The sequence below is a fragment of the Rhizobium skierniewicense Ch11 genome, from assembly GCF_023757665.1.
Classification (GTDB): Bacteria; Pseudomonadota; Alphaproteobacteria; order Rhizobiales; family Rhizobiaceae; genus Agrobacterium; species Agrobacterium skierniewicense.
In genome coordinates this window covers 1-41438 of sequence record NZ_RXPG01000023.1, presented here as the reverse complement: position 1 = coordinate 41438, position 41438 = coordinate 1, and the positions used below count along the sequence as shown (strand labels likewise).

Genomic DNA, 41438 nt, shown 5'->3' with positions numbered 1-41438 from the left:
TTGCGTGGTGAACCTGGCCCATAGTGCATCCTTCCATTCACTGGAAAATATCGCACCATCAAATGCCGGGATCAAACATGCGGTCGTAGGCGTGCTGATACTTGCGATGGCGGCGCGGCGGGATGACCGGCTCGCCGCCCTGTTCGAGAATGATGTCGTGCAGGCTATCGGCATCATAGGCGCGGTCTGCCAGCACCTGTTTGGCGGGTATACCCCGGACAAGATCGCAAGCTGGAGCCATGTCATTCTGCTGTCCCGGTCCAAGATGGAAGCGAACCGGTAGGCCCAACGCGTCAACTACCGCATGGATTTTACTGCCAAATCCACCGCGGGAGCGACCGAGAGCCTGGGCTTGCGAGCCCCCCTTTTTCGTCGGCCACCAGCAGCTTGGGCCTGCGCCCGAATCACGGTCGCATCGATCGAAAGCCACTCCAGATCAGGATCGGCGGCTATCGCTTCGAAAATCTGATCGAATACACCTTGCTCGATCCACCGATAATACCGTCGCTTCACCGTCTGATAAGGCCCGAAACGATCTTCCGGCAGATCGCGCCAGCGTGCACCCGAGCGTGCCAGCCACAACACCGCATCGAAAAAACGGCGACCGTCACTACGCGGGCCGCGCTTGCCTTGGCGACCACCGGGAACGAACGATTTCAGCCGATCCCACTGATCGTCGCGCAAAACCTCGCCATCCATCACCGACCTCCAAAAGTCAGTGTTGAATCTGATTCAACGACAAAACGGAATCCCATGCCCTTAAATTGTCACTACATCCTAAAGCTTGTTGGAGGGGAATTTATTGTTCCCCTCCAACGCCATCTTTTCAACTGTAGTGTTAGGTCTGAAAGACAGCGGAACGAATACGCCAGACCCTTCGTCTACTGCGCACGTAGCCGATCAACTCACTACTCGGGCGAGGGCGACCACCCGATAATACGAGCCCCTGATACTGAGACCCAACCCGTCGGCATGAAGTTGCTTCAAGGTCCGGCGCTGCTTACGCGTCTTTCCGGTCTCTGTCCTCAACCAGGCTGCCAGTGTCTTGGTAAAGGAATCAAGTTTGCTCGGTCGTTCCGGTACCGTTAACGTCGGCTCGATTCTACCTGCGCTCAAATACTTTGCGATCATGTTATATGGCAGCCCGGCGCGTCGGCTGATCTCACCGATCGACTGCTACTCTCGCAGCGCCATTGGACGGATGATGTTTAGAAGTCCCAGATGGATCACTCCTTCGCCCCATCGCCTACCATCTTGTGGGAAAGTTCATATGGCTTAGTTCTGGGTGGAAATCGAAACCAAACGACATAAAGTTAACCAGAAACACTCGCGACAAGTTCCGTAGAGGCCACCATCTCAATTTCCACAAGCATGTCGGAGTCGACAAACGGCTTCACATGCACCATCGACAAGGCGGGGCGGTGACCGGCGAACGTCTCGCCGTGGGCGCGACCGACCTCCTCCCAAAGGGAGATATCTGTGATGTAGACACGCGTTTGCACGACCCGATCAAGGGCTGAGTTGGCCTCGATCAGCACTGCTGCTAGCTTGTCGAGGATCATCCGCGTCTGGGTGTATACGTCGCCTTTGCCAACGACTGCGCCCGAGCTGTCGGTCGCTGCAGTCGCGGAAATGAAAACCAACCCGCCCGCTACCACGGCGCGCGAGTATCCACTGCGTTCCTCCCAGAGAGAGTTTGTCGAAATTCTCTGCATCGCTCCTCCAAACCGTTTGACGGCTCCATTGCAAAATCAAATTCACGTCTGATAAAAATAGTTGGGCTTCAGGATAATTTTGCTGAAACTTTTTTCGTGCCATATCCAGGAGAGATTTGCTGACAACGGCGGGACAATCCATGGCCAATGGCCATAAACCTTTCTGTTCTGCATCTCCTCACGTTGGCAGAACTTTTCAAAACTGGAGGACAGCGTGTGATGATCCATGATCCGCACGCCACTGCTATTGAAGGAATGAAGGACCGCACGATTAAGCTCCACCATGGCTTGGTCGCGCCACAGCGGATTGTTCCGGCTCGTATCAAGTTGCAGCGCTTTGGCAATCTCGGGTAACTGATTATAACGCTTAGGGTCGCCGAGATTGAAGCTGCCGATTTCGGTGCCTTGGTAGATCCCATTGGATGGTGCGGCAGTGTATTGAATTCCGCCAAGGTCGAGCGACATGCCGGACACTGCCGGTAGGGCAAACCATTTGAGACCAAGCGCTTCAATGGCCTCGTATTCGGCATGGCATATCTGAACCTCAAGAACCTTGTCTTGCGGGATATCAAAAATCTCCGGGGTCTTGTCTCCAATCTTGATAAGAAGGGGGAGGATGTCAAACCGTGTGCCACGTCCACGCCAGCCAAGTTTCAGGGCTAATTCTGTTATAGCGACATTCTTGGGATCGCCCAGAATTGTCCCATCGGAGTTCTTGTAGCCAGCGTAAAGCAGAAGCTGGGAGTTCAACACGCGAATTTGTGGTTCACCTGGGCGAAATATCGTAATAGCCGCACGCAGGTTGCCGCCGTTGGTAGCCCACTCAAGATGAGACAGAATGGCCTCAAAAATGTCCTCGGGCGTTTCAGCATCTCTGGCATCAAATAATTTTAGGGATCTCCAAAACATTCTTCCGACGCAGCGGACGCTATTGCGCCAGGCAAGTTTCGCACCAAATGTCAACTCGTCCAGATTATGATGCCAGGTTCCGTTTTTCTGGAACTCGCTACGCATTTCGGTAAGTCTGGCTTCGAGCCCGCCTGATATGCCGTCCTCCTCGAACATTTGCCGAAGAAAAGCTTCGCCCTCCTTTATCGGATCCATGATCGGCTGCATATAAAAACTATCAGCCTGCACTGGCCTTTGATCTTGCTTGTGCAGATGCACAACTGGGCATCTCTTTATCGTATCTTCTTTCGGCTCATCTGTTCCAATGGCGTGCGCATGCGCCGAATCTGAAATCGACTCCATGTTAAACTCCTCAGTACTTTATTAAATTCTAATATTTATTGAAAATAGAAAATTACTATCTCGAGATTTGGCTCAATTTTTATTTTATATATTTCTGTTTTATTGCTGAAACCTGTTTGTCTTTGCTGCAGGCGAAAATTCGAAAAAGGAATGACTTGCTGGATTCACCTTGAGATTGATTTTCTTTGCAATTATATCTTCAAGTTCGGTGATAAGGCTGCTAGATGCGCTTAGGATGACCTCCGGTCGGGTTATAAGAGAAACATCAACGTCTGACGCTCCGACGAACAGATCGTAATGCACAACGTTTCCAAGCGTGGATTCCCCGGCCCAAAGCGCGCCTTCAATTTGATCTATCTGAACGGGAGAAAGACCTGCTACATTCGCTCTGCCATGGGAGCGGAAGATAATGTCTTCACTGTGTGGGTCAGGCCAACAAGAAAATAGGTCGCCTGTATCGAACCGGACCAAGGTCATGATGCCATCCCGCAGCCAGCTTATCGCCAGCCTGCCAAATTGAGCATTTGCAGAGAGATTCTGACTGATTCTGTCCTGCCACTCTGCCTCGATTGGAAGAATTTCAAACACGAAGTCTCTCGTATAACCGATGTAATCGCCATCTTCACGGCCATACATGACTGACGCAGCCTCGCTGGAACCATAGATCAACGGGCGCGCGGCGCCCGGAATGCCCAGCAACGAATCGAATGCCTTCAGCAGTGGGCGAGAAAGATGTTCACCAGTGACCAGCAACTTCACGAGGCTGGGTGTGCGAATTTTCAGTCTGTCGAGTTCGAAGAGCAGTTTCAGAATGAGTGTCGGTGTCGACATCATGGCCGTGATCCCGTAATCATTGATCAGCCTGCCAATCCGCGCCCAATCACATATTTTCGGAATTGGAAAGGCGCGCATATGCGCCACTCCCAAATCGTAAAGCGCGCGGGCCGACCCTTCGATGAACGGGCTCATCACGGAAGGATTGAGCAGCATGACGCGATCCTGACCTGCAATCAAATGACGTCGATAAGCAAGCGACTGATTATAGGTGTTCCAAGTCAAATCCGTTCTGCCGCGCGGGGTGAGCAGAGGCTTGGATCCGCTGGTGCCTGAACTTTCCGCAAAAAGCAGTACAGATCTCTCACTCTCCTGATATGCCTGAGCACCGTGTTGGATGTAAAATTTTTTATCTGTCACGGGAAAAGTGTCCAGCACCTCCTTTAGTCCCAATTCTGGATCGGCTGGGCGAATACCTCGAAAAGCGGCGACATCGCGTGCCCGTGAAGCGATGGTTCTTGCTGCCGCCAAAGGGTGAGCCGTTACAATCATGGCATGGTCACACGTCTGCAAGGGCTGGGAGATCATGCGGTTTCCCCTCCGTCGATCGGAATTTGGGTTCCCGTCAGATAAGACGCTTCGGACGATGCGAGAAAGGCAACCAAGGCCGCCACCTCTGCAGGATCGGCATGGCGTCCGAGCGGTATTTTCTGATCAACCGCCCGAAGCATATCGGGGGTATATTCCGCCTTTTGCATCGGCGTCAGAACGTAGCCTGGGCATATCGCATTGACGCGGACGACCGGCGCGAGTTCCAGCGCCATGGAACGGGCCAACATGATGACGCCAGCCTTCGAGACATTGTAATCCGCGTAATGTTTATGAGCGCTCATGCCATTGGTGGAACCCATCATGATAATCGATCCGGAGCCTGCGGCATGCATAATCCGCGCTGCGGGCATGACGGTATGAAAGACGCCGTGGAGGTTTACATCAATGACGCGCCTCCAATCCTTATACGACATGTCGATCAAGTCATGGCGAATGCTGATCCCGGCATTGGCAAAGACGACATCAATTGCGCCGTGGTCACGGCTAATCTTGTCATAATTCGAAATCATGGCGTCGTAATCCGTCACGTCACACACAATTTGGTGCAATCTATCCTCGGGAACCTGTTCCCAGCTTTTCGCCAGCGCCTGAGCATTGATGTCGACGGCAAATACCGTTGCTCCTTCATTGAGAAAACGCTGGGCCGTCGCAGCACCGATACCACTCCCTGCACCCGTGATAAGTACTTTTTTTCCAGCCAGATCCGGATATCGTCCCACCATGTTCTGTCTCCTGAAGCATCTTTTATGTCTGTCAAAAACAATGATGAACGATCACAAAGAATCCCGGCTCATTGCTGAAGAAATATTTGAATTCGTCGTTTGTTATGAAGCGATCCTAGAATGGGTCGCCTTCGATTCTGGAGCGTCCGCAAGCCGTGGTCTGAAACCTGCCGCTCCGAAACCCAGATCGGCCCGACGTCACATATTTTGGGCACGTATCGGCCGTTGGGCAATTGCGCTCAAGCGCCAAACAATCCCGTAAATCTATTTTATTCTTTACATTCGAAATAAAGAGTCGGGCTCTTCCAAGCAAATGCTGTGCAAGCGCCCTTCCTCCTCATTTTGGAGGTTTCAAAAGCCAAGTCGTATCTCAAAAAGCTCTATTACAGCGTCTCAGGAAATATGTGGGGCGTAATCGAGAACGACATCGCAGACGCCGCAGCGTTTCACAAAATCACGAGCCATTTCGTCACGATAATAGTCGTTGATCAAAGCTTGAATGCCAGGGACATTATTGGCGAGAGCTCTTTCAGTGAAGGTTTTGGCCAAAGCGACCATGCCGGCATAAAGGCGGTCATGAGTCGTGTTAATTTGAATATTTACATGATCAATATCAATGAAACCATGCTGGCTCAGAAAGCTCATCTGGATCAGTGCCGCACCTGCATCCGGGAAATCATCACCGCCCCGGCAAAGATATCGTAGCATTTCACGTATATAAATATCGGATGCCAATTGTAGGCTGGCATTCGGCGCAACAGTCGTCCACGGGCCGCTTGTGCTCAGCAGAAAACCAAAGACATCTGCCATGGCCTCCTGCATGACCATGGAGAGCCAACGACCTTCACACCGCATGATCTTGTAGTCGGTCTGCGGCAATCGCACTTCATGTCCGGTGTCGTGTCCCCGAAACCACAACGCCAACTGCAAGTCGATTATCTCATCTTCGGCATTGGCTATCAGCGGAATGATATCCTTCGAGAAGGGCTTGCTGATTCTATAATACATCTCGCGATAGACATTCGATAATACAAGTGTCTTTTTGCGTGGTGCCCGCTTCATACCTTCATCTTCAGGAAGAAAATAGGCAAAGTGTTTCGGATAAAGGTTTGCTTCGCCACCACAGAACATCAGTTCGGTGAATTTGATGGCAGGTGGCACGCCCAGAACCAGATCCGGATTGACCAGTTCCCTCAGAAACGCTTCACTTTGGGTATAACAGGCGTCAACCTTCGCGATTATATCGTTGAGTTCCGTGTTAACAATTGCAAACAGTGCTGAATGGTAGGTTCCCTTGCTTTTTCCGAGCCATGTTCCCAAGGGGCCGCAGACCGACATGAGTACCTTTTCGTCTAGTCCTGTCAGTTCATCATGAAGGACCTTGTTGGATCCATGACGCAATATGCGCGCCCTTATCCTAAGGCTGAGTGCTGAGTCGGTACAGTCGATCCCATCGGCCGCCCTTTCAAGCGCGTCTGCAGTCTTTGTCCTCGCAACGAAGCCGAGGCCTTCCGAGCCGCCTGAAATATCAAGGTCTTCAACTATCCGGATAATTTCTGCGAGCTGGGTTGCCTCCTTTAGGGCTGCGATGACAGCCTCTGGTAAAGCACTTTCTGATGGATTGAGGAGTTTGATGGCGGCGACGGAGTGCTTGCTACGCTCCGGCCAGAACCTTGCGTTGGCAACGACGGTATGATCCAGATCGCTGGGCAAATTCAGACCTGGAATTGATGGTGGATAAAGTACAGGATTTGCATCGACTTCATGAAAAGACATAGAAAATCTCCTTCACAAATGCACCAAAACGCTAAACGATTGGCTCTAACGGAAAATTAATTTTAAGAAATTCCATTCATATGAGCGGCGTCATTTTTCTCTGAATAGCCGCTATATATAAAGTTTATCGAATATTTATATATTTCTCATTTCAAGAAGAGGTCATTTCTTTTCCGAAGCTGCCGTTGAATATGTCACGCAAAATTCTGATGGGATTGGGAAACATCAAATTTGTCGTTTTAGAATAGTTAATCCATTCGTCGCCGAGAATGCGGCGGCCACGGCTATCCTGATGAACTGTTCCGAGGTAAGTATAAAGGGTGGCGAAAATAGCGAGCCACAGTGTATCAAGTGTCATTACCGGCTGAGACCAGAAAATGAGTGCAAGACAGGTATGATGTGGAAAGCGGACATATTTTTTAGGCCCATTTTTGCGGACGCGGTAGTATTCCGCCGGTTTGCTTTTTGTGAGCATGGACTTGACCTGGGCAACGCCGATCCATTGTGCAAATGATGTGGTGTACTTGAAACAGTAAAAGAAACCGAAAAGTGCCGCTCCCATGCCGCCAATAGCGGCGTAGTAAGACATGCCTTCGAGTCTGTAAATCACGACACCCGAGCTCTGCCAGAATGAAAACGCGACTACAAGAAGTATAATAGACATAAGACTGTAACAAATATTCCAAAGCTGCAAGGGAAGCACTTTCTCAAATGCGGCCACGGCTGTCTTGGTTGTCAGCAAGCTATGCTGTAATCCGTAGACAAGCATGATAAATGTGTCAATTAGCAACCATCTATACATATCGATCATGAAAAATTCCTCCTTTAAATATAATATTAAGGCAATATGCATTTGGACGATATCAATTCGACCAGTTTGCAAATTAAAAATTCTTCTCGAAATATAATTTTATATTGTGTTATTATTATTTTTTTAAGATGAACGTTTATTCAATTATTTTTTTAATAAATTTAATCGAAAGATGTATTAATTCCATTTTGACTGTCGGATTGACAGGCGGTCTCGAATAATGCGGTTTCAAAACCGATTTATAGTTCTGCCGATCGAGCGCTTTTCAACTTGGTCATTGATTGCCTAATACAGCCGATGGCGAAAAGTGAAATGGGATACAGCAGTAGAAAACTAAACCCATGGACAAGAAAAATCCAGCCAATCATCGCCACGGCACCGATGAACCACGCCGCCGGTACACGGCGCTTAAACTTTAGATACGCCAGAATGGAGAAGCCAAGAAGAATGATAAAACCTTGTGTTGTCAGCATGAATGCGGTCGATGGAGATGTCCCTGAAATCTCGATCAGTCCTATAAAAACGGTGTAAATCGTTGCGGCGGACAACAAAGATATAACCGGGGTTCCCTTGTCGTCCGTGCGACCGAGTGATTTCGGCAGCAGGGCAAGACTTCCCGCAGCATAAAAGGCCCGACTGGCACCGAACACCCAGGAATTGGCGTTGGCAACCAGAACAACGACCATGGTGAACAAGAGCACGGTTCTGACGGGTCCAGTACCGAGAAGGGCCGAGAGACCGGAAACGCCTGTTACATCCACGCCAGCGTAAGCGGATGCGGATACAACCCATGCAAAGGCGAGATACAGGATGACGACGATCATAAAACTAAACCAGTAGATACGAGGAATAGTTTTTTCGGGATCTCGCACTTCTTCCAGTCCGAAAGATAGATTTTCCCAGCCCTGGAATGCCCAGAAGACGATAACACAACCGGCCCAGAGCGCATTGATGTTTGGCGTGTAATTCATCACGTCACGGGTCAAAGTTTGACTAGCAATCCCGAGATTGCTCAGGGAAAGGACCACGATTCCGGTCATGATAATCAGGACGGAGATTACAATAAGCTGGTTGACGACAGCGAGGTTATGCACGCCACGGAGATTCATCAGTGTTGCGAACCATGCAACAGCGATGGCAATTGGGCCGCGCCAAGTGGTCGGATCCAAATTGAGAAGTTCTGAGGCGTAGGCGCCGATGACCAGAAAGAACGCGGGCATGCCAACCGCCAATGCGCCGCAGGCGATGAGCGTAAATCCGCCTCGGCTCCAATTGCCAATGGCATAGGTAGCAAAACCTGCTACCCCTTCTGAAGAAGCGAGTCGGTAACCCAGCTCCGAAAAAATGTGGATTGTCGGTGCTATGCAAAGGGCTACGACGACCCATGAAAAAAGAGCCGTTACGGGGTCCGTTTCACTGATGACGAGCCCGGGCAAACCAAATAAGCCCGAGCCAATGACCATCGATATCGCGATGGCGGTACCGTTTCGGGACGTCAAATTTCTAACAAGCGCCATGATAGCCAACCAAATATCGCATCGCTTTGTTGAGGCGATGATAGCTTCTATATATTTAATTTTCCATGTTCGAACCAGCAAACAAATCTTACGGTTCTTGCAAAAATTAAAAGCCTCATATTGGCGTGGATATCTATCGACGCGTTTTGCAAGATGAAATTAATTAACCGTTTTACAGGTCTGACGATATGGTTAATGGATATAATGTCAACTGAAAATTGCATAAAATAATCAAAAATCAATTTTTCTCCCTCAAAAGTAAGGGTATCGTAGTTGCGTGACTGCCAAAACATGAAGGGCGAGAGTCGTAAAATCTGGTTTTACCGAGACTGCCGGGCCGCAAATGCTCCAAAAATCTATGTGTCTGGCAAGCAGTGTCGTTCCCACGCGTACGGAAGAATTTCGACAGAGTAAATCAAAAGGCTGACCCCCCCAGGTGGTCGCCATTTCCACACGCCACACTTCATGCCAATTGTGCATCATCACGAGCTTGTGAGGACGCTGCAGTCCAGCCATTCTGAGACGGATTGATCCGGAGGCGGCGATAGAAGGTGACTGGTCGTGTCGTTTTGAACACGTCTCTCCAACCGTGAGGAATTCAGTCCTGAGGTTAAAGTTGCTTCGGCACCAGCATAACGCCACACAACATCGCCAATCATGTCAGGAAAGGATTGCTTGGACCAAGAGACTTCATGAACCTCTAATTCGCGGCCGGTACAATGGCATGCTGCGGCGATGAAAATATCGTCTACGGTTTGAACCGCGTCTGGTTTGGCGCTGGCCATTTCGTATAAGTTATGCGGCCATGGCTGTTGCGTCGAGCTTGGCGTAAGACTGCCCCTCGGCTTCGACTGGCGCTATGTTGCCTAGGGGCTCGAGAAGATGGATGACCTTGGCGTTAAAGAAACCGTTGATCGTGTCGGTGAGTGCGTTACCGCTACTGTCGCCGACGCCTGCGACGTAGGGCTCGATTTCAGCTTCTGCCGGCCGCTCGGAAAGCCGAAAGGGCACGTATTGGACGCCTCTGTTCGCGTGCCGCATGAGGCCACCGCCACGCGCTGGGCGCCGATCATGAAGAGGCTACTCAGAACATCGCGGACAAGTCAGCATGCGCCTTCCGGCACGCCCGCGGGGCGTTGCGCATCCGAAGAAGCGATCGGTATTCTTAGCCAAAGGCGTAGCAAGCCGTTAGCCTGACGGCTTCCAGCGAAGTCGACCTACAGGGCTAAAGATTGTTGCGATGCAGTCCAAGATACATAGGTGGGGCAGTCGATTTGCGGTACTGCGCATTGGAATGGAAGCGGCAGCTACCGGCGTCGCGTTGTTTGGCGGTGCGAATGAGCGGGTCCTACCGTTTCGATGCAGAATTTTATCTGCAAACAGCTTCATCCATAACTCAGCCGGAGCATGAAGTTAGAGTTTTGCCTAGTGGCTTGATATTAATGTAAAATAACAAATTCTGGAAATTTGGTGGAGCTAAGCGGGATCGAACCGCTGACCTCTTGCATGCCATGCAAGCGCTCTCCCAGCTGAGCTATAGCCCCATAAGGGTTCCGGTGTGTTTCTCCGGTTCCGGGAACCAACGCATTATCTGCGTCGGTGGCGCTTGATACTTCTGCTTCTGGAAGATGGCAAGCCGAAAAGTTCGCCCGACGACATTTTTTTGACGTCGGGCGGTAATTCCTGTGTCAATCAGGTTTCGTCGTCATCACCGTTCACGCCGATGATGCCTGAGACATCGTCGTCATCTTCATCTTCATCGGCTTCCAGGAACGTGTCGTCGTCGTCGTCAAGCTCGACGTCATCGTCACCTTCGATATCAGGAATGTCATCACCGCTCGCATCGCTGTCGGCGTCTTCCGAAGGAACGAGTTCGACTTCCGTGTTCTCGATGTCGACTTCGGCAACTTCTTCTTCTTCAGCCTGCTGTTCCATCTTCTTGGCTGCAGTCGTTTCCTCGAAGAAGGAAAGCGGCCAGGACTTGCCGGAATAAGGAGAAACGATCGGGTCGCGATTCAGGTCGTAGAACTTCTTGCCGGTATCCGGGTCTGTCCGCTTGGTTCCAAGGTCCGCTTTTGCCACTGTCTAAGCCTCAAATTTTGAGATGGTTTCGGTGTGTACGCCGTAGTTTCCGGCAGTAGACGGTAAAATTCTAGCCGGTCCCATTAATCGTTGATGTCTTTCGTGTCAAAGATAAACTTTGCAAAGGGGATATACATCAGCGGTTAGGAAGGCATTGATGATGCATCACGGTGATTATAAGAACGATCCGTTCGCCACCGTGTTCAAATCGTAGCGGGATATATTTATAATGACATTCACGATCGCCATAGATGGACCAGCTGCTGCCGGGAAGGGTACGTTGTCCAGAAAAATAGCCGAAGTCTATGGCTTCCACCATCTGGACACGGGCCTGACCTACCGCGCGACCGCAAAGGCGTTGCTCGACGCAGGGTTGCCTCTGGATGACGAGAGTGCTGCACAAAGAGCGGCGGCGGCTCTGGATTTGGCACGGCTGGATCGGGGCGAACTGGCAAAGCACGAGATCGGAGAAGCGGCCTCCAGGGTTGCCGTCATGCCTGCGGTTCGCCGTGCGTTGGTGGAGGCGCAACGCGCATTCGCAATAACGGAGCCGGGAGCCGTTTTGGACGGTCGTGACATCGGAACTGTGGTTTGCCCCGAGGCGCAGGTAAAACTCTACGTGACCGCCTCACCGGAGGTGCGCGCGCGGCGGCGTTATGACGAGATTGTCAGCGCAGGTGCCGAAGCCGATTTCGATACGGTGTTTTCAGACGTCAAGAAGCGCGACGAACGCGATATGGGCAGAAGCGATAGTCCTTTGAAGCCAGCGCAAGACGCGCACTTGCTTGATACGTCTAAAATGGGTATAGAGGCGGCGTTTCAAGCGGCAAAGTCAATCATCGACGCTGCCTTGAAGAGATAATATGTGCGGGGAACCGGAACATCTGGCCCCCGTTTAGACTGGAATATCCCGAAAGCATGCCCTGCGCCGGAAAGTCTCATCAAAGAGGCGGGTATGGATTTTGGGAATGATCAACACGAACCCCCGGTGCTTTGTATCCCTTTGTGGATACTCTCAGGAGATTGAATGTCAGTAGCTACACCCACGCGCGACGATTTCGCAGCCCTGCTGGAAGAGTCCTTTGCGTCTAACGACCTTGCTGAAGGCTATGTTGCCAAAGGTATCGTCACGGCGATCGAAAAGGACGTTGCGATCGTTGACGTCGGCCTCAAGGTTGAAGGCCGCATCGCGCTCAAGGAATTCGGTGCACGTTCGAAAGACGGCGGCCTGAAGGTCGGCGACGAAGTTGAAGTTTACGTTGAGCGGATTGAAAACGCTCTGGGCGAAGCCGTTCTATCGCGCGAAAAGGCTCGCCGCGAAGAGAGCTGGGTCAAGCTCGAAGCCAAGTTCGAAGCTGGCGAACGCGTCGAAGGCGTTATTTTCAACCAGGTCAAGGGTGGATTCACCGTCGATCTGGACGGCGCTGTCGCGTTCCTTCCACGTTCGCAGGTCGACATTCGTCCGATCCGCGACGTGACACCGTTGATGCACAACGCGCAGCCGTTCGAAATCCTCAAGATGGACAAGCGCCGTGGCAACATCGTTGTCTCGCGTCGTACGGTTCTCGAAGAGTCCCGCGCCGAACAGCGTTCTGAAATCGTTCAGAACCTCGAAGAAGGCCAGGTCGTTGACGGCGTTGTCAAGAACATCACCGACTACGGTGCGTTTGTTGACCTCGGCGGCATCGATGGCCTGCTGCACGTCACGGATATGGCTTGGCGCCGTGTCAACCATCCTTCGGAAATTCTCAACATTGGCCAGTCGGTCAAAGTTCAGATCATCCGTATCAACCAGGAAACCCACCGTATCTCGCTCGGCATGAAGCAGCTCGAGTCTGATCCTTGGGATGGCATTTCTGCCAAGTATCCAGTTGGCAAGAAGATTTCTGGTACCGTTACCAACATCACCGACTACGGCGCATTCGTAGAGCTGGAGCCAGGCATCGAAGGCCTGATTCACATCTCGGAAATGTCCTGGACCAAGAAGAACGTACACCCCGGCAAGATCCTGTCCACAACACAGGACGTCGACGTTGTTGTTCTCGAAGTCGATCCTTCCAAGCGTCGTATTTCGCTGGGCCTCAAGCAGACGCTTGAAAACCCATGGCAGGCATTTGCCTTCAGCCATCCGGCCGGCACTGAAGTTGAAGGCGAAGTCAAGAACAAGACTGAATTCGGTCTGTTCATCGGCCTCGAAGGCGACGTTGACGGTATGGTTCACCTGTCCGACCTCGACTGGAACCGTCCAGGCGAGCAGGTCATCGAGGAATACAACAAGGGTGACACCGTAAAGGCTGTTGTTCTTGACGTAGACGTCGAGAAGGAACGCATCTCGCTCGGCATCAAGCAGCTTGGCAAGGATGCTGTCGGCGAAGCCGCAACATCCGGCGAACTTCGCAAGAACGCCGTTGTTTCCGCTGAAGTTATCGCGGTGAACGAAGGTGGCATCGAAGTGAAGCTGGTGGCTCATGAAGACATCACATCCTTCATTCGCCGCAACGACTTGGCACGTGATCGCGATGATCAGCGTCCTGAGCGCTTCTCGGTTGGCCAGGTTCTCGACGCCCGCGTCGTCAACTTCTCCAAGAAGGATCGCAAGGTCATGCTTTCGATCAAGGCTCTGGAAATCGCAGAAGAGAAGGAAGCTGTTGCTCAGTTCGGTTCGTCCGACAGCGGCGCTTCGCTCGGCGACATCCTTGGCGCGGCCCTCAAGGGTCGTACCGAGTAATCGGTCGAACAGTCTGAAATAATGAACCCGCCGGAGCGATCCGGCGGGTTTTTTGTGTCTAAAACAGAAATGTATATCAAGAGATACCGCTCATCCGCAGGTAGTAGGATTCAGCGTTGCGGGTCGATCCATCGTCATTTGCACCTTCCGACACCGAATGGTCGACCACTTCATCATTGGCGGGAGGCTGCTGTTCCTGATCAGTGCCTTGCTCCCGAGGGTCCTGGTGGTCATCGCCTTCGCTGGCCTGTTCTTCGGAGGAGGGCCATCGTCCACGCGGAGGGGCGTCGGATTCCGGCTCGTCTCCGGCTGCCGGATAATTCACGAAAGGAAGAGGGATACCGTCCTTTGCCACCATCGCAGCTGCCGCGCCTTGCAACATGGGTTGGTCGAGCATCGCCGCTTTGACGTCATGCGCGATGGCGGCTCTCTGCATGACGGCAGTCTCTGCGCGAATGTCGGTTAGGGCGGCGTCAGACTTAACTGCATCTGGATGAGTGTTAGAAGCCATCGCACTTCGCAGGGGCAGTTTTTCTGTTTGATCGCTGTCTATATTCAAACTGGCCAAAAGCGGCGCCAGCGGTGCCATTATATCTGCCTGAGCAGGAAGCTTTCTGGCCGCCAAGGCCAAAAGCAGTCTTTCCAAGTCCTTTGCCGTCGCACCTGCAAACGCGGTGGTCACAGATGACATGGTCGCCCGTTCGGACATTTGCGGTATCGGGGGTTGCGGAGCCCGCGCGTTCGTATTGCCCTCTTCGGCGTCCAGGTTTGCGTGCAGGGGAAGGGTCGCTGCCGTTTGACTTTGTGTCTTGAGCGGCGCCGGAAGCTGCGTTGTGATCTCCCCATCCGTTGTCGCTGGTGGGAGATCTGCCATTCCCATCTGGCTAGGCGACGGCGGCCTGATCTGCGCCGTTCCTGCGTTGGATGGAAGAGGATCGGCCTTTCCCGAAGAATTGGGGTTCGGCGCTGGTATCGGCATAGTTTTATCGCTTGCGCCAAGGGATGGCGAGCCTGGCTGGTTTACGATTGCCGGATCGGTCTTCACGGGCATGCCCAAAACCACATCGAGTTCGCTTTGCGGCGCGAGTGTCGTGGCGGATGTTGCAGGTGGAAGCGTCCCGGCGCTTTTGATTTGCGGAAGGATGATACGGCTTTCCGGCACCATGTCCTGAAGGTAGGGTGTGATGGTCGGTTTAGGCGCGTTTTGGCTTGGGCTTGAACGGGACAGTTCGAACATAATAGCAAGCCGGGCCGCTTCGGGGCCGGATGAACTTTTGAGAATATTTGCCAGCATATCAATGCTGATACCGCGCAGGATGCTGCCCAATGCTTTCTCGAGCATTGCCTTCTGGTCTGCCGGAATCGTCTGAAGACTTGCCACAAGCCTGTTGACGTAGGTTTCCGCGGTTTCCCCATCCATGCGGGCAATGTTCATCAGCTTGCCCAAGGTTTCGGCCAGCACGCTGACATTCTGGCTTAAACGCAGCTCGCCCGAAACAGCGCGTATATTGGCATCGGTATCGATTGGCGGAATATCGGCCGGCTCTGGAGGGATAACAGGTGCGACTTTGGCAGGCTGTGGCGTCTCCGAACGCGGAGCGGACGTCGAAGACGAGAGATTGGCCAAGGATACGGCACTGACGGGCGGCAGCATGGTGCGCCTCCTTCCTGGTGACACAGGCCTGGCGTCTGGCCGTCAAGTGTCAACGTGAGCGGTCCATGATTGCAACGAACCTTTGCGACGACGCAGGTGTTAGTACCGACCGCTCATGCGGGCCACTGTGGATTCGAGATGTCTTCCAGGACAAGCCGTATGAACGCTGTCCGAATCGACATTCCCTAGAATGACGAAAACGCATTAAGGATTTGCTAACCACGGTGAACGGGATGACGGCCTCAAATGCGCAATGTTCATCCTTGGTCGATCAGCTATGTGCGAAGATGTCCGTGTCGTCCCAACCCAGCAGGTCGAGCTTGGCGCGCATGGGCAGAAAAGCAAAGCACGCCTCGGCGTGTTCGTAGCGCCCATCCCGCAAAAGGCGTCCCGTCAGTTTTTCGCGCAGCGCATGCAGGTAGAGCACATCGGAGGCTGCATATTCGAGTTGAGCCGGCGACAGTTTTTCCGCTGCCCAGTCGGATGACTGTTGCGCCTTTGAAATATCCACCTCAAGCATTTCCTTGAGATTGTCCTTCAAACCATGGCGGTCGGTGTAGGTGCGGCACAGGCGTGAGGCGATCTTGGTGCAGAACACAGGTGAAGATGTAACGCCGAACGTATGGAAAAGCACGGCAATGTCGAACCGGCCATAATGGAATATCTTCTGGCGGCTTGGGTCTGCCAGCATGGCGGTGAGGTTCGGCGCTTCCGTCTGACCGGAGGCAATGCGAATAACATCCGCAGTTCCATCGCCGGGTGAAAGCTGAACCACACAGAGCCGGTCGCGACGGGGGACGAGGCCAAGCGTTTCAGTATCGATGGCGATCGCGCCGGTGTATCGAGCGGCATCGTCGAAGGAGATATCGCCTTCATGATAACGAATTTTCGCGGCCATTTTTTTCTCCACTGCTGGATTGTCGAGCCGCTATAACGGAAACCGTCCGGCCGCGATACCGGGCACGCCGCTTTTCTGACCTTGTACTGCCCTTGCATCGTTGAGGTGTCGCGCGATAGTTTGAGCCGATATTTCCAGCAACGAAAAGCGTTCATATCCATGCCGATCAAAATATATCTTGCCGGGCCGGAGGTCTTTCTGCCCAACGCCCGTGACATGCTCGACGAAAAAGCAGAGCTTGTTCGCCAAGCAGGACACATCCCTCTCTCGCCGGGCGATCTGCAGATACCGCCAGCCGACACAAAGCGGGGCCATGGCTGCAACATCAACGCAATCGACGAACAGATGATGCAGGAGGCGGATGCCATCATCGCCAATCTGACGCCGTTTCGGGGTATCGCGGCCGATACCGGCACGAGCTATGAGCTCGGCTTTATGTGCGCGCTGGAGAAGCCGGTCTTTGCCTATACCAATGTTGCTGCCAATCACTTCAGCCGCATCATGAACTATTATGACGGTGTCGCAACCCAGGATGAGACCGGGCGTTACCGAGGTGCGGACGGGGTGTCTATCGAGAACTTCGACATGGCGGACAACCTCATGCTGCACGGTGGGATCATCAGACGGGGCGGGGCGGTTGTTGTGGGCGATGCGCCAGCCGATGCGCTCTATACCGACCTCACGGCCTTCAAGCAGTGCCTGGCGCTCGCCGTCCAGAAACTGGCGTTCAAGAAAGACTGATAGAATGGAGATAGGAAGATGAGCGGAACAATTCTGATTACCGGTGCCACCTCGGGCTTCGGGCTGGCGACGGCCAGACTTTTTGCCAAGGACGGCTGGAAGGTTATCGGCACCGGCCGTCGCGCAGAGCGTCTCAACGAGTTGGGTGCCGAGCTTGGCTCGTCGTTCCATGGCATGGCGTTCGATATTACAGACGAAGAGGCCATGGCTTCGGGTTTCAAGACATTGCCTGCCGCGTTCCAGAAGATTGACGTTCTGGTCAACAATGCCGGTTTGGCGCTCGGAACGGCATCTGCGCCGGATGTGCCGTTAAAGGACTGGCATACGATGGTGAACACCAACATCACCGGGCTCCTTAATATTACCCACCATTTGCTGCCAACGCTCATAGAGCGCCGTGGCATGATCATCAATTTGTCGTCGGTGGCCGCACACTGGCCCTATGCAGGCGGCAACGTCTATGCGGCGTCAAAAGCATTTTTGCGCCAGTTTTCTTTAGGGTTGCGGTCTGACATGCACGGAAAAGGTGTGCGCGTCACATCCATCGAGCCTGGCATGTGCGAAACGGAATTCACCGTGGTGCGCACTGGTGGCAATCAGGAGGCCTCTGACAAGCTCTACAAGGGCGTCAACCCAATTGTTCCCGAGGATATCGCCAACACCATCCACTGGGTCGCGTCTCAGCCAAAGCACATCAATATCAACAGCATAGAGATGATGCCGGTCAATCAGTCCTTTGCCGGGTTTCAGGTTCATCGCGATCAATGATGGCCACACATAAGCAAATGATGATGAAAAATCGGGCACCGTCATCTTAGCTATGCAAAAAATGCATCGCTGCATTGCGATAGTTGCTCTGTTAAAATTCGTTGGCTGCTCTATATTCAAATCATCGAAGCGACGCACTCCTCCTCCCAGCGTCGCAAGATGTGGATCGACAACACTCCTCCTCCCAGTTGTCGATCAAGTTTAAAGCCTGCCGCACCTCCTCCCGCGGCAGGCTTTTCCTTTTCTGGGTCAATCACCTTCCAGATTTTGCGTACCAGACATCGATCTGATGCGAGGACGACGTTTTCGCCACTTCAGATATGAATACCACGCGAAGTCAGCATCGTCTGAATGTTAACAGCTGATCCTGTCTCTATCGATGCGTTGGCCGCGATGCCTGTCAGAATCGACCATGCACCGGAGACATGATCCGATGCACGGTTAAAGCGATCTGGCTCCATGGATTGCGGATCGAAGATATAGCCGAGCATCACGGGATCTGCGCCACCATGATCGCCCTTGCCCTTCGTAACCTCTATCATTCGCGGCGCTTGTCCAGCGAGATGCAACTGCGTCGTCACCGCTTCGTCGTCGGCATGGTCTCTGACGCCTCCGAAAACGCCATGCACCTCAACGTGCTTGTGGACGAGCTCGCCCTTCGTGCCCTGGAAGCGTATTTCCAGCCCTTCCCACGGAGAGTAAGCCGTGAGCGTGTAGTTGGCAGTGGTACCAGACGCATAGCGAATATGGGCCTGCATCGTATCTTCGATGCCAATATCCGCGTCGAACACGCACCGGTCACGAAAGTAGCCATCCTCGTCTTCGGCATCGAGATAAAGCGCTCGTAACTGGTCGTCGGCGGAAAGATCGAGGCAAAAATCGCATCTCTCCGCCACGGAACAGTCCGCGCAGCGTGGGCCATGGTCCTGCAATCCCAACGCGACTGCGGTCTCCGGGCGATAAAAGGCACGCTGGCCCGATGCGAACACTTCCGTTGGCGCAGATGCCAGCCACCAGTTGAGAAGGTCGAAATGGTGGGTGGATTTGTGGACCAGAAGCCCGCCGGAGTTTTCCTTGTGCCGGTGCCACCTGCGGAAATAATCCGCGCCGTGGACCCGGTCGAGGTGCCAGCGGAAGTCGACCGCCGTGACCTTGCCGATCACGCCGGAGGCCAGCATCTCCTTGATCTGCGTTCGTGCGGGGGAATACCGGTAGTTGAATGTCACCATAACCTTGCGGCCTGTGCGCTTCTGCGCATCTATGATCTGCTTCAGCCGCGACAAATCGATTGTCAGTGGCTTTTCGCAGATGACGTCGCACCCTGCCTCGAACGCCTTGACGATGTAATCTGAGTGCAAAAAATCGGGCGTCGCGATGACGATTGTGTCTGGTTTCTGTTCTGCAATCAACTGGTCGAAATTTTCGGCCAGATAGGTGGGAACGCCATTGGTGCCGGGTTTGGATATGGCCTGCGCCGCTTCGCTTAGCCGATGTGCGTTGCTGTCGCACATCGCGACGATCTGGTGCTGGTCAGAATAATTCTGCGTGATGGAATCGCGAAACATCTTGTGACGTGACCCACATCCTACAATGGCGATTTTCATTTCTTTTCCCTTTGCTGGATGCAGATTTTTATCGGCGGTGGGCGCGCATGGCTTCGCGAGAAACTGATATTACCTAAGCATTAAGTCATATTATGATTTTAACGCAAGCGGATTTCCCATGCTGCAACGCACTGATTGGAGATAACGTGGAGCGACGAAGAAGGTAACAAAACAGAAAAGGCGGCCACATGGACCGCCCTTTGCAACTGGTCACGTCATGTTCAAACTCAACCGGAAACAGCGATCTCGCGCCGCTCGCGATCCGTCACGATCGACAGATCGAGTACCTTCTGGAGATTTGCGGCATGGCGGAAATCAGGGTCAGCTTTCCCGCCTTCCATGACGATGTTTGCGAATTTCTCGTAGTTCGTCAAAACCGGCTCAACCTCGATGTCTCTCCAGATTGCCTTTTCCACGTCTTCGCCCAGGCAGCCGCGAAGCTTGGAGTAATCTGGCGTATGGATGACTTCCAGCGCTCCCTTGTCGCCGTGAAGGCGAAGGCGAAGCTCGTTCAGATGGCCGGTTGCCCAGCGTGTGGCGTGGATCACACCCATCGCGCCGTTATCAAATTCGGCCGTCATGGTGAAGCTGTCGTTGGCATCGAGATCATAGACATCGATTTTGTTGCCTTCGTATTTGTCGAAGGTCTTCAGCCGCGTGAAAATACGCTCCACATCGCTGCCGGCGCCATAGGACGCAAAGTCGAGGATGTGAATGCCCACATCACCCAACACGCCGTTGGATCCGTGCTTGGTGGACAAGCGCCAGAGCCATTTGCTTTCCGTCATCCAGTCGCCCCAAGCCTTGGAAACAAGCCAGCTTTGCAGGTAGGACGCTTCGAGGTGGCGCAGTTTGCCGATAACGCCGTCCTTCACCATCTGCCGCGCCGCCTGAAGCGGTGCGACATTGCGGTAGGTGAGATTGACCATGGCGACGAGCCCGGCTTTTTCCGCTGCATCTGCCATTTCGGCTGCCTTGGCATAGGTTTCCGCCAACGGTTTTTCACAAAATACGTGCTTGCCAGCAGCCAGCAGTTTTAGTGTCGTCGGATGGTGGATCGCATCTGGAGTCACATTGGCAACCGCATCGAATTCGCCCCATGCAATTGCATCATCCAGCGATGTGAAGGTGAGGGGAATACTGTGGCGCAAGGCGAACGCGCGGACGACCACGTCATCCACATCGACAGCCGCCACAAGTTCGACGCCCGAGATTTGAGAGAAATGCATGACATGGCTATTGGCCATGCCACCCGTTCCGAGAATAAGAAGTTTCATGATGGCTTACCTGTAACCTGCTTCGCCAGCAGCGTGCAATTTGGGACCGCGTTCCTCGATCTTCTCGGGAGCTTGATCGAAGGGCACATTTGGTGCGTCGTGGATGCCAGTCAAAGCGGCGGCGGGGTTGTAAGCCCATTGGACCGAGTTGCTGATGACCTTTTGAATGTTGGCATCATGATAGGTTGGATATGTCTCGTGGCCCGGCCGGAAATAGAAGATATTGCCCGCGCCACGACGCCATGTGAGGCCTGAACGAAACACTTCGCCGCCTTGGAACCATGAGATGAAGACGGTCTCCAGCGGTTCCGGAACTGAGAATTGCTCGCCGTACATCTCCTCGTTTTCCAATTCGAAATACTCCGGCAGACCTGCCGCAATCGGATGGCGCGGATTGATCGTCCAGACCCGCTCGCGCTCGCCCGCCTCGCGCCATTTCAGCGCGCAGGGTGTTCCCATCAGTCGCTTGAACGGTTTGGAGAAGTGGCCGGAGTGAAGCACGATTAATCCCATGCCTTCCCAGACCCGCTTGGCGACACGTTCGACAATCTCGTCCGCCACCGCGCCATGGTCCTTGTGACCCCACCAAACCAGCACGTCAGTCTTGTCCAGTCGTTCCTGCGAAAGACCGTGTTCCGGTTCTTGAAGAGTGGCGGTTGTGGCGTGAATATCGGGCGTCTTGTTCAGTGCGTCTGCAATTGTCGTATGCATGCCATTTGGATAGAGCGAACGCACCGTCTCGTTGATGTGTTCGTGAATATTTTCGCCCCAGACGACGGTATTGATAGTCATGGTTATGCTCCTTGGTGATCCGGCGCGCTGGGAGGAGCGGCCGGTTAAGAGGGTCTCGATGAGTTCAGGCGGCGCGCGTGTGGGCTTTAGGCAATGCATTGCCCTGTGCGTCGAAGCGGTGGATATGATCAGGCAACGGCGAGAGGGTAAGCGTCTGTCCGGGCTTCCGGGCAGAAACGCCTTCCTCGCGCACCACGATTGGCTCTTCGGTACCCATGTTCACATAAATGTAGCTGTCTGAGCCCAGCATTTCCGAATGCACGATTTCACCCGTCCACCCGCCTGCGTCCGCCGTTGCGGTAATGTGTTCCGGCCTGATGCCGACGGTATGAGCGCCATAGGCTTCAGCTAGCTTTCCGGCCAGGAAGTTCATCTTGGGCGAGCCGATAAAGCTTGCGACGAAGGTGTTAACCGGCGTTTCATATAATTCGAGCGGTGTGCCGATCTGTTCGACCCGGCCGTCGCGCAAAACGCAAATTCTGTCCGCAAGCGTCATGGCTTCTACCTGATCATGTGTGACGTAAATCATTGTCGTATCAGGCATACTGCGGTTTAATTTGGCGATTTCGAGACGGGTTGCAACGCGCAGAGCCGCGTCGAGGTTGGAGAGGGGCTCATCGAAGAGGAATACTTTGGGATCACGAACAATGGCGCGACCGATGGCCACACGCTGGCGCTGGCCACCGGAAAGCTGCTTGGGCAGACGTTGAAGATAGGGCGTCAGTTGCAGCATCTCCGCTGCGGCCTCGACGCGCTTTCGTCTATCCTCTTTCGTCGATCCGGCAAGCTTCAGACCAAAGGCCATATTGTCAAAAACGGTCATATGCGGATAGAGCGCATACGACTGGAACACCATCGCAACCCCACGGTCGGCGGGTGTCAGCCGGTTGACGACCTTTCCTTCAAAAGAAAGTTCGCCGCCAGTGATTTCTTCCAGCCCGCAGATCAGCCGGAGCAGGGTTGATTTTCCGCAGCCGGACGGGCCGACGAACACCATGAACTCACCGGAATGGATATCCATGTCGATGCCCTTGATGACGTCGAACGCACCGAATGATTTTCTGACATCGCGCAGTCTTATACTGGTCATGAATGTATCTCCTAACCCTTGACGCCACCAGCCGTCAGGCCGGAAATGATGCGCCGCTGGAAGATCAGAACGAGGATGATGAGGGGCACGGTCACGATGACGGAGGCCGCCATGATCGTTCCCCACGGAATTTCAAATTGGGAACTACCGGATAAAAGCGCGATGGCGACGGGCACTGTGCGCTGCTCGTTGGACGATGTGAAGGTCAAGGCGAAGAGAAACTCGTTCCAGGCTGCTATGAAGGCAAGCAGGCCTGTGGTCACCAGCGCTGGCCACATCAGGGGCAGAAAGACCTGCGTGATGATGACCCAAGGCGAAGCTCCGTCCACGATCGCGGCTTCTTCGATTTCCACCGGCAGATCCCGCATGAATGTGGTCAGAACCCAGACGGTAAAGGGCAGGGTGAAGATCATGTAGGAGAAGATCAACGCAAACGGCGTGTTGAAAACACCGGCCCAGCGGATGAGTTCGAAAAGGCCTGCGAGAACTGCAATCTGCGGAAACATGGAAACCGAAAGAATGGTCAAGAGGAGAAGAGACCGTCCCTTGAAGCGCACTCGTGCCAAGGCATAAGCCGCAGTGACGGCCAGAAATAGCGACAAAGCCACGACGCATGTCGCGACCAACAGGGAGTTGCCGAGATTGCGCAGGAAGCTGTCATTGCCGAGCACATCACGATAGTTGCTGAGGGAAATATTGCGCGGCACATAGTTGATTTCGAACAGCGCCGTTCCGGTTTTGAAGCTCGTCAGGATCGCGTAGTAGAAAGGAAACACCGCGACGATGACGATGATGGCGACGAGCGCGTAAAACGCCGTGTTCTTGATGAAGCTGGACGCTGTCATCGGTCTCCTCCATCGGTGTTAACCCGGCCAAGCCACATGTAGATGATGGTTATTGACGCGATAATCAGAAACAGCATCGTTGAGGCCGCCGCCCCGTAAGCGAACTTGTCGAAGTCGAACAGGTTTTCACGGGCCAGCACAGACATGGTCCTCGTCTGGGAATTGTTCGGTGTCAGAATATAGATGAGATCGAAAACCCGCATGGCATCCAGCATGCGGAAGATAACCGCGACCATCAGGGCAGGGCGGATCATCGGCAGAGTGACGCGCCAGAAGACCTTGATCGGATGGATACCATCCACCCTGGCGGCCTCGTACATATCCTTCGGCACCATCTGCAGGCCAGCGAGGATCAGCAGTGCCATGAACGGCGTCGTCTTCCAGACATCCACGATCAGGACCGCAGTCATGGCCGTCTCGGGATTGGCCGTCCATGCGATCTTTTGCGAGATGAGGCCGAGGCTCATCATCATGTCGTTGAGAATACCGAACTGGTCGTTCAGCATCCACGCCCACATGCGAGCGGACACGATGGTCGGAATGGCCCAGGGGATGAGAATGGCAGCGCGAACGATGCCGCGACCTTTGAACTCCGCATTCAGAACCAGGGCCACGACCAAACCGAGAGCAGTCTCGACGGAAACAGAGACCACTGTGAATTTCAGCGTGTTCCACACCGCACCCCACCACGCAGGATCTGCCAGAAGTCCGCGATAGACCGTGCGGCCACTGCTTAGGGTAATCCATGAGAGATAGTTCTTCAGACCGACGAAATGGGCATCGGAAAGGCTGGTCAGCGAAGCATCAGTCAGGCTGAACCAGACGGTTCTCATCAATGGCCAACCGGCCACCAGCGCAAGCGTTAAAAATGTCGGGGCCAGGAAGATCCATGCGGAGCGCAAACGTTCCGATTGAAGATCGGAGCCCTTTGCTGCCGGGAGTGACCGGACAGAGGTGATTTTTGTCATAGGAATTCCCACCGTTAACAGCGGTCAAGCGGCCGGTGAAGACCGCTTGACGTGTAAAGCCGCGTTACCAGCTGTCACCCTTGAGATCAGTGAGTTCGACTTCGAGAAGTTCGAGATTTTCGGCAGCGGTACCGGTGCCGGACAGCGTGTTGTGAACAGCACCCCAGAATTTTGCGGAAACCTCGTTATATTTCACCTTGGTCGCCGCAGACGGGCGCGGTACGGCCGTCTCGAAGATCGGCTTCCAAAGCGGCATGAAAGGTTGTGCCGCCGCAACATCCTTATCGTCGTAAAGGGATGAAATGGTCGGCATGTTGGAAAGCTCCACAGCGCGCTTTTTCTGCGTTTCCTCGGAGCCGAGGAATTTTACGAGCGCAATCGCGGCCTCCTGGTTTTTGGAATATTTGGAAACTGCGGCGTTCCAGCCGCCCAACGTAGAGGCTGCGGCCTCGCCTTCCGTGCCCGCGGGCAAAGGAACGACGCCAAACTTGCCCTTGATGGCACTGTCGCCACCATTACCCAGCGCATAAACATAGGTCCAGTTGCGCATGAAGACCGAATTACCAGTTTGCCAGACTCCGCGCGCTTCCTCTTCCTTGTAAGCGAGAGCACCTGGCGGAGAAATCGTGCCGATCCAGCTCTTGGCCGTTTCAAGGGCGGCGGCCGCCTTTTCATTGTTGATGCTGATGTCGCCATTCGCCTCGACGATATGCCCACCGCCAGCGGATGCGATCCATTCCAAAGCGTTGCACGTCAGACCCTCGTAAGCGCTTCCCTGAAACACGAAGCCCCACATGTCCTTCTGTCCGGCCGCCCGCTCCTTGTCCTGAACATCCTTGGCTGTCACGGCCAGTTCCTGCCACGTCTTGGGTGGCTGCTTGCCATATTTTTCCAACAGGTCCTTGCGGTAGAACAAAGCCGGCGCATCGGTGTACATCGGCATGGCAACCAGCTTGCCATCGACCGTCTGTGACGCGATCACCGATGGGAAGTGCTTGGCAACGACATCCTTTGCCGCATCGGTCAGGTCTACGAACTGTTCTGCCAACTGTGGAGCCCAGACAACGTCTGTCTGGTAGACGTCGACATCCGTGTTTCCAGCGGCCAGCCACAATCGATACTGGCTGAATTGCTCGCTGGACGACGGCGGCATGGTGACCAGCTTGACCTTGTGGCCGCTCTGCTTTTCAAATTCCACCAGTTGTTCCCGGATGAAGTTCAGGTTTTTGCCCGTGGAATTCGCAGCCATCGAGATCTCTGCGGCCTGAGCACCCACTCCCGTCAACACAACGCTGCTGCTGCATAAAATCAAGATTTTCGTTGAAATATTCATCGTCAAACTCCTCCATGGCGCTTTTCAATTCTCCTCCGAATTGAAAACGCTTTCGACTTTCGCCAAGCTCTCAAATTATATTCTGGCTGTCAACGGATATCGATTTGGCTATCTGTGGAAAATAATGAGGGGTTAGAAGGGTAAAATTATATTATTCGCTAAAAATCGATGCGTTCTCATCGAGGAAATTTGAAATCGATTTCAATTTTTGGAGACTTGAAACTTTGTTCTGATCCACGCATGCAAGGGAAAATGGCGGGGCACATGAAACTCAAGGAATTTGCAGAGCAAGTGGGATTATCGCCCACCACGGTCAGCAGGGCGCTTGGCGGCTATCCAGAAGTGCGACAGGAAACCCGTGAGCGGGTCATGGAAGCCGCCCGCAGGTTGGGGTATCGGCCAAATGCCAACGCCGTACGTCTCGTCACGGGCAAGGCGGGAGCCATTGGGGTCGTTATGGGCCGGAGCGGCGGCGGGCACTTTTTCTCCGAGTTCATGGGCGGCATGGCCAGCCGTCTTCTCGGCGAAGACACCGATATCATCGTCAGTGTCACAACCGATAACGACCTTCATGAAGAACTGAAGATATTCAGTCGATTGGCGGCCAGCGGTCGTGTGGATGGCATCATCATTCACTCGCCGCGGCCAGATGATGAGCGGATTGCGCTGCTGCACAGGCTGGGTGTGCCTTTCATCGTGCATGGGCGCTCGGCCACCAAATTCGAGCATGCCTGGCTTGATATCGACAACCACGCTGTCGCCTATCTCTCGACGGTGCATTTGCTGGAGCGTGGGCACCGCAACATCGCGTTCATCAACGGTCCGGAAGGCCGTACATTCGCCATTGATCGTGAACAAGGTTATCGCGATGCGCTGGAGACGATGGGAATAACGCCTGATCCGCGTATGATGCTGTCGGCGCCGTTCAGCGAAGAAACCGCGTTTCAATTCGCACGGTCATTGCTGGAGAAAGCGTCCCGTCCTACCGCATTCGTCGCCGGAGCCATGATGACCGCGCAGGGCGTTTATCGCGCCGCCAGCCAGTTGGGTCTTGTTATCGGCAAGGATATTTCCGTCATCGCCCATGATGACGTGTTTCCGTATCTGACGCCTGAAAGCATGTTGCCATCGCTCTCCACAACCCGCTCACCCCAGCGTATGGCGGGCGAGCGGGTGACGGATTTGCGGTTGCAGATCATCGCGGGCCGTCCGGTACAAGAGTGTCAGGAGCTCTGGCCCGTCGATCTGGTGCTGCGGCAATCATCGGGTCTCTTGAGTGGATAATGTTTTTACCGTGTGATGTAACAAATTATCAAAAATATCGTGCTAGATGTTTTATTTATAACCTATCAATGTTTGCGTTAGTGTGGAGGGAACGCTAGCGCCGATCGATGCGTTATCAACGTCGAATGGGAGGAAGCCATGTTCGATTTTCTGAAAGCTCAGCACATCATCACCCAGGAAGAAGAGACGGGCACATACGCCGACGCTTTCCTTCAAATGCATGATACGCAGACAGATCAACCCGTCAGTCGAGAGTTTGGCCACGAGGCACACATGCGCGATTACGGTGATCAGCGCATCGTTGCTCGAAACGTCGTCGGTTTCGCCTAGCCGAAATCCATAGTGGAACTTCGACTGAGCAAACGTGTTTACTGGTGTCTGATTATCAGGCGGGCAGCGCATGGCTCGAATGGACCGACTTGGCGAACGATACGTGGACCAATAGGCAATTTCCAGCAATGCGTTGCCCGCCCGCACAGTTTCAACGGAAGTGAATGAGCATGCTACCCGTCGAACCCATTCCTGGCGAAATGCCGCCAATGCCACCGGGGCAGGATATGCCGCCCGTGAAGGAACCGGAACCGGAACATCTGCCGGATGAGGCTCCCGTTCCAAACCCTGACGAGAATGATAAGCCGCCGAACGTGCTTTAGCGGCTGGCGGCCTTGAGCTCTCTCCCAGAGGAGCTGTCACGCCTTGAAACGATAAGGCGCAATTCCGGCGACGGGCGTTTCGAACGCCACCACCGTTCCCTGAACAGACGCATCTCCCCGATGCGTCCTCAAACTCGTGACATAAAGCGTCTTGAAGTCAGCTCCACCAAAGCAAGGCATCGTTGGCCCATCGAAGGGTAAACGATACACCTCGACCAAGTCCCCGTCGGGCGAAAAGCGATTCAATCGCCCCGCGCTCACGCCGGCGCTCCAGTAAAACCCGTCGCGATCTATTGTGGCCCCGTCGGGCCTGCCTTCGCCCTGTCCAAAATCGTGCATACGTTGGGCCTTGCCAAGTCTGCCCGTGGCTGGATCGAAGTCGAACGTCTGGTACATCAGGCCGCTACTGTCGGAGTGGTACATCTTTCGACCATCTGGGCTCCATGCCAGCCCGTTTGAGGTGAACATTCCGCCATCGATGACGCATTCAACCTGCCCGTCGGGCGAGATTCGATAGAGGCGAGCGTTGCCGGTTGGCGGCAGGGCCTCATCCCGGGTCCCAACCCAGAAGTGACCATCCGGCCCCACCTTGCCGTCATTCAACCGGCTGTCTGCGCGCCCGTTGTCTGGATTGCACAGCCGCTCCAACTTGCCGGATGCGGGATCGAGAATGTGCACACCTGTCTGAAGGCCTACAATGATTGTATCACTTTCGCAAAGTCCAAGGCACCCAACCGGTGCCGGCATATCAAAGCGATCCAGCGTTCCGTCGAGTTTCAGACGAAAGACGGCCGGAGCGAGAATATCGACGAACCATAGCTCCCCCGTTTTCGGATTCCACACCGGGGATTCGCCCACATGCAATGGCACGTCGATGAGTTGGCGAACTTTCGGTTCAAATATCTTCGGTGTTGTCATGATCAACCTCCAACGCCTTGGAACATCCGGGCTCTGGCCTTGAGGATGTGGTCCTTCATCGCATCATGAGCAGCCTGCTCTTGCCGCGCAAAGATGGCTTCAACAATTGCAGTATGCTCATTCTGCACATCGCGCACATGTTGCGGCGTACGTTTGAGGCTGAGACTGCGGGTGACAGACTGGCCGATCGAAAAATGCGGTTTGAACCACGTCCGAACGGTCGTGTGAAACTGGTTCTGACTGGCAATCGCGATGGCTTCGTGAAGCGCGAAGTCTTCTTCCGCGCCAAGATCACCATGCTCGAGACACTGTTCCAGCGCCGCAATCGCCTGCTCTATCCGGGCACGGTCAGCGGCTTGCCAGTTGCGTGCGGCCAGTTCCGCAGCGGAGGATTCCAGACCGGATCGGAATTCGAAAAATCGTTGAACGTCCGCCAGCGAGCCGACGGGCACCTGCTGCAGAACGGACAAGTCCGGCTGCTGGCGCACGTAAGACCCGGAACCCTTTCGAGACACGATCAGATCGTCATTACGCAGCCTTTCCAGTGCTTCACGCACAACAGGACGGGAAGCGCCCAACATAGTCGCCAAATTCTGTTCGGACGGCAAACGTTCGTTGATGAGGAAGCGACCGTCCGAAATCATCCCGACGATCTTTCCGTAAATAATATCGCTAAAACGCGTTTCGCTTTTCAGTGGGGCGTGTGTGGCCAGATTCTTCATCAGCGCCCTTTTATCCGTTAAACGCATATGGCCATTTGCCATATAAATGGCCTTGCTTCACTCATCTCAATAAAAAATCTGTAAAAATCTGTCAATACTTGTAATCATCTGAAAACGCTCATATGGTCTGCGTGCCGGTGGAGGATCGGTGCGCTGGCGGGCCAGGAGGGCCATAGCGGCGGGGCGTGAGCCCTCGTCGCTGCCGGGGAGATTTTTGGGAGGATAGTCTATGAGCGTTGGTGATGCATTTTCGCTGGGCGTGACGCGCCGTACCTTTGTGGCCGGTCTTGGAGGTGTTGCCGCCATGTCCCTCATTGGGACGTCTGCCAAAGCCGCTGTCGGTAAAGAGGCGCCATCATTGGCGGCATTGGTGAAGGATGGCAAGCTGCCGCCGCTTGCCGACCGTCTGCCAAAGAATCCAATGATAGTGACGCCACTGGAAAAGATCGGCACCTATGGTGGCACGTTGCGCCGGGGCCTTCGCGGTTCGTCTGACCACAACGGCATTCTGCGCATGGTCGGCAATCAGGGCCTGGTACGCTGGAACATGGACTTCACCGAAGTTTTGCCAAACCTTGCCGAGAAATGGGAAGTCAGCCCCGACGCGTCGCAGTTCACATTCCATCTGCTCCAGGGCGCAAAATGGTCTGACGGCCATCCATTCACGGCCGATGACGTCGTGTTCGCCATCGAAGACTGCATCAAGAACAAGGAGCTTTACAGCGCAACGCCAGCCCAGCTCGCGGTTGCCGGTAAAGCAGTCACCGTGGAGAAGATCGATGATTTCACGGTAAAGTTCACCTTTGCCGCACCCAACGCGCTCTATCTCGAAAACCTTGCAACACCGCTCGGCCAGCATCCGACGATGTTCGCCAAGCATTATTGCAGCAAGTTCCTGCCAAAATACAACACGGCGCTGGATGCCGAGGTAAAGGCCGCAGGCGTCTCCAGCTGGACCGAGCTTTTCCGCGCCAAATGCGGTGACATCGAAATCCCATCGCGCTGGTCGAATGTCGAGAAGCCGACACTGGACCCATGGGTGGTCAAGGAGCCCTATTCCGGCGGTGCTACCCGCGTTGTGATGACGCGGAACCCGTATTTCTGGCAGGTCGATACCGAAGGCAACCAGTTGCCTTACATCGATGAAGTCAACTTCGGCATTTCGCAGGATGTGGAATCGCTCATGCTGAACGTCATCTCCGGCAAGATCGATATTCAGGAACGTCACATCAGCGTTCTCGCCAACAAGCCGACCCTGTCGCAAAACATGAAAAAGGGCGATTACCGACTGTTGACGCTGGTGCCATCAGCTTCGCAACAGTGCCAGATTTACCTGAATATCACCCATAAAGACCCGGCGATGCGCAAGATGTTCGCCGACAAATCCTTCCGTCAAGCGCTGTCGATTGCTCTCAACCGGCAGGAAATCATCGACATTGTCTATTTCGGCCAGAGCGAGGGATATCAGGCAGGACCGCGTCCGACCCATCCCTGGTATCACGAAAAGCTGGCACGCCAGAACACGGACTATGATGCCGACAAGGCCAACGAGCTTCTCGACAAGGCCGGTTATGACAAGAAAAACGGTAATGGCATGCGCCTGCGGCCCGATGGCCAGCCCGTCTTCTTTTCCATTGACGTTATCCCGACGCTTTATCCCGATTTGGTCGATGCGCTGGAACTGGTCAAGGCGCAGTGGGCGCAGATCGGTGTCGATATCAAGGTCAACACCATTGAACGTGCGCTGTACTACACGCGCGGCGATGACAATGCCCATGATGCGGCGGTTTGGCCGGGACCCGGCGGTCTCGACCCGATGCTCGATCCACGTGACTTTTTTGCTTTTCACCCGCAGGGATCGCGTTATGCCATTCCATGGGCACTCTGGTACACATCCAACGGTCAGAAGGGCGAAGAACCACCAGAAAGCCAGAAGCAGCGCTTCAAGCTCTTCGATGAGGCACGCTCGACGGCTGACCTTGCCAAGCGCGGCGAAAAGATGAAGCAGATCTTCGATATCGCGGCGGAAGAGTTCGAGACGATCGGTCTTTGCCTCGCAGTCGGTGGTTTCGGTATCATCCGCAACAATCTTCGCAACGTGCCGGAGAAAGAGCCGGATAGCTGGTCGTGGCCAAACCCCGGTCCGGCCCTGCCGCAACAGTTTACCTTCACAAGCTAACAACGCCACACAGGCGTCGCCGTTTCCAGGCGGCGACGCTTTTCAGACTGTGTCGACCGCGCGCAATCCGTCGTTTCAGTGACGGTGGCGTGTGCGGTAAAATGTGATTGCGAGAGCGACATGCTGATTTTTATCGTGAAACGCCTGCTGTGGATGATCCCGTCCTTGTTTGCCGTCAGTTTTCTGGCCTTCGTCCTTATTCAGTTGCCACCTGGTGACTACGTCACGACCTATATCGCCACGCTTGCCGCATCCAACGAGGTCATCGACCACAACACGGCAGCGCAACTGCGCGAGCGGTTCGGCCTCGATGACCCGATGATCATTCAATATCTGAAATGGATATGGGGCATCATCTCGCGCGGTGATTTCGGCATCTCGTTCGAGTGGCAACAGCCGGTGTCGGGACTCATTTGGGAACGCATGGCACTGACGCTGGTTCTGGCTGTCGCAAGCCTTTTGGCCACATGGGCCATCGCACTTCCCATCGGCGTGTTCTCCGCCGTTCGCAAATATTCGATTGGCGATTATCTCTTCACTGCCTTCTCCTTCTTCGGCCTCTCTATTCCGTCGTTCCTGCTGGCTCTGGTTCTGATGTATGTCGCTGCGGTCGAGTTCGGGGCTGATGTCGGCGGGCTGTTCTCGCCGGAATATGAGACGGCGTCGTGGAGCATAGCAAAGATGGTCGATCTCATGGCGCATATCTGGTTGCCGGTTGCCATCCTCGCCATTTCCTCCACCGCCAGCCTCATCCGCGTCATGCGCGCCAATATGCTGGACGAGTTGCCGAAGCCTTACGTCACCACCGCTCGCGCCAAGGGCCTGTCGGAATTTCGTCTGCTGACGAAATATCCTTTGAGAATTGCCCTCAACCCGTTCATTTCCACCATCGCATGGCTGCTGCCTAACCTCATCTCGGGCTCCGTGGTCGTTGCCATCGTGCTCAACCTGCCGACTGCCGCACCCCTGCTTCTCCAGTCGTTGATGGCGCAGGATATGTATCTCGCCGGAGCCTTCGTGCTCCTGATCTGCGCGCTGACGCTGATTGGATCGCTGATCAGCGACATTCTGCTGGCGCTGGTCGATCCCCGAATCCGTCTCGAATAGGAGGGCGTCATGGCCGATATTGCTGTAGCCACCACCATCCGCCCCGACCGTGCCGCCGTCGCATCGCAGTGGCAACTCATCTGGTGGGCATTTAAACGCCATCGTCTGGCCATGGCGGCTCTCGTCGTGACCATTGCCATGTATATAGTGGCCCTCGTGCCGGGCTTCTTTGCGATCAACGATCCCGTGCTCCAAAATGCCCGTGCGACGTTTTATCCGCCGCAACGGGTTCATCTGATCGACACGACGGATGGTTTCTCCGTCGGCCTGCATTACTACCCGCTCAAGTTGACGCGTGATCCTGAAACGCTGGCCGCCGTCTTCGTGGAGGATACGGGGAAGAAAATCCCGATCCAGCTTTTCGGTCGCGGTTACGAATATTCCGTGCTCGGCCTGTTCAACACCAACATCCATCTTCTGGCATCCACCGATAAGACACGGCCACTGTTTCTCTTCGGGGCAGACCGGCTTGGCCGCGATGTTTTCAGCCGTGTGGTGCAGGGTTCGCAGATTTCCTTGTCCATCGGTCTTGTCGGCGTATTCTTTTCGCTTCTGCTCGGCGTCGTCTTGGGTGGTATTTCCGGCTATTATGGCGGGCGCATCGATTTCGTCATGCAGCGCGTGATCGATTTCGTCCTGTCGTTGCCCACCATTCCCATATGGCTCGCCATGGCGGCAGCGCTACCACAAGGCTGGCCAGCCACCCTTCAGTATATGATGATCACGATCATCCTTTCGCTCACCGGTTGGGCGCAGCTTGCCCGTGTGGTTCGCGGCCGCTTCCTGTCGCTCAGAACGGAAGAGTTCGTGGCTGCCGCAAGGCTGGATGGCGTGCCAGAGGGGCGCATCATTTTCCGCCACATGCTGCCCAGTTTCTCAAGCCACATCATCGCCTCGGTCACGCTGGCCGTTCCCGCGATGATCCTTGCGGAAACGTCGCTCTCCTTCCTCGGCCTTGGTCTTCAACCGCCCACCATTTCCTGGGGTGTGCTGCTGCGCGAGGCCCAGAACATTCGCTCCATCGCAACCGCACCCTGGCTGTTCCTGCCGGGTGTTGCCGTGGTCGTCGCCGTCATGGCGCTTAACCTGCTCGGTGATGGTCTGCGTGACGCAGCCGATCCCTACAACAAGTGAGGCCGACGATGAGCGATATCCTCTCGATCAAACCTGCCAAGCCGCTTCTCGAAGTCCGCAATCTGGTCACGGAATTTGCCGTTCGTAACGGCGTGTTCCGTGCCGTCAACGACCTGTCGTTCTCAATCGATCCAGGCAAGACGCTCTGCGTCGTCGGTGAAAGCGGCTCCGGCAAATCCGTTACGGCCCGCTCCATCCTGCAAATCATAGACAGCCCCGGCGAAATCGCCTCCGGTTCCATAATTCTAAACCGGGCGGACGGCACGTCGCTGGATTTGGCAAAGCTCGATCCGCGTGGCCGCGTCATTCGCTCTGTGCGCGGTGCAGATATCGCAATGATTTTTCAGGAGCCGATGTCGTCGCTGTCTCCGGTTCACACGGTCGGTGACCAGATCACAGAGGTGCTGCGGCTGCACCTGAAAATGAACAAGGCGCAGGCCCGCGCCGAGGCCATCGAACTGCTGCGGCAGGTCGAAATCCCCAACCCGGAAACCGCGCTTGATAAATATGCGTTCCAGTATTCTGGTGGCATGCGCCAGCGCGCCATGATTGCCATGGCGCTGGCCTGCAAACCGCAATTGCTGATCGCCGATGAACCGACGACAGCGCTGGATGTAACAACGCAGGCGGAAATTCTCGATCTCATCGCGCGGCTGCAAAAGGCGCATGGTATGGCGGTCCTGTTCATCACCCACGATATGGGCGTGGTGGCGCAGATTGCCGATGACGTTCTCGTCATGCACCACGGCGTTGCCAAGGAATACGGTCCGGTGGAGCAGATTTTCCACAGCCCGCAAGATCCTTACACCCGCATGCTGATCGGCTCCGTGCTGAAGCTGGAGCAGAAGGCGGAGATACGTCTGGCCCGTCCGCCGCTTGATATGACTGCCGCACCCATTCTGGAGGTCAATGACCTGTCCATGCACTTTGGCGAGATGAAGGCGCTGGATGGCGTATCCATCAAGCTGCTGCCGGGCGAAACGCTGGGTATCGTCGGAGAAAGCGGTTCCGGTAAAACGACCATGGGCCGCGCCATCATGCGGCTCTATGATCCGAACTCCGGCGAAATGCTGTACCGCAAGGCAGATGGCAGCGTGGTCGATCTGGCCAAGATCGAAGGCGCAGAGCTAAAGGCGGCGCGGCGCGAGCTACGCATGGTATTTCAGGACCCTTTCGGTTCTCTCAATCCGCGCATGACCGTGGCGCAGGTCATTGGTGAACCGCTCTTGGTCAATGGCATCGCCAAGGGCAAGGAACTGGACGAGCGCGTCTGCGCACTGATGGATCAGGTCGGGCTGGACCCTGCGGGACGTGAGCGTTATCCGCATGCCTTTTCCGGCGGCCAGCGCCAGCGCATCGGCATTGCACGCGCCATTACGTTGAGGCCACGGATCATCGTGGCCGACGAGGCGACATCTGCGCTCGATGTATCCGTTCGTTTTCAGGTCCTGGATCTGTTAATGCGCCTGCAGGACGAACTGGGCCTCGCCTATATCTTCATCAGCCACGACATCGGCGTTATCAGATACATGTGCGACCGCGTCGGCGTGATGTATCGCGGCAAGCTGGTGGAGTTTGGCGACGCTGAAAAGGTCTGCAATTCGCCTGACCATCCCTACACGCAAGCGCTGCTTTCCGCCATTCCGCGACCCGATCCGCGCGATAGGGATCGCACGCGACGGTTCCGTTATATCGAGCCGTCCGCCGTCAAGACTGAAAGCAAGGCCGGATAAGTGTGTGACGTCCGTCTGCGCTTCGTTACATCCATGAGGAACACTAGAGCATGAAAATCGATCGCATGCGGGTATTCGTCACCCGCGACAAGGACCGTCCGCGCGTTGTCGTAGCGCTGGACACCGATGACGGGCTGACCGGTTGGGGCGAGTGCTACAATCACGGCCCTGATCTCGCGCTGCCGCCCATCCTCGATTACCTCTATAACTTCATCGCCGGGCAAGACCCGACACGGGTCGAGTATCTTTATAATCTGCTGCTTCAGCAGAACCGCTTTCCTCCCGGTGCGCTTGGCCTGTCGGCCATTTCCGCAATCGACCATTGCCTGTGGGATCTCGCTGCCAAAGCAGCGGGTGTCCCGGTCTACAAGCTGCTCGGCGGCAATGTGCGCGACCGTATCAAGGTTTATGCAGGGGTTTACACGGCACCGGATGCACCAGCCGCGAAGGAAGAGTTCGATCGCCTGAATGAGGATTGGGGTTTTAAGGCCTTCAAGCTCAGCCCTTGGCGCCTCGATATTCATGCCCATCGTTGGGGCGAAGTGGTCCGCAGTTCCGCGGAGTATTTCCGCTCTCTTCGCGAGACCGTGCGAACCGATTACGATATTGCCTTCGATGCCCATGCCAAGATTTTCGAACCCGCAGCCGCACGCCAGCTCGGCAACGCGCTTGCCCCTTACGATCCCCTGTTTTTCGAAGAGCCGTTGCGTCCTGAAAACATCGAGATGTGGGGCGATCTGAAACAGGGTCTCAATTGCACGCTGGCCACTGGCGAAAGCCTTTATAACCGCAATGAATTTCTGCGGCTTTTGCAGGTCAAGGGTGCCGATATCATTCAGCCGGATATTTGCGTCGTCGGTGGCATCTCCGAAATGCGCCGGATCGCAGCCCTTGCGGAAGCGCATTTCGTCAGTATTGCGCCACACAACCCGATGGGTCCACTCGCCACCGCCGTTAACGTTCACTTCTCCGCCGCACAGCAGAATTTCCGAATTCTGGAATACCGTCTTCCAAAGGGCCAGTGTTACGTCTATGGCGGCACGAATATTGAAACCCGTGAAGATGAGACCCGCTACGTCATCGATCCCTATCTGCCGAAGGATGGGCATCTGGAACTACGGCCTGACCGTCCGGGCTGGGGCGTCGAGATGGATGAAAAGGCCATGCAGGAAGACGGTTATATCCACTGGCAGCGTCGTGTTCCCAAGCGGCCAGATGGTTCCTATGCTTTTGCCTGAAACGGTCTCCATTGTCAGCGGGCCGTTTTCGGCCCGCCTCCGACCCGCGTGGGGCGGACGAATGACGCATCTCACCCATGCGGAGTTCGGCAATATTCTGGTGCCGACAAAGGCAGATGTCTTTGAGCCCTGGAATTGGCCAAAGGCTGGGGCGTATCCGCTGTTTCCCTATCACAACAGGCTCTACGGAGCATGCTTCACGCATGCGGGCGTATCGCACGATGTTTTGCCACACCCTCTGCTTGCTGGGGATGCGATGCACGGACCTGCGCACCGTCGCCCATGGCGCGTCGCACGTCAGGCCAATGATCAGGTCACGCTGCTACTTGACTATGAGGCCGATGCCGAGTGGCCTTTTGCTTTCGAGGCAAGCCAGTCGTTTTTCTTGAATGACCACGGGCTGACCGTGGAACTCTCCATCACCAACCGGGCAGGCGTTCCCGCGCCATTTGCTCTCGGCTGGCATCCTTATTTTGTTGCCGGGCTGGATCGTGACGTACGGACAGATGCATCTCTTGCCTATGCGCTGGATCCGTTTCACGTACCGACCGGCAATCCGCCTCTCCCCCGGCCAGAGGCATCGTTACCGGCAAAATCAGGCTATACGCAACATTTGATGAACTGGTCCACGGCACGCTTTGACTTGGACGTAGGCTACCAGCTTGTCTTAGGCGCAGACCCGGTGTTCCATCATCTCGCAGCGCATCGCACGGAATACTATATGTGCCTGGAGCCAGTTTCGATGGCTGCCGGCACATTGTGCCAGCCTGAACACCAGCGCACCAATCTTGGCCTGACGATTCTTCAACCGGGCGAGAGCCTGACAGGTAATATACGGCTTCACATTCAGTCCATGCTCGAGTGACGCGGTGTTACAGTCCCATACCCACAGGCTTGGTCCGGTGAACTCCTTTGGGTACGAAAGCAAACGCGTCGGCGACATCCAGCAGGTCTGCGGCAATGTGTAAGGTCGAAAGCCACATCTCTGTACCTTGCAGGCTCGGTTGCTGACCAGCAGCGAAGGCAAAGCCCTCGTTGCTCTGCCACTGCTCGGCACATCGCATAATAACGGTTTCGGCAATCGCCTCTGCGTCTGCACGCCTTGCATCCGTCTGTTTCAGGCACAGCCAGAGCGGATGGATTGTATCGAGCAGATTGCAAGCGGTGTAGGTCGTGCCTGAAAATCCATCGTAGGTCCGGTAGTTGGTAATGACGGAATTGATGGTAGCCTCTGGAAAGGGAACCGGCAGGCCAAATTGAGCGTAGGTACCGCGTGTCAGGCGATAAAAGCCGTTAACCGGTTGCAACAGACCTTCTTTTGCTGTCGGCTTGCCCCAAAGCCCGGTTGCGCGATCGGCATGCATTGTCAGCCAGCCAAACAAGGTCTCTGTTTCAGAACCCAGTCCGAAATATCGTGCGTTGAAATAATGCGCCGTGGCGATTGCATCGATCCGGTCGCCGCATCGCCACGCACGGTCGCTCCAGGGCAGACGATCAAGCCAGGCGCTTAGATGCGGTGTGTCCATTTGCGCACCTGCTACCGGATGTGGTGGATGGGACCCCAATATTTCGAGCGCATAACCGATGGCCAGTACGTTATAAAGCGCGGCATAATCCTCGCGAATGTCTAAGCCGGGCAGGGGGGGGCTGAACGGATCTGGGAAGAAACCGGTTGCAGGGTCCTGATACGCTCGCAGCCTCGTGGCCAATTCGCGAGCTTCTATCCCCTCGGGCGCGCTCCCAAATCCGGCTGCGATTTCTATGGCATCGCATTCATGTCTGATGCTTTCATGCTGCACTCCATCCGCTCCTGCCGATACATAGCGGCCATCCTGTTTCGCCCGCTCGAGAATGCGGGGCCATTGCGCGGCTCCTGCCTTGCCGATCTGTTGCAAAGCTTGCAAAATCTCGCCACGACGTGATCTGACGGTGGCGATCTTTTCGCCACGCCGGCGGATCACTTTGGCTGGCACACCTCCCGCAATCGCCATCTCCGGAATGTCCCTCACGACGACAGAACCGGCAGCAATGACGGCACCTTTGCCAATCGTCACGCCATCAAGCACGACTGCGTTTGCCCCAATCCACACATCGTCGCCGATGGTGATGCCGAGTGTCTCGTGCTTCTGCTGGTATATCGGAATGGTCGGATCATCGAAGCCGTGGTTGAAGCCGACGATGGAAACCAAGGACGCAATCCGCACACCATTGCCACATCGCACCTTTCCAGAAATGCAGGAATAGGGATTGACCGTACAGTTGTCACCGAACTCCACGTCCCCGCGCACGATGGCATGCCCCGCCACCCACGAATATTGCCCCAGTTTCAAACGCGAGGTGAACACATTGGCGTGTCGGGCGATGTAAGAGGTATCAGCGAGGTCAGCACCGGCGATTTCGGTTAGCCGTTTTTTGAGCGCGATTTGTTCTGGAGTGTTGATGTCGTCGGGTTGTCGCTCCCATGTCAAAATCTGAAGCCGTTTTTCGCGCTCGGATGTAATCTCTGATCCTGCTTGCATTCTAAGTCTCAAATGCCCTCTGCCATCTCGCGCTTCACACGCTCGACGATGTTTCTAAGCTCGGAGCGTTCCGCTTCATTCAATGTCTCGACGCCGGGGGTACGAACAGGTCCCACATCCGTGCCCAACATCCCGATTGCTTCCTTGACGACAGTTACGTTGGCGCCATTATTATACTTCGTGCGCATGGCTTCAAAACTAGCAATGCCATCGATCAGCTCACGCGCCCTCGCATAGTCAGCCTTTTCCAAGGCTTGATGAATGGCATGGGAGCGGTCTGGAAAGACGTTGACGAGGCCTGACGTAAAGCCGCGCGCACCCATAGCATAAAACGCCGGCGCCCAGCCTTCGGCCAGTCCGCAAACCCATATGGCTGGCGCATCTTTTGTCGCTCTGATGACCTCGGCCAGCAACATCAGATTGCCGGAGGCGAATTTGATTCCGGCGATGTTGGGGTGCAGGGCCAAATCCCGAAAATCCTGAACAGAGAAGCCGTCACTACGCACATAGGCGATAACAGGCACTGTTGAGGCATCTGCCAGTTCAAGGAAGTATTTCGCCTGATAACTGGGTCCGGCAAAAGGATCCATTGGGTGATGCCCCATAATGGCATCGGCCCCCGCGGCGATCGCGTCGCGCGCAAGCGCTTTTGCTTCAGTCAAGGAACGGCCAACCGCTGCACTCACAAGAGATTTGCCGTCAGCCGCCTCTATCGCCGTTCGGTGAACGTCACGAACCTCATCAAGAGTTAACGTAAAAAATTCACCCGTGTTACCCGCCACCATAAGATTGTGCACGCGTGCATCGGCCATTTTTTTTATAAGCACAGACAGCTTGGCCATGTCGATACGACCGTCGGCAGCGTAAGGTGTCACCGGTACGCCAGATATGCCCTTGAGTGCGGTTCGAACTTTTTCCATTCCTTCGTTCATCTTTAATCTCCTCCCTTTTTGTCGAAAACCATTTTCAGATAAGTCGCGCCCGAGCGCATGACGTGATCCCGCATCGCTTTTTCCGCGCGCTCAGTTTCGCCGTCTATAATGGCCTGTGCGATGGTTTTGTGTTCTTCAAGCGCCTTTGCGCATTCGTCGGGATCCAAGTGAATGATCCGGCGGATGCTTGCGTCGTAAAAACGCTGGCGCTCAATCATTTTTGCGAGGTAACGGCATTGGGATGCGAGGTGGATTTGGTCGTGAAAAGTTTCATTGAGGCCAATAAGATCATCAACACCACCGCCATCGGTTGCTACCTGCATTCGCTCGATGGTCTGTTCGAGTACCTTACGCGTATCTGGGTCCAGGCGCTTCGCGGCAAGATGCGCGATCATCGATTCAAGAGCAGCACGCGCCAAGATCGTCTCTTCGGCCCAGTCGACGTTAAAACGAACAATAACGCCGCGGCGGGACAGCGTTTCCACAAGACCTTCAGCCTCCAGCTGTCGCAAGGCTTCTTTAACAGGTGTCGTACTCACGCCCATTTGCTCGGCAAGCTGGCGCTCGTTCAGTCGCTCGTCCGGTGCAAAGCGACCAGACAAAATCGCTGTTCGCAGTGCGCGGTGCACGTGGTCCCGCAAACTCGTCAACAGTTGCGGGTCTAGCCGCGATATCCGGTCCGCCTTGTCGTCCAAGCCTTCATTGCCTTTCACGGCGCCACACTCTTCCTGATCTATCATTCTACTGATATATCAGATTTCAAGATGATGTCGATCCTTTTAAATGATGAAGATCATGGATCGAGTCAGTCTTTTGACGGGTAGGGGCAAGAGCTGACCCAGCCAGCAGGATCGAACTCAGGAGGTATCTGTTAAAAGGGGGGGGTAATCTGGCCGGGCCGTGTCCGGTCCAAGACCCAGTGATAGGGTCTGATTTGGTGCGCCGGATGGGTCTTTCCATTAAAACCCCAAAATTACCTAACAAAATCAACATCTTATACATTTTCTTTATTTTTATGAATTGGGTGTGTTGACTTGTTTGATTGGTGTCCTCTATAAGTC

At 54.7% G+C, this 41438-nt stretch carries 36 protein-coding genes, 1 tRNA gene and 2 pseudogenes; 13 read left to right on the top strand and 26 right to left on the bottom strand.

From position 1 onward, the window contains the following. Positions 1–76: 76 nt before the first annotated feature. The 12 genes and pseudogenes from EKM04_RS16350 to EKM04_RS16300 all read right to left on the bottom strand — a co-directional run. Positions 77–699 (bottom strand): annotated as a pseudogene (locus EKM04_RS16350) (IS5 family transposase); the annotation flags it as partial. A gap of 614 nt (positions 700–1313) precedes the next feature. Next, a complete protein-coding gene (locus EKM04_RS16345) occupies positions 1314–1715 on the bottom strand; it encodes a RidA family protein (RefSeq protein ID WP_183897857.1) in 402 nt (133 codons plus the stop codon). A 42-nt stretch (positions 1716–1757) separates the two neighbouring features. Continuing rightward, on the bottom strand, positions 1758–2966 hold the full coding sequence (locus EKM04_RS16340) for a nitric oxide synthase oxygenase (RefSeq protein WP_183897858.1): 1209 nt from the start codon (positions 2964–2966) through the stop codon (positions 1758–1760). Between the two features lie 99 nt (positions 2967–3065). Next, the gene (locus tag EKM04_RS16335; RefSeq protein WP_183897859.1) at positions 3066–4328 is read right to left on the bottom strand and encodes a phenylacetate--CoA ligase family protein; all 1263 of its coding nucleotides are present in this window, start codon (positions 4326–4328) and stop codon (positions 3066–3068) included. Beyond that, positions 4325–5074: an SDR family NAD(P)-dependent oxidoreductase gene (locus EKM04_RS16330; protein WP_210290199.1), complete on the bottom strand. Its 750-nt coding sequence runs from the start codon at positions 5072–5074 to the stop codon at positions 4325–4327. The genes EKM04_RS16335 and EKM04_RS16330 overlap by 4 nt, the downstream gene beginning before the upstream one ends. A 393-nt stretch (positions 5075–5467) precedes the next feature. Then, positions 5468–6850 (bottom strand): DUF8614 domain-containing protein, encoded by a 1383-nt coding sequence (locus tag EKM04_RS16325; protein WP_183897860.1) that lies wholly within the window; start codon positions 6848–6850, stop codon positions 5468–5470. A 151-nt stretch (positions 6851–7001) separates the two neighbouring features. Continuing rightward, positions 7002–7661, bottom strand: a complete 660-nt coding sequence (locus EKM04_RS16320; RefSeq protein ID WP_183897861.1) for a hypothetical protein — start codon at positions 7659–7661, stop codon at positions 7002–7004. A gap of 239 nt (positions 7662–7900) precedes the next feature. Beyond that, entirely contained in the window at positions 7901–9178 is a 1278-nt protein-coding gene (locus tag EKM04_RS16315; RefSeq protein WP_174155878.1) for an APC family permease, read from the bottom strand. A gap of 482 nt (positions 9179–9660) precedes the next feature. Then, a complete protein-coding gene (locus tag EKM04_RS23080) occupies positions 9661–9963 on the bottom strand; it encodes a DUF2848 family protein (protein ID WP_183897862.1) in 303 nt (100 codons plus the stop codon). A gap of 10 nt (positions 9964–9973) precedes the next feature. Next, a pseudogene (locus EKM04_RS16310) lies at positions 9974–10255 on the bottom strand (IS3 family transposase); the annotation flags it as partial. A 391-nt stretch (positions 10256–10646) separates the two neighbouring features. After that, positions 10647–10722 (bottom strand) — tRNA-Ala (locus tag EKM04_RS16305). A gap of 148 nt (positions 10723–10870) precedes the next feature. Further along, entirely contained in the window at positions 10871–11260 is a 390-nt protein-coding gene (locus tag EKM04_RS16300; RefSeq protein WP_174155881.1) for a TIGR02300 family protein, read from the bottom strand. A 229-nt stretch (positions 11261–11489) separates the two neighbouring features. Between EKM04_RS16300 and cmk the strand changes: the two genes are divergently transcribed. Both cmk and rpsA read left to right on the top strand, forming a co-directional pair. Next, complete coding sequence (cmk, locus tag EKM04_RS16295) at positions 11490–12122, top strand: (d)CMP kinase (RefSeq protein WP_210290200.1); 633 nt, start codon at positions 11490–11492, stop codon at positions 12120–12122. Between the two features lie 165 nt (positions 12123–12287). Next, on the top strand, positions 12288–13988 hold the full coding sequence (rpsA, locus tag EKM04_RS16290) for a 30S ribosomal protein S1 (protein ID WP_174155882.1): 1701 nt from the start codon (positions 12288–12290) through the stop codon (positions 13986–13988). A 76-nt stretch (positions 13989–14064) separates the two neighbouring features. On the opposite strand, the gene EKM04_RS16285 is transcribed toward rpsA, so the two are convergent. Together EKM04_RS16285 and EKM04_RS16280 are read right to left on the bottom strand one after the other, a co-directional pair. Next, positions 14065–15642, bottom strand: a complete 1578-nt coding sequence (locus EKM04_RS16285) for a RodZ family helix-turn-helix domain-containing protein (protein ID WP_183897864.1) — start codon at positions 15640–15642, stop codon at positions 14065–14067. A 271-nt stretch (positions 15643–15913) separates the two neighbouring features. Next, on the bottom strand, positions 15914–16540 hold the full coding sequence (locus tag EKM04_RS16280; RefSeq protein ID WP_174155884.1) for a ribonuclease D: 627 nt from the start codon (positions 16538–16540) through the stop codon (positions 15914–15916). A gap of 159 nt (positions 16541–16699) precedes the next feature. Here EKM04_RS16280 and EKM04_RS16275 point away from each other — a divergent pair, with 159 nt between their 5' ends. Together EKM04_RS16275 and EKM04_RS16270 are read left to right on the top strand one after the other, a co-directional pair. Beyond that, the gene (locus EKM04_RS16275) at positions 16700–17281 is read left to right on the top strand and encodes a nucleoside 2-deoxyribosyltransferase (RefSeq protein ID WP_183897865.1); all 582 of its coding nucleotides are present in this window, start codon (positions 16700–16702) and stop codon (positions 17279–17281) included. 18 nt (positions 17282–17299) lie between these two features. Further along, complete coding sequence (locus tag EKM04_RS16270; protein ID WP_183897866.1) at positions 17300–18049, top strand: SDR family oxidoreductase; 750 nt, start codon at positions 17300–17302, stop codon at positions 18047–18049. A gap of 314 nt (positions 18050–18363) precedes the next feature. On the opposite strand, the gene EKM04_RS16265 is transcribed toward EKM04_RS16270, so the two are convergent. From EKM04_RS16265 to EKM04_RS16235, 7 genes are all read right to left on the bottom strand, one after another. Beyond that, a complete protein-coding gene (locus tag EKM04_RS16265; RefSeq protein WP_183897867.1) occupies positions 18364–19653 on the bottom strand; it encodes a Gfo/Idh/MocA family protein in 1290 nt (429 codons plus the stop codon). A gap of 227 nt (positions 19654–19880) precedes the next feature. Further along, positions 19881–20930, bottom strand: coding sequence for a Gfo/Idh/MocA family protein (locus EKM04_RS16260; RefSeq protein ID WP_183897868.1), 1050 nt, complete (start codon positions 20928–20930; stop codon positions 19881–19883). Positions 20931–20936: 6 nt separating this feature from the next. Beyond that, on the bottom strand, positions 20937–21722 hold the full coding sequence (locus tag EKM04_RS16255) for a ThuA domain-containing protein (protein WP_174155890.1): 786 nt from the start codon (positions 21720–21722) through the stop codon (positions 20937–20939). A gap of 64 nt (positions 21723–21786) precedes the next feature. Next, the gene (locus tag EKM04_RS16250; protein ID WP_183897869.1) at positions 21787–22812 is read right to left on the bottom strand and encodes an ABC transporter ATP-binding protein; all 1026 of its coding nucleotides are present in this window, start codon (positions 22810–22812) and stop codon (positions 21787–21789) included. Positions 22813–22823: 11 nt separating this feature from the next. Then, entirely contained in the window at positions 22824–23657 is an 834-nt protein-coding gene (locus tag EKM04_RS16245) for a carbohydrate ABC transporter permease (protein ID WP_183897870.1), read from the bottom strand. Beyond that, a complete protein-coding gene (locus tag EKM04_RS16240; RefSeq protein WP_183897871.1) occupies positions 23654–24625 on the bottom strand; it encodes a carbohydrate ABC transporter permease in 972 nt (323 codons plus the stop codon). Before EKM04_RS16240 ends, EKM04_RS16245 begins: the two co-directional genes overlap by 4 nt. 64 nt (positions 24626–24689) lie before the next feature. After that, positions 24690–25958 (bottom strand): ABC transporter substrate-binding protein, encoded by a 1269-nt coding sequence (locus tag EKM04_RS16235; protein WP_183897872.1) that lies wholly within the window; start codon positions 25956–25958, stop codon positions 24690–24692. Positions 25959–26222: 264 nt separating this feature from the next. Between EKM04_RS16235 and EKM04_RS16230 the strand changes: the two genes are divergently transcribed. The 3 genes from EKM04_RS16230 (at position 26223) to EKM04_RS16220 (ending at position 27895) form a co-directional block, all read left to right on the top strand. Continuing rightward, a complete protein-coding gene (locus EKM04_RS16230) occupies positions 26223–27242 on the top strand; it encodes a substrate-binding domain-containing protein (protein ID WP_183897873.1) in 1020 nt (339 codons plus the stop codon). Between the two features lie 138 nt (positions 27243–27380). Further along, a complete protein-coding gene (locus tag EKM04_RS16225) occupies positions 27381–27572 on the top strand; it encodes a hypothetical protein (RefSeq protein ID WP_183897874.1) in 192 nt (63 codons plus the stop codon). Between the two features lie 164 nt (positions 27573–27736). Continuing rightward, the gene (locus tag EKM04_RS16220; RefSeq protein WP_183897875.1) at positions 27737–27895 is read left to right on the top strand and encodes a hypothetical protein; all 159 of its coding nucleotides are present in this window, start codon (positions 27737–27739) and stop codon (positions 27893–27895) included. A gap of 36 nt (positions 27896–27931) precedes the next feature. On the opposite strand, the gene EKM04_RS16215 is transcribed toward EKM04_RS16220, so the two are convergent. Continuing rightward, positions 27932–28813, bottom strand: a complete 882-nt coding sequence (locus tag EKM04_RS16215) for an SMP-30/gluconolactonase/LRE family protein (protein ID WP_183897876.1) — start codon at positions 28811–28813, stop codon at positions 27932–27934. 2 nt (positions 28814–28815) lie between these two features. Next, the gene (locus EKM04_RS16210) at positions 28816–29535 is read right to left on the bottom strand and encodes a FadR/GntR family transcriptional regulator (RefSeq protein ID WP_174155897.1); all 720 of its coding nucleotides are present in this window, start codon (positions 29533–29535) and stop codon (positions 28816–28818) included. A 229-nt stretch (positions 29536–29764) separates the two neighbouring features. Between EKM04_RS16210 and EKM04_RS16205 the strand changes: the two genes are divergently transcribed. From EKM04_RS16205 to EKM04_RS16180, 6 genes are all read left to right on the top strand, one after another. After that, a complete protein-coding gene (locus tag EKM04_RS16205) occupies positions 29765–31714 on the top strand; it encodes an ABC transporter substrate-binding protein (RefSeq protein WP_183897877.1) in 1950 nt (649 codons plus the stop codon). A 120-nt stretch (positions 31715–31834) separates the two neighbouring features. Then, positions 31835–32821, top strand: a complete 987-nt coding sequence (locus EKM04_RS16200; protein WP_174155899.1) for an ABC transporter permease — start codon at positions 31835–31837, stop codon at positions 32819–32821. A gap of 9 nt (positions 32822–32830) precedes the next feature. Next, on the top strand, positions 32831–33955 hold the full coding sequence (locus tag EKM04_RS16195; protein WP_183897878.1) for an ABC transporter permease: 1125 nt from the start codon (positions 32831–32833) through the stop codon (positions 33953–33955). An 8-nt stretch (positions 33956–33963) separates the two neighbouring features. After that, the gene (locus EKM04_RS16190) at positions 33964–35688 is read left to right on the top strand and encodes an ABC transporter ATP-binding protein (protein WP_174155901.1); all 1725 of its coding nucleotides are present in this window, start codon (positions 33964–33966) and stop codon (positions 35686–35688) included. A 50-nt stretch (positions 35689–35738) separates the two neighbouring features. Continuing rightward, on the top strand, positions 35739–36926 hold the full coding sequence (locus EKM04_RS16185; RefSeq protein ID WP_183897879.1) for a galactarate dehydratase: 1188 nt from the start codon (positions 35739–35741) through the stop codon (positions 36924–36926). After that, the gene (locus EKM04_RS16180; protein ID WP_491074747.1) at positions 36904–37791 is read left to right on the top strand and encodes an aldose epimerase family protein; all 888 of its coding nucleotides are present in this window, start codon (positions 36904–36906) and stop codon (positions 37789–37791) included. The genes EKM04_RS16185 and EKM04_RS16180 overlap by 23 nt, the downstream gene beginning before the upstream one ends. Positions 37792–37798: 7 nt before the next feature. Here the strand turns inward: EKM04_RS16180 and EKM04_RS16175 are convergent, their stop codons facing one another. The 3 genes from EKM04_RS16175 to EKM04_RS16165 are packed head-to-tail and all read right to left on the bottom strand — an operon-like array spanning position 37799 to position 41090. After that, positions 37799–39445 (bottom strand): acyltransferase, encoded by a 1647-nt coding sequence (locus EKM04_RS16175; protein WP_183897881.1) that lies wholly within the window; start codon positions 39443–39445, stop codon positions 37799–37801. An 8-nt stretch (positions 39446–39453) separates the two neighbouring features. After that, complete coding sequence (locus EKM04_RS16170; RefSeq protein ID WP_183897885.1) at positions 39454–40365, bottom strand: dihydrodipicolinate synthase family protein; 912 nt, start codon at positions 40363–40365, stop codon at positions 39454–39456. Between the two features lie 14 nt (positions 40366–40379). Continuing rightward, positions 40380–41090 carry a GntR family transcriptional regulator gene (locus EKM04_RS16165; protein ID WP_252094081.1) on the bottom strand — a complete coding sequence of 237 codons (711 nt, stop codon included), beginning with the start codon at positions 41088–41090 and terminating at the stop codon, positions 40380–40382. Positions 41091–41438 lie beyond the last annotated feature (348 nt).

What these genes read in the sequence shown, in the direction of transcription:
- EKM04_RS16235 (WP_183897872.1), bottom strand. Translation starts at nt 25,958, where the DNA reads ATGAATATTTCAACGAAAATCTTGATTTTATGCAGCAGCAGCGTTGTG.
- EKM04_RS16320 (WP_183897861.1), bottom strand. Translation starts at nt 7,661, where the DNA reads ATGATCGATATGTATAGATGGTTGCTAATTGACACATTTATCATGCTT.
- EKM04_RS16180 (WP_491074747.1), top strand. Translation starts at nt 36,904, where the DNA reads ATGGTTCCTATGCTTTTGCCTGAAACGGTCTCCATTGTCAGCGGGCCG.
- EKM04_RS16170 (WP_183897885.1), bottom strand. Translation starts at nt 40,365, where the DNA reads ATGGAAAAAGTTCGAACCGCACTCAAGGGCATATCTGGCGTACCGGTG.
- EKM04_RS16255 (WP_174155890.1), bottom strand. Translation starts at nt 21,722, where the DNA reads ATGACTATCAATACCGTCGTCTGGGGCGAAAATATTCACGAACACATC.
- EKM04_RS16245 (WP_183897870.1), bottom strand. Translation starts at nt 23,657, where the DNA reads ATGACAGCGTCCAGCTTCATCAAGAACACGGCGTTTTACGCGCTCGTC.
- cmk (WP_210290200.1), top strand. Translation starts at nt 11,490, where the DNA reads ATGACATTCACGATCGCCATAGATGGACCAGCTGCTGCCGGGAAGGGT.
- EKM04_RS16215 (WP_183897876.1), bottom strand. Translation starts at nt 28,813, where the DNA reads ATGACAACACCGAAGATATTTGAACCGAAAGTTCGCCAACTCATCGAC.
- EKM04_RS16260 (WP_183897868.1), bottom strand. Translation starts at nt 20,930, where the DNA reads ATGAAACTTCTTATTCTCGGAACGGGTGGCATGGCCAATAGCCATGTC.
- EKM04_RS16325 (WP_183897860.1), bottom strand. Translation starts at nt 6,850, where the DNA reads ATGTCTTTTCATGAAGTCGATGCAAATCCTGTACTTTATCCACCATCA.
- EKM04_RS16280 (WP_174155884.1), bottom strand. Translation starts at nt 16,540, where the DNA reads ATGGCCGCGAAAATTCGTTATCATGAAGGCGATATCTCCTTCGACGAT.
- EKM04_RS16210 (WP_174155897.1), bottom strand. Translation starts at nt 29,535, where the DNA reads ATGAAGAATCTGGCCACACACGCCCCACTGAAAAGCGAAACGCGTTTT.
- EKM04_RS16315 (WP_174155878.1), bottom strand. Translation starts at nt 9,178, where the DNA reads ATGGCGCTTGTTAGAAATTTGACGTCCCGAAACGGTACCGCCATCGCG.
- EKM04_RS16285 (WP_183897864.1), bottom strand. Translation starts at nt 15,642, where the DNA reads ATGCTGCCGCCCGTCAGTGCCGTATCCTTGGCCAATCTCTCGTCTTCG.
- EKM04_RS16190 (WP_174155901.1), top strand. Translation starts at nt 33,964, where the DNA reads ATGAGCGATATCCTCTCGATCAAACCTGCCAAGCCGCTTCTCGAAGTC.
- EKM04_RS16345 (WP_183897857.1), bottom strand. Translation starts at nt 1,715, where the DNA reads ATGCAGAGAATTTCGACAAACTCTCTCTGGGAGGAACGCAGTGGATAC.
- EKM04_RS16250 (WP_183897869.1), bottom strand. Translation starts at nt 22,812, where the DNA reads ATGACCAGTATAAGACTGCGCGATGTCAGAAAATCATTCGGTGCGTTC.
- EKM04_RS16275 (WP_183897865.1), top strand. Translation starts at nt 16,700, where the DNA reads ATGCCGATCAAAATATATCTTGCCGGGCCGGAGGTCTTTCTGCCCAAC.
- EKM04_RS16270 (WP_183897866.1), top strand. Translation starts at nt 17,300, where the DNA reads ATGAGCGGAACAATTCTGATTACCGGTGCCACCTCGGGCTTCGGGCTG.
- EKM04_RS16335 (WP_183897859.1), bottom strand. Translation starts at nt 4,328, where the DNA reads ATGATCTCCCAGCCCTTGCAGACGTGTGACCATGCCATGATTGTAACG.
- EKM04_RS16330 (WP_210290199.1), bottom strand. Translation starts at nt 5,074, where the DNA reads ATGGTGGGACGATATCCGGATCTGGCTGGAAAAAAAGTACTTATCACG.
- EKM04_RS16265 (WP_183897867.1), bottom strand. Translation starts at nt 19,653, where the DNA reads ATGAAAATCGCCATTGTAGGATGTGGGTCACGTCACAAGATGTTTCGC.
- EKM04_RS16195 (WP_183897878.1), top strand. Translation starts at nt 32,831, where the DNA reads ATGGCCGATATTGCTGTAGCCACCACCATCCGCCCCGACCGTGCCGCC.
- EKM04_RS16230 (WP_183897873.1), top strand. Translation starts at nt 26,223, where the DNA reads ATGAAACTCAAGGAATTTGCAGAGCAAGTGGGATTATCGCCCACCACG.
- EKM04_RS16225 (WP_183897874.1), top strand. Translation starts at nt 27,381, where the DNA reads ATGTTCGATTTTCTGAAAGCTCAGCACATCATCACCCAGGAAGAAGAG.
- EKM04_RS16200 (WP_174155899.1), top strand. Translation starts at nt 31,835, where the DNA reads ATGCTGATTTTTATCGTGAAACGCCTGCTGTGGATGATCCCGTCCTTG.
- rpsA (WP_174155882.1), top strand. Translation starts at nt 12,288, where the DNA reads ATGTCAGTAGCTACACCCACGCGCGACGATTTCGCAGCCCTGCTGGAA.
- EKM04_RS23080 (WP_183897862.1), bottom strand. Translation starts at nt 9,963, where the DNA reads ATGGCCAGCGCCAAACCAGACGCGGTTCAAACCGTAGACGATATTTTC.
- EKM04_RS16175 (WP_183897881.1), bottom strand. Translation starts at nt 39,445, where the DNA reads ATGCAAGCAGGATCAGAGATTACATCCGAGCGCGAAAAACGGCTTCAG.
- EKM04_RS16340 (WP_183897858.1), bottom strand. Translation starts at nt 2,966, where the DNA reads ATGGAGTCGATTTCAGATTCGGCGCATGCGCACGCCATTGGAACAGAT.
- EKM04_RS16205 (WP_183897877.1), top strand. Translation starts at nt 29,765, where the DNA reads ATGAGCGTTGGTGATGCATTTTCGCTGGGCGTGACGCGCCGTACCTTT.
- EKM04_RS16220 (WP_183897875.1), top strand. Translation starts at nt 27,737, where the DNA reads ATGAGCATGCTACCCGTCGAACCCATTCCTGGCGAAATGCCGCCAATG.
- EKM04_RS16240 (WP_183897871.1), bottom strand. Translation starts at nt 24,625, where the DNA reads ATGACAAAAATCACCTCTGTCCGGTCACTCCCGGCAGCAAAGGGCTCC.
- EKM04_RS16185 (WP_183897879.1), top strand. Translation starts at nt 35,739, where the DNA reads ATGAAAATCGATCGCATGCGGGTATTCGTCACCCGCGACAAGGACCGT.